The sequence below is a fragment of the Streptomyces sp. CB02058 genome (genome assembly GCF_001905505.1).
GTDB lineage: Bacteria > Actinomycetota > Actinomycetes > Streptomycetales > Streptomycetaceae > Streptomyces.
In genome coordinates this window covers 223939-278873 of sequence record NZ_LIPG01000001.1, presented here as the reverse complement: position 1 = coordinate 278873, position 54935 = coordinate 223939, and the positions used below count along the sequence as shown (strand labels likewise).

General features: G+C 72.2%; 56 protein-coding genes (2 of these 56 only partly in view). 28 read left to right on the top strand and 28 right to left on the bottom strand.

Features of this window, described 5'->3' with window-relative positions; all coding sequences use genetic code 11:
* Positions 1–484 carry the 5' portion of a GNAT family N-acetyltransferase gene (locus AMK10_RS01400; protein WP_073743952.1) on the bottom strand. It extends 53 nt beyond the left edge of the window, so the window shows 484 of its 537 coding nt (coding positions 1–484); its start codon is at positions 482–484; its stop codon lies beyond the left edge, outside the window.
* Positions 485–713: 229 nt separating this feature from the next.
* Between AMK10_RS01400 and AMK10_RS01395 the strand changes: the two genes are divergently transcribed.
* Complete coding sequence (locus tag AMK10_RS01395; RefSeq protein WP_073745961.1) at positions 714–1115, top strand: PPOX class F420-dependent oxidoreductase; 402 nt, start codon at positions 714–716, stop codon at positions 1113–1115.
* A gap of 53 nt (positions 1116–1168) precedes the next feature.
* Here AMK10_RS01395 and AMK10_RS01390 read toward each other — a convergent pair whose 3' ends face one another.
* On the bottom strand, positions 1169–2017 hold the full coding sequence (locus AMK10_RS01390; protein WP_073745959.1) for an oxidoreductase: 849 nt from the start codon (positions 2015–2017) through the stop codon (positions 1169–1171).
* A 105-nt stretch (positions 2018–2122) separates the two neighbouring features.
* Between AMK10_RS01390 and AMK10_RS01385 the strand changes: the two genes are divergently transcribed.
* On the top strand, positions 2123–3052 hold the full coding sequence (locus AMK10_RS01385; protein ID WP_073743950.1) for a LysR family transcriptional regulator: 930 nt from the start codon (positions 2123–2125) through the stop codon (positions 3050–3052).
* 94 nt (positions 3053–3146) lie between these two features.
* Here AMK10_RS01385 and AMK10_RS01380 read toward each other — a convergent pair whose 3' ends face one another.
* Complete coding sequence (locus tag AMK10_RS01380; protein ID WP_073743948.1) at positions 3147–3818, bottom strand: histidine phosphatase family protein; 672 nt, start codon at positions 3816–3818, stop codon at positions 3147–3149.
* 77 nt (positions 3819–3895) lie between these two features.
* Entirely contained in the window at positions 3896–4897 is a 1002-nt protein-coding gene (locus AMK10_RS01375; protein ID WP_073743946.1) for a hypothetical protein, read from the bottom strand.
* Between AMK10_RS01375 and AMK10_RS01370 the strand changes: the two genes are divergently transcribed.
* The gene (locus AMK10_RS01370; protein ID WP_241839459.1) at positions 4896–5669 is read left to right on the top strand and encodes a GDSL-type esterase/lipase family protein; all 774 of its coding nucleotides are present in this window, start codon (positions 4896–4898) and stop codon (positions 5667–5669) included. The genes AMK10_RS01375 and AMK10_RS01370 overlap by 2 nt on opposite strands.
* 4 nt (positions 5670–5673) lie before the next feature.
* Entirely contained in the window at positions 5674–6627 is a 954-nt protein-coding gene (locus tag AMK10_RS01365; RefSeq protein WP_073743944.1) for an endonuclease/exonuclease/phosphatase family protein, read from the top strand.
* A 51-nt stretch (positions 6628–6678) separates the two neighbouring features.
* Here the strand turns inward: AMK10_RS01365 and AMK10_RS01360 are convergent, their stop codons facing one another.
* From AMK10_RS01360 to AMK10_RS01330, 7 genes are all read right to left on the bottom strand, one after another.
* Entirely contained in the window at positions 6679–7320 is a 642-nt protein-coding gene (locus tag AMK10_RS01360) for a TetR/AcrR family transcriptional regulator (RefSeq protein WP_073743942.1), read from the bottom strand.
* Positions 7321–7555: 235 nt separating this feature from the next.
* Complete coding sequence (locus AMK10_RS01355; protein WP_073743940.1) at positions 7556–7993, bottom strand: DUF6892 domain-containing protein; 438 nt, start codon at positions 7991–7993, stop codon at positions 7556–7558.
* A gap of 38 nt (positions 7994–8031) precedes the next feature.
* Complete coding sequence (locus AMK10_RS01350; protein WP_073743938.1) at positions 8032–8916, bottom strand: DUF4429 domain-containing protein; 885 nt, start codon at positions 8914–8916, stop codon at positions 8032–8034.
* Positions 8917–9085: 169 nt separating this feature from the next.
* Positions 9086–9946 (bottom strand): DUF1963 domain-containing protein, encoded by an 861-nt coding sequence (locus AMK10_RS01345; RefSeq protein WP_107428357.1) that lies wholly within the window; start codon positions 9944–9946, stop codon positions 9086–9088.
* Positions 9947–10025: 79 nt separating this feature from the next.
* A complete protein-coding gene (locus AMK10_RS01340; RefSeq protein ID WP_073743934.1) occupies positions 10026–11033 on the bottom strand; it encodes a hypothetical protein in 1008 nt (335 codons plus the stop codon).
* A 248-nt stretch (positions 11034–11281) separates the two neighbouring features.
* Positions 11282–11929 carry a maleylpyruvate isomerase family mycothiol-dependent enzyme gene (locus AMK10_RS01335; RefSeq protein ID WP_073743932.1) on the bottom strand — a complete coding sequence of 216 codons (648 nt, stop codon included), beginning with the start codon at positions 11927–11929 and terminating at the stop codon, positions 11282–11284.
* Between the two features lie 48 nt (positions 11930–11977).
* Entirely contained in the window at positions 11978–12850 is an 873-nt protein-coding gene (locus tag AMK10_RS01330; RefSeq protein WP_073743930.1) for a LysR family transcriptional regulator, read from the bottom strand.
* 68 nt (positions 12851–12918) lie between these two features.
* Here AMK10_RS01330 and AMK10_RS01325 point away from each other — a divergent pair, with 68 nt between their 5' ends.
* Together AMK10_RS01325 and AMK10_RS01320 are read left to right on the top strand one after the other, a co-directional pair.
* Positions 12919–13962, top strand: coding sequence for an EamA family transporter (locus tag AMK10_RS01325; RefSeq protein ID WP_079180591.1), 1044 nt, complete (start codon positions 12919–12921; stop codon positions 13960–13962).
* A complete protein-coding gene (locus tag AMK10_RS01320; protein WP_073743928.1) occupies positions 13919–14206 on the top strand; it encodes a hypothetical protein in 288 nt (95 codons plus the stop codon). Before AMK10_RS01325 ends, AMK10_RS01320 begins: the two co-directional genes overlap by 44 nt.
* Before the next feature lie 71 nt (positions 14207–14277).
* Here AMK10_RS01320 and AMK10_RS01315 read toward each other — a convergent pair whose 3' ends face one another.
* Positions 14278–15612 carry an ABC transporter permease gene (locus AMK10_RS01315; RefSeq protein WP_073743926.1) on the bottom strand — a complete coding sequence of 445 codons (1335 nt, stop codon included), beginning with the start codon at positions 15610–15612 and terminating at the stop codon, positions 14278–14280.
* Between the two features lie 3 nt (positions 15613–15615).
* The gene (locus tag AMK10_RS01310) at positions 15616–16419 is read right to left on the bottom strand and encodes an ABC transporter ATP-binding protein (protein ID WP_073745955.1); all 804 of its coding nucleotides are present in this window, start codon (positions 16417–16419) and stop codon (positions 15616–15618) included.
* 364 nt (positions 16420–16783) lie between these two features.
* On the opposite strand from AMK10_RS01310, the gene AMK10_RS01305 reads away from it, so the two are divergent.
* A complete protein-coding gene (locus AMK10_RS01305; protein WP_073745953.1) occupies positions 16784–18472 on the top strand; it encodes a sensor histidine kinase in 1689 nt (562 codons plus the stop codon).
* Positions 18473–18565: 93 nt separating this feature from the next.
* The gene (locus AMK10_RS01300) at positions 18566–19219 is read left to right on the top strand and encodes a response regulator (RefSeq protein ID WP_073743924.1); all 654 of its coding nucleotides are present in this window, start codon (positions 18566–18568) and stop codon (positions 19217–19219) included.
* A gap of 6 nt (positions 19220–19225) precedes the next feature.
* On the opposite strand, the gene AMK10_RS01295 is transcribed toward AMK10_RS01300, so the two are convergent.
* Positions 19226–19726 carry a hypothetical protein gene (locus AMK10_RS01295; RefSeq protein WP_073743922.1) on the bottom strand — a complete coding sequence of 167 codons (501 nt, stop codon included), beginning with the start codon at positions 19724–19726 and terminating at the stop codon, positions 19226–19228.
* Positions 19723–20127, bottom strand: a complete 405-nt coding sequence (locus AMK10_RS01290) for a winged helix-turn-helix transcriptional regulator (RefSeq protein ID WP_073743920.1) — start codon at positions 20125–20127, stop codon at positions 19723–19725. The genes AMK10_RS01295 and AMK10_RS01290 overlap by 4 nt, the downstream gene beginning before the upstream one ends.
* Before the next feature lie 132 nt (positions 20128–20259).
* Here AMK10_RS01290 and AMK10_RS01285 point away from each other — a divergent pair, with 132 nt between their 5' ends.
* From AMK10_RS01285 to AMK10_RS01260, 6 genes are all read left to right on the top strand, one after another.
* On the top strand, positions 20260–21153 hold the full coding sequence (locus AMK10_RS01285; protein ID WP_073743918.1) for an NADP-dependent oxidoreductase: 894 nt from the start codon (positions 20260–20262) through the stop codon (positions 21151–21153).
* A 186-nt stretch (positions 21154–21339) separates the two neighbouring features.
* Positions 21340–21921: a hypothetical protein gene (locus AMK10_RS01280; protein WP_073743916.1), complete on the top strand. Its 582-nt coding sequence runs from the start codon at positions 21340–21342 to the stop codon at positions 21919–21921.
* Between the two features lie 70 nt (positions 21922–21991).
* Positions 21992–22822, top strand: a complete 831-nt coding sequence (nadE, locus tag AMK10_RS01275) for an ammonia-dependent NAD(+) synthetase (protein WP_073743914.1) — start codon at positions 21992–21994, stop codon at positions 22820–22822.
* A gap of 314 nt (positions 22823–23136) precedes the next feature.
* Entirely contained in the window at positions 23137–23652 is a 516-nt protein-coding gene (locus AMK10_RS37585) for a hypothetical protein (RefSeq protein ID WP_073743912.1), read from the top strand.
* Between the two features lie 19 nt (positions 23653–23671).
* On the top strand, positions 23672–24646 hold the full coding sequence (pip, locus tag AMK10_RS01265; RefSeq protein WP_073743910.1) for a prolyl aminopeptidase: 975 nt from the start codon (positions 23672–23674) through the stop codon (positions 24644–24646).
* A gap of 46 nt (positions 24647–24692) precedes the next feature.
* The gene (locus tag AMK10_RS01260) at positions 24693–25688 is read left to right on the top strand and encodes an aldo/keto reductase (RefSeq protein ID WP_073743908.1); all 996 of its coding nucleotides are present in this window, start codon (positions 24693–24695) and stop codon (positions 25686–25688) included.
* A 143-nt stretch (positions 25689–25831) separates the two neighbouring features.
* On the opposite strand, the gene thpR is transcribed toward AMK10_RS01260, so the two are convergent.
* Positions 25832–26404, bottom strand: coding sequence for an RNA 2',3'-cyclic phosphodiesterase (gene thpR / locus AMK10_RS01255; RefSeq protein WP_073743906.1), 573 nt, complete (start codon positions 26402–26404; stop codon positions 25832–25834).
* A gap of 100 nt (positions 26405–26504) precedes the next feature.
* Here thpR and AMK10_RS01250 point away from each other — a divergent pair, with 100 nt between their 5' ends.
* On the top strand, positions 26505–27086 hold the full coding sequence (locus tag AMK10_RS01250) for a Uma2 family endonuclease (RefSeq protein WP_073743904.1): 582 nt from the start codon (positions 26505–26507) through the stop codon (positions 27084–27086).
* Between the two features lie 66 nt (positions 27087–27152).
* On the opposite strand, the gene AMK10_RS01245 is transcribed toward AMK10_RS01250, so the two are convergent.
* Together AMK10_RS01245 and AMK10_RS01240 are read right to left on the bottom strand one after the other, a co-directional pair.
* Positions 27153–28487 carry an MFS transporter gene (locus tag AMK10_RS01245; RefSeq protein WP_073743902.1) on the bottom strand — a complete coding sequence of 445 codons (1335 nt, stop codon included), beginning with the start codon at positions 28485–28487 and terminating at the stop codon, positions 27153–27155.
* A gap of 93 nt (positions 28488–28580) precedes the next feature.
* Positions 28581–29021 (bottom strand): MarR family winged helix-turn-helix transcriptional regulator, encoded by a 441-nt coding sequence (locus tag AMK10_RS01240; protein ID WP_073743900.1) that lies wholly within the window; start codon positions 29019–29021, stop codon positions 28581–28583.
* Positions 29022–29155: 134 nt separating this feature from the next.
* On the opposite strand from AMK10_RS01240, the gene AMK10_RS01235 reads away from it, so the two are divergent.
* A complete protein-coding gene (locus AMK10_RS01235) occupies positions 29156–29371 on the top strand; it encodes a hypothetical protein (RefSeq protein WP_198959602.1) in 216 nt (71 codons plus the stop codon).
* A gap of 49 nt (positions 29372–29420) precedes the next feature.
* Here AMK10_RS01235 and AMK10_RS01230 read toward each other — a convergent pair whose 3' ends face one another.
* Complete coding sequence (locus tag AMK10_RS01230) at positions 29421–30872, bottom strand: NCS2 family permease (protein WP_073743898.1); 1452 nt, start codon at positions 30870–30872, stop codon at positions 29421–29423.
* Positions 30873–31047: 175 nt separating this feature from the next.
* Here AMK10_RS01230 and AMK10_RS01225 point away from each other — a divergent pair, with 175 nt between their 5' ends.
* Both AMK10_RS01225 and AMK10_RS01220 read left to right on the top strand, forming a co-directional pair.
* Positions 31048–31341 (top strand): DUF2530 domain-containing protein, encoded by a 294-nt coding sequence (locus AMK10_RS01225; RefSeq protein ID WP_073743896.1) that lies wholly within the window; start codon positions 31048–31050, stop codon positions 31339–31341.
* A 92-nt stretch (positions 31342–31433) separates the two neighbouring features.
* Entirely contained in the window at positions 31434–33842 is a 2409-nt protein-coding gene (locus AMK10_RS01220; protein WP_073743894.1) for an HAD-IC family P-type ATPase, read from the top strand.
* A 9-nt stretch (positions 33843–33851) separates the two neighbouring features.
* Here the strand turns inward: AMK10_RS01220 and AMK10_RS01215 are convergent, their stop codons facing one another.
* From AMK10_RS01215 to AMK10_RS01205, 3 genes are all read right to left on the bottom strand, one after another.
* The gene (locus AMK10_RS01215) at positions 33852–34703 is read right to left on the bottom strand and encodes a DUF5707 domain-containing protein (RefSeq protein ID WP_073743892.1); all 852 of its coding nucleotides are present in this window, start codon (positions 34701–34703) and stop codon (positions 33852–33854) included.
* A gap of 151 nt (positions 34704–34854) precedes the next feature.
* Complete coding sequence (locus AMK10_RS01210) at positions 34855–38034, bottom strand: sacsin N-terminal ATP-binding-like domain-containing protein (RefSeq protein ID WP_073743890.1); 3180 nt, start codon at positions 38032–38034, stop codon at positions 34855–34857.
* A 134-nt stretch (positions 38035–38168) separates the two neighbouring features.
* A complete protein-coding gene (locus AMK10_RS01205; RefSeq protein ID WP_198959601.1) occupies positions 38169–39101 on the bottom strand; it encodes a DUF3027 domain-containing protein in 933 nt (310 codons plus the stop codon).
* Between the two features lie 440 nt (positions 39102–39541).
* On the opposite strand from AMK10_RS01205, the gene AMK10_RS01195 reads away from it, so the two are divergent.
* Genes AMK10_RS01195 through AMK10_RS01180 form a run of 4 tightly spaced genes read left to right on the top strand, consistent with a single transcriptional unit; the run spans position 39542 to position 43121 of the window.
* On the top strand, positions 39542–40975 hold the full coding sequence (locus AMK10_RS01195; protein ID WP_073745947.1) for an MFS transporter: 1434 nt from the start codon (positions 39542–39544) through the stop codon (positions 40973–40975).
* 27 nt (positions 40976–41002) lie between these two features.
* Positions 41003–41485 carry a DUF2771 domain-containing protein gene (locus AMK10_RS01190; RefSeq protein ID WP_073743888.1) on the top strand — a complete coding sequence of 161 codons (483 nt, stop codon included), beginning with the start codon at positions 41003–41005 and terminating at the stop codon, positions 41483–41485.
* 39 nt (positions 41486–41524) lie between these two features.
* Complete coding sequence (locus AMK10_RS01185) at positions 41525–42244, top strand: futalosine hydrolase (RefSeq protein ID WP_073743886.1); 720 nt, start codon at positions 41525–41527, stop codon at positions 42242–42244.
* Positions 42216–43121 (top strand): 1,4-dihydroxy-6-naphthoate synthase, encoded by a 906-nt coding sequence (locus AMK10_RS01180; RefSeq protein WP_073743884.1) that lies wholly within the window; start codon positions 42216–42218, stop codon positions 43119–43121. The genes AMK10_RS01185 and AMK10_RS01180 overlap by 29 nt, the downstream gene beginning before the upstream one ends.
* 42 nt (positions 43122–43163) lie before the next feature.
* Here the strand turns inward: AMK10_RS01180 and AMK10_RS38450 are convergent, their stop codons facing one another.
* On the bottom strand, positions 43164–43547 hold the full coding sequence (locus tag AMK10_RS38450; RefSeq protein WP_073743882.1) for a cold-shock protein: 384 nt from the start codon (positions 43545–43547) through the stop codon (positions 43164–43166).
* Positions 43548–43712: 165 nt separating this feature from the next.
* Between AMK10_RS38450 and AMK10_RS01170 the strand changes: the two genes are divergently transcribed.
* Positions 43713–43949, top strand: a complete 237-nt coding sequence (locus AMK10_RS01170; RefSeq protein WP_073743880.1) for a hypothetical protein — start codon at positions 43713–43715, stop codon at positions 43947–43949.
* 16 nt (positions 43950–43965) lie between these two features.
* Here the strand turns inward: AMK10_RS01170 and AMK10_RS01165 are convergent, their stop codons facing one another.
* The 4 genes from AMK10_RS01165 to AMK10_RS01150 all read right to left on the bottom strand — a co-directional run bounded on the left by AMK10_RS01165 (position 43966) and on the right by AMK10_RS01150 (position 49838).
* Positions 43966–45612 (bottom strand): bifunctional aspartate transaminase/aspartate 4-decarboxylase, encoded by a 1647-nt coding sequence (locus tag AMK10_RS01165; RefSeq protein ID WP_073743878.1) that lies wholly within the window; start codon positions 45610–45612, stop codon positions 43966–43968.
* A 32-nt stretch (positions 45613–45644) separates the two neighbouring features.
* Positions 45645–47348: an aspartate-alanine antiporter gene (aspT, locus tag AMK10_RS01160; protein WP_073743876.1), complete on the bottom strand. Its 1704-nt coding sequence runs from the start codon at positions 47346–47348 to the stop codon at positions 45645–45647.
* The gene (aspT, locus tag AMK10_RS01155) at positions 47349–49025 is read right to left on the bottom strand and encodes an aspartate-alanine antiporter (RefSeq protein ID WP_073743874.1); all 1677 of its coding nucleotides are present in this window, start codon (positions 49023–49025) and stop codon (positions 47349–47351) included. It lies immediately after the preceding gene.
* A gap of 186 nt (positions 49026–49211) precedes the next feature.
* Positions 49212–49838, bottom strand: a complete 627-nt coding sequence (locus tag AMK10_RS01150) for an HAD family hydrolase (protein ID WP_073743872.1) — start codon at positions 49836–49838, stop codon at positions 49212–49214.
* 107 nt (positions 49839–49945) lie between these two features.
* Here AMK10_RS01150 and AMK10_RS01145 point away from each other — a divergent pair, with 107 nt between their 5' ends.
* From AMK10_RS01145 to AMK10_RS01125, 5 genes are all read left to right on the top strand, one after another.
* The gene (locus tag AMK10_RS01145) at positions 49946–50470 is read left to right on the top strand and encodes a hypothetical protein (RefSeq protein ID WP_073743870.1); all 525 of its coding nucleotides are present in this window, start codon (positions 49946–49948) and stop codon (positions 50468–50470) included.
* Between the two features lie 196 nt (positions 50471–50666).
* Positions 50667–51677 carry a FecCD family ABC transporter permease gene (locus tag AMK10_RS01140; RefSeq protein ID WP_073743868.1) on the top strand — a complete coding sequence of 337 codons (1011 nt, stop codon included), beginning with the start codon at positions 50667–50669 and terminating at the stop codon, positions 51675–51677.
* The gene (locus AMK10_RS01135; protein WP_073743866.1) at positions 51674–52759 is read left to right on the top strand and encodes a FecCD family ABC transporter permease; all 1086 of its coding nucleotides are present in this window, start codon (positions 51674–51676) and stop codon (positions 52757–52759) included. Before AMK10_RS01140 ends, AMK10_RS01135 begins: the two co-directional genes overlap by 4 nt.
* Positions 52756–53634, top strand: a complete 879-nt coding sequence (locus AMK10_RS01130) for an ABC transporter ATP-binding protein (protein WP_073743864.1) — start codon at positions 52756–52758, stop codon at positions 53632–53634. Before AMK10_RS01135 ends, AMK10_RS01130 begins: the two co-directional genes overlap by 4 nt.
* A gap of 25 nt (positions 53635–53659) precedes the next feature.
* Positions 53660–54610: an ABC transporter substrate-binding protein gene (locus tag AMK10_RS01125; protein WP_241839458.1), complete on the top strand. Its 951-nt coding sequence runs from the start codon at positions 53660–53662 to the stop codon at positions 54608–54610.
* A 54-nt stretch (positions 54611–54664) separates the two neighbouring features.
* Here the strand turns inward: AMK10_RS01125 and AMK10_RS01120 are convergent, their stop codons facing one another.
* Positions 54665–54935 carry the end of a TetR/AcrR family transcriptional regulator gene (locus AMK10_RS01120; protein ID WP_073743860.1) on the bottom strand. Its footprint extends 281 nt past the window's final position, so the window shows 271 of its 552 coding nt (coding positions 282–552); the start codon falls outside the window, past its right edge; its stop codon occupies positions 54665–54667.

Sequence of the window (54935 nt, the reverse complement as noted above, 5' to 3'; positions counted from 1 at the left end):
CCTCCCCGTCCTCCCACTCGTCCGTCGGCAGCAGCCCCGCCGCCGAGGCGACGGCGGCGGAGGCCGCGTGGTCCGGGTGGATGTGGGCGACGACCGTACGGACGGCTCCCCGGTCCAGCAGGTGCCGGACCAGTCCCGTGGCCGCCTCCTTGGCGTATCCCCTGCCCTGCCACCGGGTCCCGACCACCCAGGCCACCTCCGCCCGGGAGCCGCGCACCGTGGCCTGCACATAGCCGGCCAGGGAGCCGTCGGCCCGCACCCTGAGCACCCAGTTCCACCAGAGTTCGGCGGGGTCGGGCGAGCCGGCGGTCTGGCGCTCGTAGCGGGCGAGCAGGGCGGTGGCGTCCTCCGGGGCGCCTCCCGTGTAGGCGTGCAGGGCCGGATCGAAGAGGACCGCGGCCATCTCCTCGGCGTGCGCGACATCGAGCGGCAGCGCGTCGAGGCGGGAGGTGGAGAAGGGCTCGGGGGCCCCGTTGACCTGCATGGGGCGGAGCCTACGCGGCGTCAGCGGCCGAGTCGCTGGAATCCGCGCACGGCGGGCGGCAGGGACACCACGCCCCCACAGGTACGGACGGCCGTCGATGTCACCGCCCGCACCTGCCGGACCACGCTCCGGGCCCATCCCAGGCCGTTCGAGATCAACCGGACCGCACCCTGCACACAGAAAGACAGGAAGGTACCGGATCATCCCGATTTCATGCACCATGGAATACATGGAGACGATCCATGAACTAGAGCCTTTCGTGAAGCAGTACACGGTCCTGCTCAGCAGCCGCAGGCCGGACGGATCAGCGGCCCGTACGCCCGTCAGCATCGCCGTCGAGGGCGACCACGCCTACATCCGTACGTTCTCCTCGGCGTGGAAGGTGGACCGGATGCGCAACCATCCCGTCGTGGAGATCGCCCCGTGCACCGTGCGGGGCGCGCCGACGGGACCGCCCGTGAAGGCCTGGGCGCGACTCCTCCAGGAGGGGTCGAAGGAGAACACCCACGCCTCCCGGACGATGTCCCGGAAGTACCCGGCACTCCACGGTGTGGCGGTACCGCTCGCCCACCGGCTGAAGCGCGACCGGACGCTCCACTACGAGCTGCGGCCGGTCGTCGACGACATCTGAGGAGGCCGTGCGGGCCGGTCCGGCGGTGAGCCCTGCGCCGGGGCCGGGGCGGATCAGGCGTCGTCGAAGTCGGTGCCCCGCGACACCTTCTCCCAGGCGGCCAGCTCCGCCCGCACCGAGTCCAGGTGCCCGGCGATGGCGTCCACCGCGTCGCCGCCGAGCGCGAGCCGCAGAGGCGTCTCCTCGGCTTCCAGGGCCAGCCGGATCGCCGCCGCGGCCTTCGCGGGGTCGCCCGGTGCGTCGGCGCCGCCGGCCTCCACCATCCGCCGGGTCGCACCGGCCGTCTCGGTGTACGCCTGGAGCTCCTCGCTGAACCAGGCCGCGCCCTTGCCGAAGAGATTGGTCCTGAAGCCGCCCGGTTCCACGATCAGCACCTTGACGCCGAACGGCCGCACCTCGTCCACCAGCCCTTCCGAGAGCTGCTCCAGCGCCGCCTTCGTGGCGCTGTACGCGGAGAAACCGGGGAACGAGAGCTGGCCGCCCATGCTGCTCATCATGACGACCGCCCCGCTGCGCCGCTCCCGCATGCTGGGCAGGAGTGCCCTGGTCAGCCGGGCCGGCCCGAAGACGTGCAGGTCGAACAGGGCACGGAGCTCCCGCTCGGTGGTCTCCTCGAACGCCCCGACCTGGGTGCGTCCCGCGTTGTTGACCAGGACGTCCACCCGGCCGTAGCGGGCCAGGACATCGGCGGCGACCTCGTCGATCCGCTCGCCGTCGGTGATGTCCAGGCCGATTGCCTCGACCTGGTCGGGGTGGGCGGCGACCAGGTCGTCGAGGGTCCCGGTGCGGCGGACCGCTGCGATCACGGTGTCGCCCGCGGCGACCGCGGCCTCGGCGACGGCCCGCCCGAAGCCGCTGTTGGCTCCGGTGACCAGCCACACCTTGCCGTTGCTCTCGCCCATGATGGTCTCCTCGTCCTCCGCCGCCCGGGACCGCCCCGTCGACGTGTCCCATCCTTCGCCCGGACCCCGGGGTGCGTCCAAGACCTCCTGTGATAGCCATGGGTTATGGATGTCCACGGGCGCGATCTCCGCTACTTCACCGCCGTGGCCCAGGAGTTGAGCTTCACCCGGGCCGCCGAACAGCTCTACGTCTCGCAGCCCGCACTCAGCAAGCAGATACGGATGCTGGAGAACCGGATCGGCGCCGAACTCTTCGACCGGGACCGGCGTACGGTCCGCCTCACGGCGGCGGGTGAGGCCCTGCTGCCACACGCGCGGGCGGTGCTGGCGGCCTGGGAGACGGCGGAGAGGGCGCTGGAGGAGGCCAAGGCTGCCGAGCTGGGCACCCTGACCGTCGGGATGTCCACCAGTCCGGGGCGCGGCCTGCTGCCCGCGCTGCGGGCCCGCCTCACCGCCCGCCTCCCGTCCGCCCGCCCGGTGCTCCGGCAGGTCAACTGGGCCGACGGCACAGCCGGGTTGGCCGACGGGTCCTGCGATGTGTCCTTCGTCTGGCTGCCGTTGCCGGACGCCGAGCGGTACCGCTGGGTGGTGGTGGCCCGTGAACCGAGGCTGATCGCTCTGCCGGAGCACCATCCGCTCGCGGCCCGGGCCTCCGAGGACCCCGAGGGCACGGCCGACTTCGCGGACTTCCTCGACGAACCCTTCCTCGCCCTGCCACCGGAGGCCGGGCCGATGCGGGACCACTGGCTGGCCCTCGACGCCCGGGGCGGCCGGGAACCACGGATCGGCGGGGTGGTCGCCAGTGCCGAGGAGACGTACGAGGCCGTGGCCAACGGCGAGGGCGTCGTGCTGCTGGCCGCGGGGAACGCCCCGCTGATCGCCCGGGACGGCGTGGTCTGCCTGCCGGTCAGGGGTGTCAGCCCCTCGGAACTGGCGGTGGCGGCCCGCCGCGACGACGAGCGGGCGCCGGTCCGGGCCTATCTGGCGGGCGCGCGGGCGCTGGCGGCCGGGAAGGCAGCGCCCTCCGGCTCCTGAAGGACCGGCAGCCACCAGGCACCGGGGAACTCCCAGGCCCGCACGGGAGCGTACGCCGACCGGGCGACGGGCGGGCCGCCGGCCCACCCGCCCGCTAGAGGCTCTCCGTGTCCTCGACCGCCTCGCCCGCGGGGCCGGTCTCCTCGATGCCGCTGTCCTCGGCGCCGACCGCCCGGCCTTCCCAGTGCAGGACCCGCCAGCCCCGGCCGGGCGCGCCGGAGAGGATGACGATGCCGGTGTTGCGCAGCTCCTGCGCGGACGCGGAGGTGACGTCGATGTTCTCGGCGCGGGCCGCCGACCACATGCGGATGGCGGCGCCGTGGCTGACCATGGCAACGGTCCGCGCTCCGGTGGCCGCGGCCTCCTCGACGACGGCGTCGAAGCGCCGCAGGGCCTCCACGCCGTTCTCCCCGCCCGGCATGCGGAGCGCGGTGTTCCCCGCCGACCAGGCGAACGCGGTGGTCATGTACGTCTCGATCGCCTCGTCGTCCCCGCGCATCTCCAGATCGCCGGCGATCAGCTCCCGGATGCCCTCCCGCACCTGGACGTCGAGGCCGGTCGTGGACGCCAGGGGCGCCGCCGTGAGCTGGGTGCGCAGGAGGCTGGACGCGTAGAGGGCGTCGATCCTCTCGTCCGCCAGGGCGTCCGGCAGAGCCGCTGCCTGCTCCTGTCCCAAGGGAGTCAGGGCAGGGCCCGGCTCGGCGGTGTCCAGCAGGCGCTTGACGTTGGAAGGGGTCTGACCATGGCGGATGAGCAGCAGGCGCATGGGGGATCGGTCTCCGGGAGGACGGGTGGTCGGCCTTCCACTGTGCCACCGTACGGCCCCCGTCGGCCCGGCGGCACCTACCGGCCCCGGCGGCGCCTCGCGGCCATCAGGGCCAGCACGATGACGGCGGCGGCCACGACTCCCCCGGTCGTGGTGCCCTTGCCCGGTCCGTCCTCGCCCCCGTCGTCCCCGGACGACGTCCCGCCGCCGCCGTTGCTCGGGGAGGACGAGCCGCCGTCCTTCCGGTCGTCCCAGCCCTCCACGTCCACGCGCACAACGTCGCTCTTCTCGCCCTCGGAGCCGAACATCATCGCCGAGCCGTCCGCCGTGTAGGTCACCGACTCGGACTGTCCCTGGAGGGGCACGCCCACCGCGTGGTCCGCTCCGAGCCGGCCGTCCTCGAAGGCGTAACGCCGGGCACTGAAGTACGAGCGCAGCACGAGTTCCTTGCCGTCCGGCGAGAACGCCCCGTCGGTGACCCACGGCACCTCGCCCACCCGCCGGAACACGTTGTTCCCGCCGGTCGCCAGCTTCTCGGGGCCCTCGTAGAGCCCGCCGCCGTCCTCGTTCTTCGAGGCGATGTAGACCCGCCCCGTCTTCGGGTGGACCATCATCGCCTCGGCGTTGCGCGCCCCGTCGGCGTACGTCACGTCGAACTGGGTCGCCCGCACCGTGGCGTCCGCGAGCTTCTCAGGCTCCGGGAAGCGGTAGATCCAGACGTGGTCCCAGGAGCCGTCGAGGTTGTCGCCGATGTCGCCGACGTAGAGGTTGCCGTCGGGCCCGAGCGAGATCGCCTCGACGTCCCGGGGCTCGCCCACGCCCTTCATGGTGATCGTCGCGACGGTCTTCCCCGTCCGGGAGTCGACGGCGTAGACGTACGGCCCGTCCTCGCTGTCGTTGTGCGTCCAGTAGACGCCCGGGTGCAGGCGGCTGGCGGCGAGGCCGCTGGACTCGGTGATCCGGGAGTCCTCGATCGTGAAGGTACGGTCCGCCCCGTCCCCGTCGTCCGCGACGGCGGGGGCCGCCCCCGTGAGGAGCAGGAGGGCAGCGGCGGCGGAGACGGTCAGCGGCGATCTCATGGCACAAGTGTCCACTGTCACGTCGCAGGCCGGAGCGCTGATCGGCCATGATGTCGCCATGCGTTTTCTCTTCGTCGGCGACAGCATGACCGTGGGCAGGGCCGGCGACTTCACCTGGCGCTACCGCATGTGGCAGCACCTCGAAGCGACCCTGGGCGACGGCGGGTACGCGATCACGGGCCCGCGCACCGAGCTGTACGACCCCGAGGCGGACGCCCCGCTCTCCCACACGTACGCCGATCCCGCCTTCCCGGCCCCCGCACGCCGGCACCTGTCCGGCTGGGGCGAGGGCTGGCTGCACATGGCCCCCGTCATCGCGGACACGGTCACCGCGACCCGCGCCGACGTCCTGCTGGTCTCGCTCGGCCTGATCGACCTCGGCTTCTACACGGACAGCGCGCAGACCGCCGCGAACGTACGGGCCTTCATCGCCGGGGCCCGCACCGCGAACCCGCGGATCAGGATGGTGCTCCTCCCGGTCATACCGAACATACGGGCGGAGTCCGACGCCCCCTTCGCCGCCGAGTGCGACCGCTTCAACACCCTGCTCGCGAAGGCGGTCGCCGACCTGGACACCGCCGCGTCCCCGGTCCTGCTGGCCTCGGCCCCCGCGGGCTACGACATCCACACGGACACCTACGACGGCACCCACCCCGGCCCGACCGGCGAGCACCGCCTCGCCGGGGCCTTCGCCGACGCGATGCACCAGGCGTGGGGCGTGGGCGGCCCGTACGCGGGCGTGCTCGCGGGGACAGTCCCCGCCGGGGCGTGAGCAGGTGACGAAGAGGCCGGACAGCCGTGCGAAGCACTGGAGTTGGCGTCACGGCCGGGTGACCGCGCTGCTCTGCGCCCTGGTAGCCGTCCTGCTCGTGCTGCCGGGAGCCGTCCCCAACACCCCTGGGCGCGTGGGCAGTCTGCTGGAGACCTTCCTCCCCTGGCTCGGACTGGCCGTCCCGGTCCTGCTCGTCCCGGCGCTGCTGCGCCGCTCTCTCCTCGCGGCAACCGCCGTGCTGCTGCCCGTCGTCGCCTGGTCGGGGGTCTTCGGCGGCCTGGTGTTCCCCGGCGAGGCGCCCGAGGCCGATCTCACGGTGGTCCAGCACAACATCAGCGATGTGAACCCCGACCCGGGCGCCACCGCACGGGCGTTGGCGGGCACGGACGCCGGTCTCATCGCCGTGGAGGAGCTGACGGCCCCCGCTCTGCCCGCCTTCGAGGCGGCCCTGGCCGCGAGCCATCCCCACCACGCGACGAAGGGCACGGTCGGGCTCTGGTCGAAGTACCCCCTCACCGGCGTGCGGCTGGTCGACATCAGGCCGGACGGCGTCGGGGAGGGCTGGAACCGGGGACTGCGGGCCGTCGCCCGTACACCGCACGGTGAGATCGCCGTGTACGTCGCCCATCTGCCCTCCGTACGGATCGGCCCGTCCGGGCTCTCCTCCGGGAAGCGCGACGAGAGCGCCGTGCTCCTGGGCAAGGCCCTCGCCGCGGAACCTCTGGACCGCGTGATCCTCCTCGGGGACCTCAACAGCACGCTGGACGACAGGGGCCTGGAGCCGGTCGGCTCGCTGATGGACCCGACGGGCCCGGGCTTCGCCTTCAGCTGGCCCGCGAAGCTGCCGGTGGCACGGATCGACCAGGTCATGGCCCGGTCGGCGACGGTCACCCGCGTACGGTCGCTGCCGGCGACCGGGAGCGACCACCTGCCGATAGCGGCGGACATCAGACTGTGAGCGGTCACCCGCCCGGGACGGCCGGCATCAGGCCGTGAGCGGTCGGCCGGCTCAGCCCACGAACTCCACCCCGAGCATGGCGAGTCCCAGCTTGGTCAGCTCCTCCGTCACCTCGTGGGGCCGCGCCCTGCGCGGGCGGCGGGCGTGGTGGGCCATGAGCTCGTGAACCGTACCGACCATCACCATCACCACGACCCGGTGGTCCCGCTCCTCCACCTCGCCGCGCACCGCCGCCCGCTCGGCCTCGCCGTTCAGGAAGTCGGCCCACAGGTCGCGCCACCGCTTGCAGTGCGCGTCGACGGCCGGGCTGACCCCCAGCACCTCGACGAAGCAGACGCGCGCCTCGCGCAGGTCGCGGGTCACCGCCGTCACATAGGCGTCGAACAGCCTCCGGAAGCGCTGCTCCAGTGAACAGTCGTCCATCCCCTCGGAGAGCAGGGCCTGTTCCGACGCCCGCAGTCCGCTGGTCGTGATCTGGTTGTGCAGAGCCGTCAGCAGTCCCTCGCGGGAGCCGAACTCCTCCCAGAGGACCTCCTCCGGCACTCCCGCCATCACACACACGGCCTGCTCCGACGTCTGCGCGTAGCCGTACACCCCGAACAGCTCCAGGGCGGCCTCCAGGAGCTTTCCGCGGGCGCGCGTACGCGCACCGTCGACCGTCCCATTCAGCTGTTCCACCGGGACATCCACCACGGGTCCTCCTTCGTCGGCCGTATCTCCGGGGCGCGCGACGGCAGTCGAGCGGGTCGCTGGGGCCGAAGAGGGCTTGGTCGCGTCTGGATGGCGCGAGCGCCATTGTCCTGGTTCGTCCGGCACGACACGCCACGCGGCGCGCCGCCGGCCCCACGGACCGCCAGGACCGGTGAGCGCTCGTACAGCAGTCCGGGGCCGCCCGGCGCGCGTCCGAGCGCCCCCTCCTCCCAGGGTCCTAGTAGCGCCCCATGACACCCCTGGCCGCCAGGGTCTCCGACGCGCCGGGGATCATGTGCTCCAGCGCCTTCGCCCCGGTGAAGCGCTTGAGATTCGGCACCAGTTCCAGGTCGTCGAGGCTGCGCACGTCGAAGAGGTCGTCCTCGCCGTCCCACACCGGCGCGCACTCGATGAAGACCTGGTGCCCGCCGTCGAAGGTCAGCTCCTCGACGGTGGCGAGCAGCTCCGCCGGTATCTCCAACTGCTCGAAGTAGGTGCGGGCCTCGTCGAGGACGGTGTACTCCAGCCCCTTCTCCTCGACGTACTCGTGGAGGTCCTCAACCCCGCGCGCCCGCATGTGCTCCGCCATGCTGAACGCCGGGGTGAGCGTCTTGTCCCAGTACATGAGCTGCTCCACCACGAGGAGCTTGAAGTTGAAGTCACGGAATGCCGTCATGCCCCCAGATATATCAACGGGGGCCGACAGCCCCTCGGTCAGAGGCGCTTCAGCACGGCCCGTTTGGCGAGGGCGAACTCCTCGTCGGTGAGGATGCCCGACTCGTACAGCTCACCGAGCTCCCGGAGCCTGCGCAGCAGGACGTCGTGATCGTCGGCCGCCGGGACCGGGGCGGGCGCCGGGGCGGCTTCCGGCTGCTCCACGGGCGGGGCGAGCTCGGCCCGGCCCCCCGGCGACGGCAGCCGCACGAGAACGGCGGCGGCGACCAGCACCGCCGTGTACTCCCGCTTCGACAGCCCCCACAGATCCAGGGAGTACGGGTCGAACTTGGCGGGCGACGGCGAGACGGCGCCGCCCCGGTCGAAGCGCAGGGAGCCGTTCTCCAGCCCGATGCACGGTATCCAGCGCACCCCGGTGACCTCCGACAGCGGCAGGGTCACCGCGCCGCCCGCGGCCTTCGACTCCTCGGCCTTCCAGTTCCAGGTGAGGCGGACGGTCTGCCCGTCGAAGGACGCCGTGCCGTCACCACCGCCGCCGGACACCGGCACCGAGGGTCCCGGCAGCAGGAAGCCGTCCACGGGTCCGTCGGGGACCTGTTCAATCAGCAGGGCGTTGCGGATCTCGTCGACGAGATACTCGGCCACGCCCGCGCGGTCCTTCTCGACCACGAGCTGGTACGGGTCGGAGGTGTCCTTGAGCCGCCCGTCGGCCGCCCGCAGGACGGGGCAGGCGCCGTCGCGCAGTCTCAGCCGCAGACGGCCGCCCTTGCGGTCCGGCTCGAACGACACCCCGGCCACCGCGCGCAGCGGGACGGCGAACTCGCCGAGGTCCTGTCGCACCGGGTGGACCTTGCTGCCGGGGACGACGCGTATCGCGTCCCCGTCGAAGCTCCACGTTCCGTCACGCGTGATGATGTCCGCCATGCTCCGGATTCTGCCAGCCGGACGCGGAGCGCGGCGCGGTTCGGCGGGGGACGGCCCTTGGCCACCGGCAGCGGCGGCACCGGGAGGCGCGAAGCGCTCCCGCCACGGGAGTACGCAACGGAGTGGGCCCCCGGCGCGTGTCCTGGGGCGCACACCGCGCGACGCGGGACTAGAACGGTCCCTCGAAGAACCCCAGGACAGTCGTCCGGTCGAAGCGGCGCTCCGACACGTCCTGCCTCGTGGCCGTCCAGTACAGGACCCCGCCCACCAGGCCGTGCCATTGACCGAGCAGCGCCCAGTCCCCCGGCCGGGGGGCTTCCCAGGGGCTCGGGCGCCGGCCCTCCTCACCGGGCCCGCCGTCCGCGTCCTCCCGGCGCTGCGCGTGCAGTTGGCACGCCGTGACGGGGTCGTCCTCGCCGTAGGGGTCCGTGGCGTAACCGTCGATCTGCAAATGTCCCCGGCCGAGCTGCTTCCAGTCCGCGTCCCGCACGTCGGCCCAGGCCGCGCGCAGTTCGCCGGCGTGCGGGTGCTCGGAAGGGTCGAAGAGCACCTCGTGGTCCGGCAGCGAGACGTCGTGGGCGAGCCGCAGCTCTCCCAGCTCCTCCAGTCGCACATCGAGATCCGCCATCGCGTGGTCCGGTTCGTAGCCATGGTCCACGCGTCGTTCCTCGACGGGTATACCGGCCGGGACGTACACCACCTCGCCGGACGCCTCGCACTCCTCCAGGTCGGCGTGGGCGAACAGCAGAAGCCGGCCGTCGGACGGCAGGTGCAGCCCTGTCGCCCCCTGTGGCAGTGCGGTGAGCTCCAGGGTGGCGATCAGATGCAGGTGCCGGCCGAGCTCGGGAGCGTCGGCGGGAAGCATCACAGGACCGCCGAGCCGCCCCACCACGAGCCCGTCCGCCATCGGAGCCAGGGTCACGCACGGGCGGGCGGACGCCAGCCAGCGCTCCACCGCGTCGGCCGGGACGCCGCGTGCGAGCGCCTTCCGGCGGAAACGGTCCAGCTTCTCGGACACCTCAGTTCTCATACGCCGAACCTAGCTCCCGCCTATGACAGTTGCCCCGCCAGCCGGTCCACGCCAGGGCACCCCTGCCAGGGCACCCCGGCTACGGCGCGCAGGGCGCTGCTTCGCCGCCAGGGGTGGGCGCCCCGGCCCGCGCGAAGCGTTGCCGCCACGGGAGGGGGTCGGGCTCGGCCTCCGCCAGAGCCCTCTGCCGGGACCAGTGCTCCCGTGCGGCGCGTCGGCGGCACGGGCCGCACTCGGCCTCGTCGGCGACCGGACGGAAGACGTGTTCCTCCTCCCCCCGCGCCGCGCAGACCACCAGTTCCGCGACGGGCGGCGGTGCGGCAGGCTCCGGGGAGTGCCCGGCGGGGAGCTCCGGCGGCATCTTGTGCAGCAGCCTGAAGCGCAGGAACCCGACCGCCGATCGCACCCCGTCGCCCGGCAGTTCACTGGTCAGCACGCGCCGCAGCTCACCCGCCGACACCCCGCGCGACAGCCAGCGGGCGGCGAGTTCGGCGAGCGCCCTGGCCTCCCGCGCCCCGAGGTACAGCTCCCGCCTCACATGCCGCAGCGACAGCAACACGCGCTCGCCTTCCGCCACTTCCGGGCCCAGCTCGGTCTCGGGCCCGGCTTCGGCTTCGGCTTCGGCTTCGGCTTCGGCTTCGGAGGGTGGGTGGGGAATGTTCTTCTCCAGTTCTTCATCCACCGGTAGTTGATGACCGACCACCCGACCGGCTGGTTCACCGACCGTCGGTTTCCGGGCACTCGGAAGCACCGGGGGGCGTCCCTGGCGGAGCCCGGCCGCCTCCTCGCGCGTGAGGGGGACGTTGGAGAGGAGCTGCTCCGTCACCCACCGCCCGCGCTCCCCCTGCTCGCGCCACTCATGGACGTAACCATGCGCGACCAGCAGTTCCTTGGACTTCTGATACGCCCGCCCGGTGATGCCGAGCTTCCGCGCGTGCTCGCTGAGCGGCAGGCCGGCCTGGTCGTCGGGGAGCCCTTGAATGGCCAGGAGCAGAATCTTCGCGTCGCTGGTCAGCCGCGTATGGCGTACGACGTCGTGCGAAGCCTTCGTGTAGCGCCGGGAGGGCGCGATAGCATGCCGAAGCATCTCGGTGGACTCCTGATCCACTCGCGGGTGAAGGCTCTCGGGCTGGTGTTGGTAGCACCCCCGGGGGCCGCCCGTACACATCGTGTGCACGGAACGTGATGACGCGATTACGTTACCGCACACGGAGGGGTCCTGTTCCGCATATGCCCCGATACGCGATCATGGGCCAACTCACCCCTCCGCAACGGCTGCTGTCGCCCGCCACGAGCCCGTGAACAGCGGTACGACCGGTCGCTCCGCCCCTCCCGTCACACCGCCGGGCACCGCTCGCGCAGGAGCTCCACGCCGTCGCCCGAGAGGTCGTCGCAGTGCGGCCCCCGTCCCGTCATGGCCATCAGCAGGGACAGGGTGGGGCCGGTCACGAGGGGGCCGGTGCCTGTCCTGAACGGCCCGTCGTCGGCGGCGAGGCTCAGGCCCTCGATCCGCCCCTTGGCGAGGACCACCATGTCCGTGCCCGCGTAGTACTCGGCCACCCGTGTCAGCACCTCGATCGGGGAGTCGTGGCGGATGCCCAGAGGGCGCCGGATGTCCTCACCGTGCACGATCGTCTCGCCCAGCATGGCCAGGACGGGCAGCGGGGGCTTGGTCGTGCTCGTGACGGACTGCCGGAAGCGTTCAAGGGTCTCGGCCGGGGTCGCGCCCATCTGCTCGGCCAGCCGGACGGCCACCTGCTTGTCGAAGTCGAACCGGCAGCGGATCACTCCGGCCATCCAGCGCACCGGGTTCAGACGCGCCCCCGCGGTGAGATGGGCGAGGACCTCACGCACCGTCAGTGCGGTGCAGAGGGAGGTGGTCCGCCACCGCTCATCGGTCAGGTCCGCGAGATCGGAGGCAAGTGCCGCCCTCTCCGCGTGGATCAACGGCCATACCGTCGCTGTCGATTCGGTACCGGTCATGCGGCTCTCCTGTCACGGGTCGTACGGGGAGGCGGAAAACGCGGGGGTTCAGCGGTAGAGCTCGGTGGCGAGGGCGATGGCGGTGTGGGTGGCCGGGTGAGCGTCGTGGGTGCGCCACATGAGGTACACGGGGACGGGTTCCGCGTGGCGCAGGGGACGGTAGACGATCCCGTCGCGGCGGTACTGGGCTGCCGTGGCCTGGGGGGTGAGGCCGATGCAGCGGCCGGTGGCGATGGCGGCGAGCCAGTCGTCGATGTCGTGGATGTATTCGACGGCGGGCCGGTCGTCCGCGGACCAGAGGTCCAGCGTGGTGGTGCCCGTGCGCCGGTCGATCGCCAGGGTCCGGCCGCGGACCTCGTCCAGGCGGATGCTGCGGCGACGGGCCCAGGGGTCGTCGGACGCCAGCGCGACACAGCGGGCCTCGTGACCGATCAGGGCGTACGACCAGGACGTCAGGTCGAGCGGGGCGCGGACGACGGCGAGGTCGCACCGGCCCTCCGCCAGGCCGCCCGTGGGGCTGTTGTGGCGGATCAGGCGCAGTTCGGTCTCGGGGTGCTGTTCGTGCCAGCGGCGCTGGAACTCGGTGGTGTGGCGGCCGAAGGCGGACCAGGCGTGGCCCACGTGCAGCCGGGTGTGGCCCACGGTGGCCTCGCGCACGAGTTCGTCCGCGCCCGCGAGCAGGACGCGCGCACGGGCCAGGACCTGCACGCCCACCGTCGTGGGGGCGACGGAGCGGCTCGTACGGTGCAGCAGCCGCACCCCGAGCACTCCCTCCAGCGCGGTCAGCGTCCGGGAGACGGCGGCCTGGGAGACGCCGAGTTCGTGCGCGGCGTCGGTGAAGCTGCCGGTGTCGACGATGGCGACCAGACAGCGCAGCTGCTTCAGCTCCACCGCGCCGGCCGTCTTCCGCCCATCATCCATACGCCCAGCGTATAGGTCGCGCGCCCCATGCATTTTGCGCATGGATGGTGGCGTCCCATGGTGGGCGCATGAAGCCCGCGACCTCCCCCGCAGCCGTGCCGTCCGCCACCCCGCAGGCCGCCGGTGCGCGCGGTCCCGGCCCGCGCGCGGAGCGCTGGGGCGGGATGGCGCTGATGCTGGGCAGCGGCCTGTCCAACCAGAGCGGAGCGGCGGTCGCGGCGCTGGCCTTCCCGGCGATCGGGCCGGTCGGCGTGGTGGCGGTGCGCCAGTGGGTGGCCGCCGCCGTGCTCGGGACGGCCGGACGGCCCCGGCTGCGGAGCTTCACCGCGGCGCAGTGGCGCCCGGTACTGTGCCTGGCGCTGGTGTTCGCCGGGATGAACCTGTCCCTGTACGCGGCGATCGAGCGGATCGGGCTCGGGCTGGCCGTCACGCTGGAGTTCCTCGGCCCGCTGACCGTGGCCCTGGCCGGCTCCCGCCGCCGTGCCGACCTCGCCTCCGCACTGGCCGCGGCGGGAGCGGTGGCGGTACTGGCACGCCCCACCCCCACCACCGACTACCTCGGCATCGGCCTCGCCCTGCTGGCGGCGGTCTGCTGGGGCTGCTACATCCACTGCAACCGCACCGTCGGGGCCCGGCTGCCCGGTCTGGAGGGGTCGGCCGCCGCCGCCCTGGTCTCGGGCGCGCTGTATCTGCCCGTGGGCGTGTGGGTGCTCTGGCAGCACCCGCCCACACCGCTGGCGCTGGTCTGCGCGCCGGTCGCCGGGGTGCTCTCGTCGGCCGTGCCGTTCGTGGCGGACCTGATGGCCCTGCGCCGGGTGCCACCGCACTTCTTCGGCGTCTTCATGAGCGTGAACCCGGTCTTCGCCGCGCTGATCGGCCTCGCGGTCCTGGACCAGCACCTGGACGCGGCCTCCTGGTCGGCCGTCGCGGTGATCGTCGCCGCCAACACCGTCGTGGTCTCCACGGCGCCCCGGCCCGGCGTCCGCGCCGACGCCGCCACCCGGCACGAGTCCGACCGGTCATACTGCGAGAGCGATCCTGCTTGCCCGGCAAAGGAGTTGAGCACCGATGCCCGAGAGTTCCTCGCAGGACCTGAAGGACGACTGCCGTGACTGCGGCCACCCGCGCTACCGCCATGCGAACGCGTCGGGCCGCTGCGGGTGGGAGTCCAAGGCGGGCTGCGCCTGCACCCTGTACAGGAACGAGCAGGAGACCGGCCTGACGGCCGGCCCCTGCGCCCTGTGCCCGCACCCCCGGCACCTCCATCGCGACGCCCCCTGCCAGGTCCTGTCCTGCCGTTGCGGCTACCGCGAGGAGGACCTCCCGCCCTGGGAGCGCCAGGACCCCTGGGTCTGACCGGTCCTGAGGGGGCTCACCTGCGTACGGCCAGGCCCGAGCCGCACCGGCAGGGGCCTTCGTCCGTACGGTCAGGCCGCGAGGGTGACCGCGTCGATCGCCGGTGCCCTGAGCGTCCTGCGGGCCGTCCCGAGGCTCGTCCCGAGCGTCACGACCGCCGCGATCGCCATGATGGCCAGCCAGGTGCCCGGTCCCTGGTCGGGCAGGACCTGGTCGGTGCGGACCATCGTGAACGGGATGATCCCCGCGAGGCCCGCCACCGTGCCGAGGGACAGCCCGGTCAGCGTGAGGATCACCGACTCCCAGCCGACCACGCCCATGACCTGGCCGGGTGTCGCCCCGGCCAGCCGCTGCTGGCCGAACTCCCGGGAGCGGTAGGACGTCGCCGCGTAGAGGCTGTTGACGAGCATGATGCAGGAGAAGACCACGATGATGCCGACGACGACCAGGTTGAGGGTCTCCAGGTTCTTGTCCTCGACGGTCTTGTCCAGGCCGGACGCGGTGACCCAGTCGCTCTCCACCCCCTGGATGTAGAGGGTGGCGGTGGCCATGCCGGTGAAGATGACCATCGGCATGAGCACTCCGGCGAGTTCGGCACCGCGCCTGCGCAGGTTGCGGGCGCTCAGATAGCCGCCCGCGCCTCCGACGGCGGCCAGCGGCCCGCGCGTCCGGCCCAGCAGCCCGCCGAGCAGGAAGGGCGCGAGGACGGCGAAGCCCACGGAGAGCAGGATCGCCCCGTAGGCGGGGAACGCCATCAGCATCTCCTCGGTGCTGTCGACGGCGTACGTCGTGAGGACACCGCCGGCCCCGGCGACCAGTGCCGCGCAGCCCGCGAGGACGCGGCCCCGGCCCCCGGACCGGCGCGCTCCGACGGCCCTCGTGGCACGGCGTACGGCGAGGAACGCGGCGCCCGCCGAGGCGAGGACCGCGATGCCGAAGCCGGAGCCGAGCGCCATCGCGCCGAAGGCGGGGTCGACGTGGGCGGCGACCTGGCCGCTGTCCTTGAACATGTCGAGCAGGAGCCTGCCGCCGAGCATGGCGGGGCCGATGGCGAGCACCGTCCCGGCCAGCCCCACCACGGCCGACTCCCCGACGACCATGCGGGTGATCTGGGCGGGGGTGGCGCCCGTGCAGCGCAGCAGGTGGATCTCCTCCGCGCGCTGGCGGACGCTGACGGTGAGGGTGGAGGCGACGGCGAAGAAGACGAGGAGCGAGCCGTACCCGCCGACGACGCTCGCGGAGAGGGTCAGGGACTCCGCGCTGACGTCGTCGACCCCGGGACCGGCAGCCGTGTCGAGCAGGGAGCTGAACGTCATGATGACGGCCGCGCCGAGGAACGCGGAGAGCAGCGTGGCCAGGAAGCGCCCCGGGCGCTTGCGGACGGAGCGGAAGGCGAGGAACAGCATGGCTCACACCTCCATCAACGGGCTGTTGTGCGAACGGCGTTCGGCCACGATGTCGCCGAGGTGCGTCATCCGTTCGGCGACGGCCTCGGCGGTGGGCGCCGCGAGGTGGCCGGCCAGGCGTCCGTCCGCGAGGAAAAGCACCGAGTCGGCGTAGGAGGCGGCCACCGGGTCGTGGGTGACGAGGACGACGGTGGTGCCGTGCAGGCGCACGGTCTCCCTCAGCAGGCCGAGGACATCGCGTGCGCTGCGGGTGTCCAGGGCGCCGGTCGGCTCGTCGGCGAAGACCACGGCCGGCCGGGTGACCAGGGCGCGGGCGATGGCGACGCGCTGGCGCTGGCCGCCGGAGAGCTCGTCGGGGAGGTGACGGAGGCGCTCGCCGAGACCCACCTGCGTCAGGATCGAGCGGACCCGCTCCGGGTCGGCCCTGCGGCCGGCCAGCCGCAGCGGCAGCGAGGTGTTCTCCTCGACGGTCAGGGTGGGCAGCAGGTTGTACTGCTGGAAGATGAAGCCGATCCGCTCGCGCCGGAACTTCGTGCGCGCCGCCTCGCTCCCGCCGCCCATCTCCTCACCGTCCACGAGGATCTGCCCCCGGTCGGCGCGGTCCAGACCGGCCGCGCACTGGAGCAGCGTGGACTTGCCCGAGCCCGAGGGGCCCATGACCGCGGTGAAGCTCCCGGTGGGCAGGCTCAGCGTCACCCCGTCCAGGGCGGTCACCGCACCGTCCCCGGACCCGTACACCTTGGTCACCGAAACCAGCCGCAGCGCCTCGTCCGTCCGGCGCGGGGACTGCCTCTTGCGATCGAACATGGTCATCACCCTCTGCTCGTCGGACGCCCTCTGCGTCACTACATCGACGCTACGGACGCGGGAGGACGAGCACATTGGCGCACGCACCCCGCTTCGAGGTGGCGCTGAGTACACCCCGCGCGGGGGGACAGCACCGGAGGCAGGTTCCGTCGCCCCGGCCCGGGCGGCCACGGCAGCGACTTTGGTCGCTGCCCACCGCGACGAACGGCCACAGCGGTGCCCGGTCGATGGGCCCTAACGTGACCGCGTGACTCGTGTGGACTCCCTGACCTCCCCAGCACCGGCCCGCCCGACGACGACGGCGGTGGGACGGCTCCTGATGCTCCGGCCGGCCCTGCCGGGACGGGCTCTCCTCGATCCGGGGATGTGGCCCGCCGGGCGCATCGCCGGCGAAGCCGTGCTGAGCCTCGCGCTCGCCCTGCTGGGGGCGGCGACGGGGCTCATGGACGACTACGGCGCGGCGGAGGCCGTCGGCATCGGGCTGGCGGCGGCACTGCTGTCACCGCTGCGCCGGGCGCTGCCCGCGACGGTCCTGCTGGCGACCGCTGTCGGCTCCGCCGCGATCAGCGGTCTCGCACCCCTGGTCCTCGTCGCGTCCTGGTCGGCGGGGCGCCGCATCGAAGGGCTGGGCAGGGCCGCCGGTGTCTTCACGCTCGCGTACGGCCTCTCCCTCGGCCTGTCGGTCCTGTGGGAGATGCCGCACCTCTCGCCGTCGCTCGTGGTCTTCGCCGGGCTGGTACTGCTGGTCCCGATGTTCCTTCCGGGCCTCGCCGGCCGCTACTGGTCGCAGCGCAGGACGCTGACCGACACGCTCCACGAGTACAACGCCCAACTCGTGCGCGAGCGCGCGATGATCGCGGGTCACGCACGCATCCGGGAGCGCCAGCGCATCGCCCAGGACATGCACGACAGCCTCGGCCACCAGCTCGCGCTGATCGCCGTGCACACGGGCGCGCTGGAGGTGGACCGCGAACTGACGGCGTCGCAGCGGGAAGCCGTCGGAGTGCTGCGCGAGGCCTCGGTGGCCGCGATGCACGAACTGCGGGACGTGGTGGGGGTGCTGAGGGACGGGACCGGGGGCCCCGCCTCGCGGGACACCGGTGAGTACGGCGAAGGGGCCGGGTCCCAGGCGCGCGGACCGGCCGGTGTGGACGGCCTGGTGGACGCGTCCCGGAGCGCGGGTGCGGTGGTGGAGCTGCGGCGAGCGGGTGACGTGCGCCCGCTCGCCCCGTCCGCGGGGCACGCGGCGTACCGCGTGGTCCAGGAGGGCCTGACCAACGCGCACAAGCACGCGCCCGGCGCGGCGATCGTCGTCGGGGTGCGCTACGAGCCGGACTCGCTGGTCGTGGAGGTCGCCAACGGGCCGGCGGACCGGCCGCAGGACCGAGGCATGCCGAGCGGACGCCAGGGCCTGACCGGGCTCGGAGAACGGGCGCGGCTCGTGGGCGGCATGGTGCACGCGGGACCCACGGCGGACGGCGGCTTCCGGCTAGCGGCCGTGCTGCCCTACCCCTCCGCGGGCGGCGACTTCCCGAGCCCGCCGCACGACGAAGCACCGGCGACCTTCGTCGGCCCGGCGGACGACTTCTGGGCGCAGATACCGGCCGGCCCCCTCGGTGAGAGTGATCCCGTCATCGAACGGAGCGGTCTCCCGAAGGAGTTGGTCAGGGTCATGAGCAGGAGCAAGCGGGGCAGCGGCATAGCCATCGGCTGCGGTGTGGCGGCGGTGGCCGCCGTGGCACTGGTGGCCGCGGCGGTCGTCGGGGGCATCCTCCTGATGCGCGAGACGGACAAGGCGATGATCGAGCCCGCGCAGTACGAGGCCGTGGAGATCGGCGAGCCGGAGACGGAGGTCCGTGACCAACTGCCGCGCGGGGATTCCTTCCTGAACAGCGGTCCGGTCGAGGACGCGCCGCCCGTGCCCGAGGGGGCGACGTGTCTCACCCTGCTCTCCACGGAGTTCGGGAGCAGCTGGGACAAGGAGCCGATGTTCCGGTTCTGCTTCAAGGACGGCAGGCTCGTCGAGAAGGTGTCCTTCGAGACCAGGATCTGAGCGCCCGCGTCCCGGTTTCCGGCGGGACGGCCGGATCGGGGATGATGACCGGGCACCCGCAGGTATGACCGCCCAGGACCGCGCAGGAGAGTCGTGATCAGGGTTCTTGTGACCGATGACGAGCCGCTCATACGGGCGGGCATCAGGATGATCCTCTCCTCCGCCGACGACATGGAGGTCGTGGCGGAGGCGGCGAACGGCCGCGAGGCCGTCGAACTGGCCCGCTCCCAGCGGGTGGACGTCGCCCTGCTCGACATCCAGATGCCGGTCATGGACGGCCTGACGGCCCTGGCCGAGCTGCGCCGGTCCGTCCCCGAGGTGCGGGTGCTGATCCTCACGACGTTCGGGGAGCGGCAGAACGTCCTGCGCGCCCTGACGTCGGGGAGCGCGGGCTTCCTGCTGAAGGACTCGGCACCCGCGGAGCTGATGCGGGCGGTGCGGGCCGCCTCCGCCGGGGAGGCCTATCTGTCGCCCGGCGCCACCCGGCACGTCGTGGACTCGCTGGCGGCGGGCGGGACCGCGGACCGCGCCGAACGGGCGCGCCGCCGGCTGGAGAAGCTGACGGAGCGCGAACGGGACGTCCTCACGCTGCTGGGCGAGGGCCTGTCCAACGCGGACGCGGGCCGGCGGATCCATATGAGCGAGGCGACGGTCAAGACGTACGTGAGCCGCATCCTCGCCAAGCTGGAGTGCGAGAACCGGGTGCAGGCCGCGCTGCTGGCGCGGGACGCGGGCCTCGGGGCCTGACACCGGTCAGCGTGCGGGGAACGCCTCCCCGCACGCGCTGCAGTACTTCGGGTCACGGTCGGCCGAGAGCCGTCCGCAGCGGGGGCACACCAGGTCCAGCATGCAGGGGGCCTCGCCGCCCTCGTCGGCGTACGAGGGCGTCCGGACGGCGGGTTCGACCGTCAGTCCGGGGCGGCGGCGGTGCACCGTGAGGTACGTCAGCCCCTCCGGCCCCGCCTCCAGGGCGCGCCGCGAGGTGCGGGGCAGCCACAGGACGGTGGTCGGGGCCAGCTCCAGGATGCCGCCCTCGCCCGTACGCAGAAGGCCGCCGCCCGCGAGGACGACGAACAGCACGTCCAGGGTGTCCTCCTGGTGTTCGCCGACCCCGGCGCCCGGCGGCAGACGGACGACATTGGCGTCGAGCTCGCGGCCCTGCTCGGCGAGACGCCACAGGGCGCCGCGCCCGCCGGGGTCCGCGGAGGCGACGATCTCGTCCAGCACCGCCAGGATCCGCGGGGTGGCGTTCATGCCGCGGCCTCCTCGTCGTAGCGCTCGCGGGCCTCGTGGACCTGGTCGAAGTGCGTCTCCGCCCAGGTCTTCACGGCGAACAGCAGGCCGCTCAGGCTGTGGCCGAGCTCCGTCAGCTCGTAGTCCACGCGCACGGGCACGGACGGCGTCACGGTACGCGTGACGAGGCCGTCCCGCTCCAGGGTGCGCAGTGACTGGGTCAGCATCTTCTGGCTCACCCCGGCGATCCTGCGGCCGAGGTCGCTGTAGCGCATGGGGCCGTCACGCAGGGCGCTCACGATGAGGCTGACCCACTTGTCGCCGAGCCGCCCCAGCAACTGGTTGGTCGGGCACTCCCGGAGGAAGGCGTCGTACGCGAATCGGGCTTCCTCGCGGCGCTGGGCCGCGGTGCGGGTCGCCATGGGTCTCCGGCCTCCGGTCCTACCTGGGGGTGGGCTACGCACCTGGAGGTACGTACTTACGGAAAGAGAGTAACTCTTCCTAGGTTTGCGGTGGCGGGAGAAACCCGCCACCGATTGCGAGGAGTTGTCGACATGCGTGCTGTGGTGGTCAAGACGTTCGGGGGTCCCGAGGCGGTGGAGCTCGTGGAGACCGAGGTGCCCGTGCCCGGCCCCGGCCAGGTGCGGATCAAGGTGGCGGCGGCGGCCGTCAACCCGGTGGACGCGGCGTACCGCGCGGGGTTCCTCGTCCCGCTGCCCGAGGGCGGCGCGCTGGGGCTCGGCTGGGACGTGGCGGGGACCGTGGACGCGGTGGGCGCGGGGGCGCCGTTCGCCGCCGGGGCGGAGGTCGTCGCGCTGGCGTACGGCCCCGCACCGGCCAAGTCGCACGCGGAGTACGTGGTGGTGGACGGCTCCGCGGTGGCGCCCGCCCCCGCTTCGGTGGACGCGGTCCACGCGTCGACCGTGCCGCTGAACACCCTGACCGCGGCGCAGGCGCTCGACCTGCTGGACCTGGCACCCGGCTCCACGCTGCTGGTCACGGGCGCGGCGGGCGGGGTCGGCGGATACGCGGTGCAGCTCGCGCACCGGGCCGGGATCAGCGTCGCCGGGGTGGCGGGGCCGGGTGACGAGGAGCTCGTACGCTCCTTCGGCGCGGACCGGTTCGTGGAGCGCGGCACCGCCGCCGGGACGTTCGACGCGGTGCTGGACGCGGCGGTGCTCGGCGCGGACGCGCTGGCGCATGTGAGGGACGGCGGCGACTACGTGGGCGTCATCCCCCAGGCGGGCCCGCCGAGTGTGCGCGGCATCCGCGTCCAGGTCGTGGAGGTGGCCGCCGACGGCAACCGGCTCGCCGAGCTGGTGAAGCTGGTCGACGAGGGCGTCCTGGCGTCCCGGGTGGCCCGCACCTATCCGCTGGAGCGGGCGGCCGAGGCGCACGCCCGGCTCGCGGAGGGCGGGGTGCGAGGGAGGCTCGTGCTCGTACCGTGAGCGCGCCCGCCGGGTGAGGGCCCGCGCGGTGAGGGCCCGCGCGGCGACTCCTGCCGCACGGGTGCGTACGGCGGAACGGGCAGGTCAGGGCGGTTCCGGGCGGACGGGGGGACTCCGTAAGTGGAGGCATTCCCCGTCCGCCCGAAACCCCGGGAACGGCCGCGGTGATCGCTATACCCTCGCCCCATGATCCAGCCGACGCCCTCGACGCCCACGGCCGCCGACGCCGAATGCGCCGCCCTCACCCGGACCCTGCGGCGCAGGGGCACCGTCGTCCTGTCCGTGTTCGCCCTCGTCTGGGCCTTCGCGGGGGCGTCCGGACTGGCGTCCTCCGGTGCGGCCCTGTCGGTCGAGATCGCCGCCGTACCGGTCACCGTGGCGGCCGTCCTCCTCGCCTACCGCAAGGGCGCGGCGCCCTCGCCGCGCATGGTGGATCTGCCGGAGAACTGGGCGCGTTCGGTCGGCGTGGTCAACGTCGTCGAGCTCGCGGCGATCTTCGCGGTGATCGCGGCGTCCAACGCGTCGGGCCGTCCCGGGCTGATCCCTCCGGCCATCGCGCTGGTGGTCGGCCTGCACTTCGTCCCGCTCGCGCGCCTCTACGACCAGTGGCAGTACAAGGGGACGGCCGCGCTGCTGAGCGCCGTGGCGGTCGCCGGCTTCGTCCTCTTCGCGGCCGGGCTCTCGGACGGGACCGTGCGGGCCGTGGTGGGCCTGGCCTCCGCGGCGACGCTGTGGGCGTCGGCGTACCACGTGGCGGTCAAGGGCTGACCGGGCCGGTGGGCGGCCCCTCGGTAGGGTGGGCCCGACAGCGCACCGTGTACCGGAACGAGGAGCAGACGTGAGCGAGCCGGCGTCCATCGCCCTGCAGCAGGAGATCGCCAGGGAGCTGGAGGTCGCGGAGACCTTCGACGCCCAGCAGGAGATCGAGCGCCGGGTGTCCTTCCTCGCCGAGCGGCTGACCTCCACCGGCCTGCGCTCGCTCGTGCTCGGCATCAGCGGCGGCGTCGACTCCACCACCGCGGGCCGGCTGTGCCAGCTCGCCGTCGAGCGCGCCCGGGGCGCGGGCCACGAGGCCCGGTTCTACGCGATGCGGCTGCCCTACGGCGTCCAGGCCGACGAGCACGACGCGCAGCTCGCACTCTCCTTCATCCAGGCCGACCAGGTGCTGACCGTGGACATCAAGCCCGCGACCGACGCCATGCAGGAGGCCCTGCTCACCGGCGACGTCGCCTTCCGCGACCCCCACCACCAGGACTTCGTGGTGGGCAACATCAAGGCCCGGCAGCGCATGATCGCCCAGTACGGGGTGGCCGGCGCGCACAACGGCCTGGTCGTCGGCACGGACCACGCGGCCGAGGCCGTCTCCGGCTTCTTCACCAAGTTCGGTGACGGCGCCGCCGACCTCGTCCCGCTGACCGGCCTGACGAAGCGCCGGGTGCGCGCCGTCGCGGAGGCGCTGGGCGCCCCCACCGAGCTGGTGTGGAAGGTGCCGACGGCCGACCTGGAGACGCTCGACCCGGGCAAGGCCGACGAGCACGCGCTCGGCGTCACCTACGACACCATCGACGACTTCCTGGAGGGCAAGCCGGTCGACGAGCAGGCCTTCGACACGATCGTCGGCCGCTACCGCCTCACCGACCACAAGCGCCGGCTGCCCATCGCTCCGTGACGCGCGGGGGCTCCCGTGCGGGCCCGCGCCGTCACGGCGGTCGGGGGCCCGCTCCCAACCGACATCCATCGGTCACCAACTCCCCAGCCGTGCAGAGAAATTGAACCGTTCCCGTCACTCTCTGTCTGTATTCTGATCGCTTCACTGATCGCGACGACCAGCAGGGGGATCTCCGCGTGTCCGAGCCCAGCCCACCACCCGGCCCCCCGGTCCCGCCCAGGCCCAGCACTCCCCCGGCTCCGGCCTCCGTCCCGCCCACCGGCCCCCCGCCCGCTCCTCCGCATCCCCCGGCCCCGCAGGGCGGAAGCCACCGGATGCCGGTCATCGCCGCGGTGATCACGGCAGTCGCGACGATCGCCGCAGCGGTCATCGCCGCCGTGGCGTCGGACGGGGACGGCCCACCGGGCGGCGTGGGGGGCGGACCCGCGAGGACCGTCGTGACGGCACCCTCCACGACCGCGGAGTCCACCCCCTCCGACGGACCGGCGGATCCCCCGGTGCAGACCCTGCCGGCGACCGCCTCTCCGACGCGAAACGCCAAGCCGCGACTGATCGCCGCCCCCGACTCGGGGGCCGCCGGGGACGTGGTGACGCTCACGGCCAGCGGCTTCGAGCCCGGGGAGCAGATCCGCATCAGCTTCCGGGACAGCGGGTCCGTCGAGGTCGATCTGCGGGACGTGACCGCGGACGCCGAGGGCCGGTTCGCCGCGGAGGTCCGGGTGCCGGCGGAGAACGGCTCGGGGTGGGACACACCCACGTTCCGGGTGGGAAGCCAGGACGACCCGGACGTCGACAATTCGGCCGACACCCCGTTCACCTTCACCGAGTGACCCCCGGAGGGACACCGCCATGCCCCGTGACCCCGACGGGACGTACCCGCCGATCGAGCCCCACGACCAGGGAATGCTGGACGTCGGCGACGGCAACCTCGTCCACTGGGAGGTCTGCGGCAACCCCGCAGGCAAGCCCGCCCTCGTGGTCCACGGCGGGCCCGGCTCGGGGTGCGGCGCACGCCCCCGGCAGTACTTCGACCCGGACCTCTACCGCGTCGTGCTCTTCGACCAGCGCAACTGCGGCCGGTCCACCCCGCACGCGAGCGACCCCGCCACCGACCTGCGGCACAACACGACGGCCCACCTGGTCGCCGACATGGAGCTCCTGAGGGAGCACCTGGGCATCGACAAGTGGCTGCTGTACGGCGGTTCGTGGGGCTCCACGCTGATCCTGGCGTACGCCGAGCAGCACCCGGAGCGGGTCTCGGAGATCGTGATCTCCGCCGTGACGACGACCCGGCGCAGCGAGATCGACTGGCTGTACAGGGGCGCCGGGCAGATCTTCCCCGAGGCCTGGGACCTGTTCCGGGCGGGTGCCCCCGAGGCCGAGGGCCCCGGGGACCTCGTCGCCTCGTACGCCCGGCGGACGGAGAGCCCCGACCCGGAGGTGCGGGCGAGGGCCACCGCCGACTGGTGCGCCTGGGAGGACGCGGTGCTGTCGATGGAGGCGCACACCGGCCCGCCCCCGTACAGCGGCAGACCCGGTCGCGACCAGCTGGCGTTGGTCAGGATCTGCGCGCGCTACTTCTCCCACGCCGCCTGGCTGGAGGAGGGGCAGCTGATCCGGGACGCCGACCGTCTGGCGGGCATCCCGGGCGTCCTGGTGCACGGCCGGTTCGACCTGGGCGGACCGCTGACCACCGCCTGGGAGCTGGCCAGGGCCTGGCCGGACGCCGAGCTGACGGTGATCGACGGCGCGGGGCACCTCGGCGGCCCCGCGACCTCCCGGGCGGTGCTGGCCGCGCTGGACCGGTTCGCGCGGCGCGTCTGAGATCACGCTTGCTTCGAGCACGCTCGAAGGAGTTGGCTTGGGCTCCATGAAGTACACGCAGCTCGGACGCACCGGACTCAAGGTCAGCCGCCTCGTGCTGGGGACGATGAACTTCGGCCCCCAGACCAACGAGAGCGACAGCCACGCGCTCATGGACGCCGCCCTGGAGGCGGGCGTCAACTTCTTCGACACGGCGAACGTCTACGGCTGGGGTGAGAACAAGGGCCGCACCGAGGAGATCCTCGGCACCTGGTTCGCGCAGGGCGGCGACCGCCGCGACAAGGTCGTCCTCGCCACCAAGGTCTACGGCAACATGGGCGCCGACGGCGAGGCGTGGCCCAACCACGACAAGCTGTCCGCCCTCAACATCCGCCGCGCCGTCGACGCCAGCCTCAAGCGGCTCCAGACGGACCACATCGACCTGTACCAGTTCCACCACGTCGACCGGGACACCCCGATCGACGAGATCTGGCAGGCCATCGACGTACTGATCCAGCAGGGCAAGATCCTCTACGCGGGCTCGTCCAACTTCTCGGGCTACAAGATCGCCCAGGCCAACGAGCGGGCCCAGCGGCGCGGCAGCTACGGCCTCGTCAGCGAGCAGTGCATCTACAACCTGATGGAGCGCGGCGCCGAGATGGAGGTCATCCCGGCCGCCCAGGAGTACGGCCTCGGGGTCATCCCGTGGTCGCCGCTGCACGGCGGGCTGCTCGGCGGCGCGATCCGCAAGGAGCGCGAGGGCGGCGGCGCCCGGTCCACGTCCGGCCGCTCCGGCGACGCGCTGGCCGACCCGAAGGTGCGGGCCCAGGTCCAGGCGTACGAGGACCTGCTGGAGAAGCACGGCCTGGAGCCCGGCGAGGCCGGTCTCGCCTGGCTGCTGACCCGGCCCGGCATCACCGGCCCGATCTCCGGCCCGCGCACGCGGGAGCAGCTCGACTCGGCGGTGCGCGCGGTGGAGCTGGAGCTCTCGGACGAGGTGCTGTCGGCCCTGGACGAGATCTTCCCGGGTCCCGGCCCGTCGCCGGAGAACTTCGCCTGGTGACGGCCGGCGGTACGGCTTCCGCCCCCGGGGCTCAGCCTCCGAGGGCGGAGGCCGCCGCCACGACGACGAACATCAGCACGAGCACGGCCGCCATGATGCGGTTTCTTGTCTTCGGGTCCACCCCACGAGCGTAACCGCCCCGCTCACCGCCCCAGCGGCCAGGCCCGCGCCACCTCGTACCGGGGCTGCTCCCCCGGCACCCCGTCCACGGGCAGACGGCTGCGTACGAGACTGAGCTCCCCGGCCTCCCAGTGCATGCCCTCGAAGCCCTCCAGCGCCGCCACGTACGAGGTCAGGTCGGCCTGCGTCCGGCTGCGGGCCAGGGTGAGGTGCGGGGTGAACCGGCGGTGCTCCTCCATCGGCACCCCGGCCCTGCGGGCGGCGGCGTCTGCGCGTTCGGCGAGCAGCCGCAGCGTGTCCAGGCCGCCCGCGGCCCCCGCCCACAGCGCCCGCCCGTCGAAGCGGCCCCCGCCGTGGATCCTGAGCGGAAACGGCTCGGTCCGGTGCGCGGCCCGCTCCAGCCGGACGTACAGCTCGGGCAGCAGCTCCTCCTCCACGTTGCCGAGGAAGGCCAGCGTGTAGTGCCAGCCGGCCCGCTCGGTCCAGCGGAGGTCCACGGCCCCCGGCATCCCGCGCAGACGGCCGACGGCCCCGGCCAGCTCCTCCACGGCGGGACCGGGTGGCAGGACGGCGGCGAAGAGTCTCTGGCTGCTCATGCGGCGAGTGTCCCAGCGTCCCCGCGTGTCCGGGGGCCCGGGCCTATCGTTGTACTACGCGGCTGCCCGCGCCCGTGCGACAGCGGGGAGGAGCGGCACGATGACCGTCGTCGACGACAGGATCGAGATGGCCGACACCAGCGACGAGCGCACCTTGGACATGATGTTCGAGTGGCTTGAGCCCACCCCCGAGGGATTCAAGGTCGAGATCGTCGCGGGGAACGTCTACATGTCGCCGCAACGGGACACGCACTGGCGGATCATTCTGGCCGTCATCAGGCAGCTTCTGGCCGGCTACCAGGAGAACCGGCTGCTCTCCGACGTACGCATCGACTACCCCGGCTGCCTCAACGGCTTCGCCTCCGATGTGGTGGCGCTCACCCAGGATGCCGCCAAAGGCGAGGACGGCCGCTGGCACTACCAGGACATCGAGTTCGTCGCTGAGGTGATCTCCAGGAGCACCGGTGCCAATGACTACGGCCCCAAGAAGGCCACATACGCCACCGCAGGCGTGCCCGTGTACCTCATCGTCGACCCGTACACCGGCACGTGGCACCTGCACACGCTCCCGAAGGGCGACGAGTACCGCAGCGTGCTGAGCCTCGACTTCGGCACCGCCATCGACCTCACCGACACGGTCGTGGGCCTCACTCTGAAGACGGCCGCCTTCCCCCGCGACTGAACGCCGCCGGACGCGCGACTGCCCCCCACCGGCCTGGGTGGAGGGCAGTGACGGGACGGGCGGTTCTCAGGCCGCCGTGGCCAGCTGTTCCCTGGGGACGAACCGCACGTGCGGGCGGCCCGGGCGCAGGTCGACCTTGACGCGGAGGCCGCCGACGCGGGTCAGCGCGAAGCCGACCCCGAGCGCGGCCAGCATCGAGATCGCCCCGCCGGCCGCCATGCCGGTCCGGGCGCCGTACACGTCGCTGATCCAGCCGACGATCGGCGCGCCCACCGGTGTGCCACCGGCGAAGACCATCATGTAGAGGCTCATCACCCGGCCCCGCATCTCGGGGTCCGAGGCCATCTGGACGCTCGTGTTGGCGCTGATGTTGGTCGTCAGGCCGATCATGCCGATCGGGACCAGCAGCAGCGAGAAGAGCCAGACGGACGGCGACAGCGACGCGGCGATCTCCAGGACACCGAACAGGGTGCCCGCGGCGACCAGCATCCGCAGCCGCGAGGAGCGGCGGCGGGCGGCGAGCAGGGCTCCCGCGAGGGAGCCGGCGGCCATGAGGATGTTGAAGAACGAGTACATCCCGGCGCCGCCGTGGAAGATCTCGTCGGCGAAGGCCGTCAGCCAGATCGGGAAGTTGAACCCGAACGTGCCGACGAAGCCGACCAGGACGATCGGCCAGATCAGCTCGGGTCTGCCCGACACGTAGCGCAGCCCCTCACGCAGCTGGCCCTTGGCGCGCTTGACGGTCACGGACGGGTGGAGCTCATGCGTACGCATCATGAGCAGCCCGACCAGCGGGGCGATGAACGACAGCCCGTTCAGCATGAAGGCCCAGCCGCTGCCGACCGTGGTGATCAGGACACCCGCGACGGCGGGGCCGATGAGCCGGGCGGACTGGAAGTTCGCCGAGTTCAGGCTGACCGCGTTGCGCAGCTGCGCGGGGCCGACCATCTCGGAGACGAACGACTGGCGCGCCGGGTTGTCGACGACGGTCACCATGCCGAGCAGGAACGCGATCAGATAGACGTGCCAGACCTGGACGACGCCGGAGAGGGTCAGCACGGCGAGTGCGATGCCGCACAGGCCGAGCGCCGCCTGGCTGATGAGCAGCAGACGCCGCTTCGGCAGCCGGTCGGCGATGACACCGCCGTACAGGCCGAACAGCAGCATCGGGAGGAACTGGAGGGCCGTGGTGATACCGACGGCGGCGGCGGACCCGGTGAGGCTCAGGACGAGCCAGTCCTGCGTGATGCGGGACATCCAGGTACCGGTGTTGGAGATCACGGCGCCCGTGGCGAACAGGCGGTAGTTGCGGATCTTCAGCGACGAGAAGGTCCCGCCGGTCTTGCTCTCGTGGGTGGAAGTCGGTGCGGGGGCGGAGTCTGCTCCGGATCCCGTACTCAAAAGGGTTCGCCTCCTCGGGCGTATACGGCGTGCGGACTGACGGGGAGGTGACCGCGGGAGGCGGGGGCCGTGGGCCCGTGCCTCCCGCCGGGGTCACAGGTGGGCAAGCTTCTCCAGCACGGGCGCGGCGGCCCGCAGCTTCTCCCACTCGTCCTCGTCCAGGCCCTCGGCGAGGTTGGCCAGCCAGGCGTTCCGCTTGGAGCGGCTCTCGGCGAGCATGGCTTCCGCCTGCTCGGTCCGGCTGACCCTCTTCTGCCGACGGTCATCGGGGTGCGGTTCCAGTCTGACCAGGCCCTTGGCTTCCAGCAGCGCGACGATGCGGGTCATCGACGGCGGCTGCACGTGCTCCTTGCGGGCCAGCTCACCGGGAGTGGCCGAGCCGCAACGCGCGAGCGTGCCGAGCACCGACATCTCGGTGGGGCTCAGCGACTCGTCGACACGCTGGTGCTTCAGCCGCCGGCCCAGCAGCATCACGGCGGAGCGGAGGGAGCTCACGGCGGCGGCACTCTCACCGTCGTGGATCAGGTCAGGCATGTTCCTTAGCGTAACTCATTAGCTGTGCTAAATACCACCTGGTGGTACACGCGCGAGAAACTGATCACCCGAACGAGTGAGTATGGGGCGGAAAGAGCCACAAGAAGGCCATGTGTGCCGCGACCCTGCTTGGCATGGGATCGACAGTGCTCAGCCTGCGCATAGACGGTGAGCTGCTCGACCGGCTCCGCCGTCACGCCGCCAGACGCGGCATGAGCGTCCAGGACTACGTGGTCCGGACGCTCGTTCGCGACGATTTCGACGAACGCTTCCACGCGGCCGTCGACGAGACCGAGAAGTTCTACGGGGCGGACCCCCGTCAGGCGGACCCGGCCGACCGGGTCACATGACGGGGATCCGCCCCGCAGGGGTGGGAGCTCCGCTGAGGATGTTCCGCGTCTACGTGAGGCCGAGCGCCGGCATCGCGTAGTAGAAGACGAAGACCGCGGAGACCACGTACATGGCCACCGGGACCTCCTTGCCCCGGCCGGCCACCAGGCGCATCAGGCTGAAGGCGATGCAGCCGATGCCGATGCCGTTGGTGATCGAGTACGTGAGCGGCATCATCAGCATGGCGAGGAAGGCCGGGATGGCGAGCGTGTAGTCGCCCCAGTCCACGTCCCGCACATTGCCCGCGAGGATCAGGAAACCGACCGCGATCAGGGCCGGGGTGGCCGCCTGCGAGGGGACCATCGTCGCCAGCGGCGTCAGGAACAGCGCCACCGTGAAGAGCAGCCCGCTCACCACGCTCGCAAGACCCGTACGCGCACCTTCGCCGACGCCCGCCGTGGACTCCACGAAGCAGGTCGAGGCGGAGGAGGAGGTCGCGCCACCCGCGGCGACGGCGACACCGTCGATGAGCAGGACCTTGTTGATGCCCGGGAAGTTCCCGTCCTTGTCCATCAGCTTGGCCTCGTCGCCGACGCCGAGGATGGTGCCCATCGCGTCGAAGAAGCAGGACAGCAGCACGGTGAAGACGAAGAGGATGCCGGTCAGATAGCCGACCTTGGCGAAGCCGCCGAACAGGCTGACCTCACCGATCAGCCCGAAGTCCGGTGACGAGACGGGGTTGCCGGGCCACTCCGGGACGGTCAGGCCCCAGGCGCCGGCCGGCAGGTCCGCGATCGCGTCGATGGCCACCGCGACGATCGTCATGACGACGATGGAGAGCAGGATCGCGCCCGGCACCTTGCGGACGATGAGCCCGAGGGTGAGCAGCGTGCCGAGGATGAAGACCAGGACGGGCCAGCCGTTGAGGTGGCCGTCGCTGCCGAGCTGGAGCGGCACGGTGGTGTGCGCGGCGTCCGGGATGCGGGAGACGAAGCCCGAGTCGACCAGGCCGACCAGCAGCACGAAGAGACCGATGCCGATCGCGATGCCCTTGCGGAGAGAGCGCGGCACGGCGTTCATCACGCGCTCACGGAGCCCGGTCGCGACCAGCAGCATCACGACGATGCCCGCGAGGACGACCATGCCCATCGCGTCCGGCCAGCTCATCCGGGGGGCGAGCTGGAGGGCGACGACGGTGTTGACGCCGAGACCGGCGGCGAGCGCGATCGGCACGTTGCCGATGACGCCCATCAGGAGCGTGGAGAACGCCGCCGTGAGCACGGTGGCCGTGACGAGCTGTCCGCCGTCGAGCTGGTGCCCGTACATGTCCTTGGCGCTGCCGAGGATGATCGGGTTCAGCACGATGATGTACGCCATCGCGAAGAACGTGGCGAACCCACCGCGGATCTCCCGGGCGACCGAAGACCCCCGCTCGGAGATCTTGAAGTAGCGATCGAGGAACCCGTGCGGCGGCTGCGGCATCGGAGGCTGATCGACCGTGGCGGTGGCCGAGGAGGACATGTATGACCTTCAGTTGTGCATCGGGGGATGAAACCAGACAGATTTGGATGTTCACACGAATAAATCGAGTCATCCACAAGCAGATTCAGTATGAATACATAAGCGAAAGATCGCTATCTCCGCGCGTAGATCCTTGGGCCGACTGGCCCGCGACACCCCCCGTTAGACTGGCCGCATGGAGAAGTGGACACCGAAGCACGAGGCACCCGAGCCCCTGGAGGGTCCCGTCGTCGCCACCATCACCGGCGGCACGATCCTCTGGTTCGTTCTCTTCCTGGTGCAGGTTCCCTTCTACGGCTGGTTCGACGACCGCGGGCACGCCTGGTGGATCTGGGTCTGCCTGGCCGGAGCCGGGCTGGGCCTGATCGGCATCTGGTACGTCCGGGGACGGGACGCCGCGATCAAGCGCGCCGCCGCCCAGGCCGCCGCCGAGGCCGGGGCCGGCACCCCGGGGTCCGCGCACTCCTGACGTACACCCCCCGTAGGGGCCCTCTCCTCCCCTGGTCGGAACTTCCGGCCCCCGGCGGGTGAATCACCCCTTCCGCCCGTACGGTCGGAACCATGACGCAGCGGGCAGTCGACTCCTTCGGTGAGCAGCCGGACCCTCTCCAGCCCTCTCCCGCGCCCGCACCACCCGGCGGGCTGAGCACCGCCGAGGTGGCCGAGCGGGTCGCGCGGGGCGAGGTCAACGACGTACCGGTCCGCTCCTCCCGCTCCGTGACCGAGATCGTCCGCGCCAACGTCCTGACCCGGTTCAACCTGATCATCGGTGTGCTCTGGGTGATCATGCTGCTCGTCGCGCCGATCCAGGACAGCCTCTTCGGCTTCGTGATCATCGCCAACACCGGGATCGGCATCGTCCAGGAGTGGCGCGCCAAGAAGACCCTGGACGGCCTCGCGGTGATCGGCGAGGCGAAACCGACCGTGCGGCGCGACGGGGTGTCCGCCGAGGTCTCCGTCTCCGAGATCGTCCTCGGCGACCTGGTCGAGCTGGGCCCCGGGGACAAGGTGGTCGTCGACGGCACGGTCGCCGAGGCCGACAGCCTGGAGATCGACGAGTCGCTGCTGACCGGCGAGGCCGACCCCGTGATCAAACGGCGGGGCGACCCGGTGATGTCCGGCAGCTTCGTCGTCGCGGGCGGCGGGGCGTTCACCGCCACCAAGGTCGGCCGCGAGGCGTACGCCGCCCAGCTCGCCGAGGAGGCGTCCCGCTTCACCCTCGTCCAGTCGGAGCTGCGCAGCGGCATCAGCACGATCCTGAAGTACGTGACCTGGATGATGGTGCCGACCGCGATCGGGCTCATCATCAGCCAGCTCGTCGTCAAGGACAACAACTTCAAGGACTCGGTGGCCCGCACGGTCGGCGGAATCGTCCCGATGATTCCCGAGGGACTGGTCCTGCTCACCTCGGTCGCCTTCGCGATCGGCGTCATCCGGCTCGGCCGCAAGCAGTGCCTGGTGCAGGAGCTGCCCGCGATCGAGGGGCTGGCCCGGGTGGACATCGTCTGCCTGGACAAGACGGGCACCCTCACCGAGGGCGGCATGGACGTCACCGAGGTACGCCCGCTGAACGGCTCCGACGAGGAGTACGTCCGCCGCGTCCTGGGTGCCCTCGGCGCCTCCGACCCCCGGCCCAACGCCAGCCTCCAGGCCATCATCGACGCCTACCCGGACGGCGAGGGCTGGGGCGTCACGCAGTCCATGCCGTTCTCCTCGGCCCGGAAGTACAGCGGCGCCGCCTTCACCGAGGGCAACGGCGACGCGTCCGCCTGGCTGCTGGGCGCCCCCGACGTCCTGCTGGCCGAGGGCGACCCCGCCCTCGCGGAGACCGGTCACCTCAACGAGCAGGGGCTGCGGGTCCTGCTGCTGGCCCGCGCCGGGGGCGCGCTGGACGCCCCGGACGCCGCGTCCGGGGCCGTGCCCACGGCGCTCGTCGTCCTGGAGCAGCGGCTGCGGCCGGACGCCGGGGAGACCCTGGCCTACTTCGACGACCAGAACGTCGCGGCGAAGGTCATCTCCGGCGACAACGCCGTCTCGGTCGGCGCGGTGGCCCAGAAGCTAGGGATGCCGGGCGCGGAGCACACCCTGGACGCCCGCCGGCTGCCGTCGGACCCCGACGACATGGCGACGGAGATCGAGCGGAACGCGGTCTTCGGGAGGGTCACCCCGCAGCAGAAGCGGGACATGGTCGCGGCGCTGCAGTCACGCGGGCACACGGTCGCGATGACGGGCGACGGGGTCAACGACGTGCTCGCGCTGAAGGACGCCGACATCGGGGTCTCGATGGGTTCGGGCTCCGAGGCGACCCGCGCGGTGGCCCAGATCGTGCTGCTGAACAACAGCTTCGCGACGCTGCCGTCGGTCGTGGCCGAGGGCCGCCGGGTCATCGGCAACATCACCCGGGTCGCCACCCTGTTCCTGACCAAGACGGTCTACTCGGTGCTGCTGGCGATCCTGGTGGTCTGCTTCCAGGTGGAGTACCCGTTCCTGCCCCGCCATCTGACGCTGCTCTCCACGCTGACGATCGGCGTACCGGCGTTCTTCCTGGCGCTCGCCCCCAACAAGGAGCGGGCCCAGCCGCACTTCGTGCGCCGGGTCATGCGGTACGCGATCCCGTCCGGGGTCATCGCGGCGGCGGCCACCTTCGCGACGTATCTGCTGGCCCGGCACCACTACGCGGGCACGGGAGCGCTGGACGCGGAGACCAGTGCGGCCACACTCACGCTGTTCCTGGTCTCCATGTGGGTCCTGGCGATCATCGCCCGCCCGTACACCTGGTGGCGGATCGCCCTGGTGGCGACGATGGGCCTGTGCTTCCTCGTCGTGCTCGCCGTGCCCTGGCTCCAGGAGTTCTTCGCCCTGAAGCTGGTGGGCACGACGATGCCGTGGGCGGCGGTGGCGATCGCCGTGGTCGCGGCGGCCGTCCTCGAAATGGCCTGGAGGCTGGTCGGCCGCCGCTTCCGCTCGTGACGGGAAGGACTACTTCACGTCGACGAAGTCACCCGCGGCCGTGACGGTCGGGGTGGTGGACGTACCGGCGAAGCTGTAACGCCAGTAGCCGTCCACGGACGCCTTGACGGTGGTCTTCAGCGCGCCGGTGCTGCTCGACTTGATGGTCTTGACGGTGGTGTAGGTGCTGCTGTTCTTCTTGCGGAACTGCAGCTTGACGGCCTGGGTGGCGTAGCCCTTGTAGGTGCCGGTCTCCCAGTTGGCGCGCGAGAGCTTGCCGGTGACCGTGATGGTCTTGCCCTTCTTGACGGGCTCCGGGGCGGCGTTGACGGTCACCTTGGAGAGGCGCTGGAGCCTCGTCTTGCCGAACGCGTCGTCCTGGACGATCTGGCCGTCGTTGCTGAGCACCGCGGCGCCGACGTGCCAGCTGGTCGAGTCGGAGTTGATCAGCCACGCCGGGTCGACGGTGACCGTGAGCGTGCAGGTCGACGTCGTGGCGCTGGCCGCCTTGCAGGTGGCGGCCTCCTCGTTCTGCGTGAAGCCGAAGCTGTCGTCGGACTCGAGGTCGTCGCCGATCCAGAGGATGGTGCCGGCGTCGGCGATACCCGAGTCGTCCGTGGCGGTGATCGCGACGGTGACCTTCTTGGGGGCGGTGGTGCCCACCACGATGGCCTTGCCGCCGTTCACCACGGCCTTGGTGATCCTGAGGTCGTTGTCGGCGGTGACCGAACGGGCGGCCATGCGCCCCTTGGACTGCTCGGGGGCGGAGAGCCCGAAGTCGGGCGTCCAGCTCCGGCCGTCGTCGGCCGTGGCCGCCGGAACGGCGAGAGCGGACAGGGCCAGGGCGCCGGATACAGCGGCGACGGTGGCGCGAATACGCATGTGGTCCCCTGTGGAGCAGGGGACCCGCCGGAGTGTGTTCCTCCTGGCAGGTCCCAGCTGGTCGTCGAGTCTGATGACTCGACGGATCAGACAGCTCCCACCTGTGAATGGTTGTGCTCGTTACATGTATGTGATGTGAAGATCACACCGGTCAGTCGAACCAGCGGTCCCGTGCCAGCTCCTCCGTGCGGGACGGGTCCTCCAGCAGCGCCGCCACCTCGAAGCGGCGGGGCCACTGGCCGGCCGCCCAGGCGAGACCGGCCGCCACGCCCTCCAGGGTGGACGCGTGGACCACGCCGTCCGGGGTGCGCCGCCAGTCCAGCTCGACGCCGCCCGCCCGCAGCTCGCTGTGCTCGACATAGCTGTCGGGGGTCCCGACGCCCAGCAGGATGCGCACGGATTCCGGCACCCGGTGCTCCTCGCCCTCCGTCGTCACCCCGGCCTCGACGCTCTCGCCGAGCCGCCGCACCTGGAACAGGTCCGCCAGCTCCGCCGCCCTCGCCGGGGCCACCGGCAGCAGCGGGAGCCCGCCGGTCAGCGGGAGCAGATCGGGGGCGTCGGCGATCACGGCGTCCGCCGCGTCGACCACCCGCACCTCGTCGTCCACGACGGCCCGCAGCTCGTCCGGCAGCGTGACCTGCTCGGGATCGAGCTCGGCGAGCGCCGTGTAGAGCGAGTGCAGCTGTACGGGGCCGACGGGACGCTCCTCGTCGGCGAGCCTGCCCAGCAGCTCGGCCGCTCCGCCCGGCTCGTCCAGGAGCGCGGCCACCGAGGTCCGCACACCGAGCGCACGCAGCACCTGCGCGTCGTCGAAGCCCGTCGCGTCGGCCGGGTCGTACAGCCCGGCCAGGCGCGGGTCGCCGCCCTCGGCCCGCAGACCGGCGGGGCGGCGGCCGTCGAGCACGGGGTGGTCGCGCAGCCACCAGGCGGTGTACGGGCGCACCGACTGCGTCGTACCGTCCGGGAGCAGCACCCGGACCGGCTGGGTCAGCGCGTCCCGCAGCGGCGGGCGGGCGAGCATCGCGAGGGCCTGCGGCCAGGCGTCGTCGTCGACCAGGTCCAGATCGCGTACGGCGACGAGCTCGGTGGCGACCGGCGGCACGGGGGTGTCGGGCAGCTGGTCCAGGATGTCCTCGCACCACACGTCGACGGCGTCGAGCAGCCCGGCGTCGTCCGGCTCGGCGAAGTCGCTGTCGCGGGGCTCCAGTTCGTCGGGGTCCAGGACGACGTCCGCGGCCCGTACGAGGGCGAAGGTGGCCAGCACCCCGCAGGCGGTCAGGGGCTGTTCGCCCCAGCGCTCGGCCAGCTCCGCGTCGCACAGGGCGAGTTCGCCCTCGCGCATCACCTGGGCGAACGGGCTTCCCGGCAGGACGAGTTCACCGGCGGGCGCGGTCTCGCCGTCCTCGTCGGGCAGGGCCAGCGCGCCCAGCCAGGGTTCGTCGCCGGGCGCGAGGTCCGCGTCCCGCACGAGGGTGAGGACGGTGTCGGCGAGCTCGTCGCCGTCCAGCGCCTCCTCGTCCCAGATCTCGCCCGCGTCCAGCGACCCGGCGACGGCGGCCCGGACCTGCGGGGTCGTCAGGACGGCGCGCGGGGTGGCGGGCAGGGCGCCGAGCTTCTCCAGCAGGGGGTGCGCGGCGTCCGGATGGGCCACCTTCAGCCCCAGCCTGGCCAGCCGGGCGAGGACGGGGGCCGTCAGCGCGTCGGGCAGCGGCAGGAGCACCTGGCGGGGCCCGATGGTGGTGCGGGGCGGCGCGTCCGGGGTCCCGGCGAGGGGCACGGGCAGGCCGGAGAGCCGGTCGGGGTCGACCCCGGCCAGGCTGTCGTACAGCCTCCGCCACCAGTCCGGGTCGCGCTCCAGGCCGGCCAGCCGGTCGATGGCCTCGGTCAGCGGGACGCGGGCGACACCGAGCGTGCGCAGTTCGGTACGGCGTTCCAGGCCGGCGGGCAGCAGGCAGGGCAGCACCTCGGCGAGGACCCGTACGGTCTCCGCGCCCACGCCCTCGACGACCTCGGCCTCGACCGGCCGCAGCGCGGCGGCCTCCCTGCCGGGCGTCGCCGCGCCCTCCCAGTCCTCCCACTGGTCCGCGGCCTCGGAGGGGTCCCGGGGCGCGGCGGGCTCCAGGAACGCCACCCGGGGCAGCCGCTCCAGGATCGCTGCGCGCAGCGCGCCGTCGAGCCGCCCCTTGCCGAGCACGCCGGGCACGAGCCCGATGGTGGCCACGGACACGGGCTCCCAGCCCGCGAGCAGTTCGGCGTACGCGTCGGCCGCCCGCTGCACCAGGAAGTCGGTCAGCGGGCCCGGCGCGGGGTGCCTGCGGGTGGTGTCCAGCGGCAGCGAGGCGATCAGCAGCGCGGGCACGCCGAGGGGCTCGTCGGTGGGGGTGGGCGCGTGCACGACGGGGGCCGTGCGCGGGTTCCGGGGCGCGCCGTCCTCGTCCACCGGCACCGCCCAGGTCACCGACCAGTGCGGACGCAGCCGCTCCTCGACGGGCCGGTCGGCCAGCAGCGCCGGCTCCACGGATCCGTCGGCGCCGGCGGTGCGCCAGCGGTGCAGACCGTGCGCGGAGTCGTCGATGTGCGTGTACGGACCGTGCTGCGAGCGGCGCAACGTCCGTGCCCCGTCGGGGGTTTCGATGACGACCTCGTCGAGGCCGGGCAGGGTGAGGAGCAGCGCGTCGTCCACGCCGTCGAGCAGCCTGCCCACGAGGTCCTCGGCGACGCCGTCGCGCAGCGGAAGGACCACGACGGTGTCGTAGCCGTCGGGGGCGGTGCCCTCGGCGGGCATCGGGAGCCGGAGCAGCGGCACGTGTCCGTCGCGGCGGCGCAGCTCGTCCCCGAGGCCGGGGCTGCCGACGGCGGCCCCGGCGGCGAGGTCACGGGCCTCCGCGAGGGACCAGCGGACGCCGCCGTGCCTGCCGACGACGGCGGGCTCGTCGCTGACGGCCAGCACCGCGGCGAAGCCGACGCCGAAGCGGCCGACGGCCGACTCGTGGCCCTCCCGCTTGGCGGAGGCCCGCAGCGTGCTCAGCGACTCGACGCCGGTCGCGTCGAGGGGAGCGCCGGAGTTGGCGGCGGCGAGGACGGCGGGGCTGCCGTCGGACGCGGCGCGCAGGGTGAGGCGGAGCCTGCCGGGCACGCCCGCGCGGGCCGCGGCGTCGGCGGCGTTCTGGGCGAGCTCGACGACCAGGCGGTCGCGGTAGCCGCCGAGGACGAGGTCCTCCTCGGCGTTGGCGTCCTCACGGAAGCGGGCCGGGCCCGCACCCCAGGCGTCGAGCACGCCGCGCCGCAGTCGCGCCGTCCCGAACGGATCGGCCCCCTCGGTCGCATTCATGCCCACGCTCGTACTCCGCTCTTCCGGTGACCCGTGACGCCCAGTGTGCGCCCGAAGGTACCGCGACCGGGAAAGCGGCTGCGCCGCCCCTCACGGGCCCGGCCGTGCGCCGGGCCCCGGAGCGGGAGGGAGTGTCAGGAGTGGCCGAGGTCCTCGGTCGCGCCGTCGGGCTGGGACGGGACCGAGCCGGAGTCGTCCGACGGGCGGAGCGGGTAGTCGTCCACCTGCATCGTGTCCAGCGCGTGCGGCGCGGGCTTGGGCGGCTTCGGCATGACCGCCGCCTCGGAGTGCCCTCCACAGCCGTACGAGAGGGAGACCACGCGCCCGTCCGCGGGAGCGAACTCGTTCGCGCAGACCCCGAAGGCCTGCTTCAGCGAGCCCGCCATCGGCACCAGGAACGCACAGGTGACACAGGACGCGGGCGCCGCCTGCGCCATGGGCGTCTTCGCTCCGAACTCCTCGTCCCAGCGGTCGGCCGCCAGCCGCAGCCCGTAGCGGGAGAGCACCCGGGCACGCCGGGTGCCGAGCTCCTCGGCGACCGAGGCGATCGAGCCGCGGCTCGTCGCGGGCGACGCCGTCAGCTCGGCGTCCTCGGCGTCGGCGAGGGCCGCCAGCTCCTGGGACACCTCGGAGACGGCGGAGTTCGGCAGAGGCTCGTCCTCGCCGGTCCAGCCGGGCTCCAGGCGCGGGTCCTCGGCCTCGGTGGGCAGCAGGTCGCCGGGGCCCATGTCGCCGGGGCGCAGCCGCTCGCTCCACGGCACCCACTCCGGGGCGAGGAGGGCGTCCGAGCCGGGCAGCAGCACCGTTTCGTCAAGGGTGACGTTCTTGGCGCGGGATGCCCGGGCGACCGTCACCGCCCAGCGCCAGCCCCGGTAGCCGGGCTCCTTGGACTCGAAGTAGTGCGTGACGACCCGGTCCCCTTCGGAGACCAGGGCCACGTGCTCACCGACCACTCCGGGCGCGGCGGCTTCTTCCGCCGCCGCGCGGGCGAGGTCTACCGCCTCGGCGCACAGGCGGTCGGGGGCGGGGGTACGGGCCGTACGGCTTCGCGTCGTCGCAGCACTCACAGGTCTCGCTTCTCTCCATACGCCGTCTCACGAGCGCGCCAGCAGCTCCATCGATGTCCGATTTCGGCCATGACAGTTGTGAGCGGAGCGGACCTGGGGGCCGCGTCGACGTCCACACCCGTTGTGCCTGCCTCGGGCGCGCCTTCTGCCACCCATTCTGCGGGATCGCGGAGAGGCGCGCGGCCAAGAACAACCGCCGGTGGCGCGTGAGTGCACGCTACCCTCTCCGCCGCCCCGCGCCCACCTGCCCGTCCCAAACAGGACCGTAACTGGTTCCGAAACCGTCGGATCCGCGGCCGGACCGGCTCCGATTCGCATCGGACCGGTGTCCGGTCCAAGCCATTTCCCGACCGGGGATGACTCACCCGACGGAGCGGACCGCCGCCGCGCCCCGCACGATCTTGGGTTCGTGACCGGGGGTGCTGGGGCACTATGACCACGTGGCCGCCGCCAGGTCGTCCGACGGATCCGGCCCGCTCCGCAGGGCGGGACGGGCGATGGGCCGCGCCCTGCGCGCCCCGTTCACCGGCACCGCGCGGGGAATCCGCAAGGCGACGCACGCCCACGGTGCGGGCGAGTCGGGCCTCGGCAAGCTGATCGAGCTGCACGCGGTCAACGGCGCGGGTGACGTCATGATCACCGTGGCGCTCGCCTCGACGGTGTTCTTCTCCGTACCGACGGACGAGGCCCGCGGGCGCGTCGCCCTCTACCTCGCCATCACGATGGCGCCCTTCACCCTGCTGGCCCCGGTCGTGGGACCGCTCCTGGACCGGCTGCCGCACGGGCGGCGGGCCGCGATGGCGGGAGCGATGTTCGCCCGCGCGGTGCTCGCGATCACGATGTCGGGCGCGGTGGCCACCGGCGGCCTGGAGCTCTATCCGGCGGCCCTGGCGGTCCTGGTCTGCTCGAAGGCGTACGGGGTCGTGCGCAGCGCCGTCGTGCCCCGTCTGCTGCCGCCCCGCTTCTCCCTGGTGAAGGCCAATTCGCGGGTGACACTGGCGGGGCTCCTGGCGACGGGGATCGCGGCACCGATCGGGGCGGGGCTGCAGACCATCGGTTCGCCCTGGCCGCTCTACGGCGCCTGCACGATCTTCCTCGGCGGGACCGTCCTCGCCTTCACGCTGCCGCACAAGGTCGACTCGGCCAAGGGCGAGCGCAAGGCCCGCCTCGTCCTCCCGCACGAGGAGGCGGCCCGCCCGGCCGCACCCGCCGCGTCCCCGGGGAAGGGCGGGCGCGGCAGCACCAGGACCGTGGGGAGGAAGGGCAGGGAGAAGCCGCCGGGGCTGCGTTCCGTCGGGCCGTCCGTCCTGCACGGCCTCCAGGCCAACGCCTCGCACCGCGCGCTCTCGGGGTTCCTGATCTTCTTCCTCGCCTTCCTGCTGCGTGAGCACCCGCTCGCCGGGCAGAGCGCCGCCGTCTCCCTCGGCATCGTGGGCGTCGCGGCCGGCACGGGCAACGCCTGCGGCACGGCGGTGGGCTCCTGGCTCAGGGCGCGCGGCCCGGAGGTGATCGTCGCGACGGTGCTGGGTCTGGCCCTCGCGGTCGCCGTCCTCGCCGCGATCTTCTTCAGCACGGTGATGGTCGCCGCCCTCGCGGCGGTCGCGGGGTTCACCCAGGCCCTGTCGAAGCTGTCGCTGGACGCCATGATCCAGCGCGATGTGCCGGAGGAGGTGCGCACCTCCGCCTTCGCCAGGTCGGAGACGCTGCTCCAGATGGCCTGGGTGGTCGGCGGCGCGATCGGCATCGCGCTCCCTCTCAACGGAGTAGTCGGCATGTCCGTCGCCGCGGGCATCCTCGCCCTCGGCGCCACCGCCTCCGTACGGGGCCTCCTGGGGGCCGCGCGGCGCGGCACACCGCACCCCCGCGTGGCGTGAGCGGTGCCGACCGATAACCTTCGGCGCATGACCGTTGCGTTCTTCTCCGGTAAGGGCCGTCGAATCGGCGTCGCTCTCGGTGCCGTGTCCGCGGGACTCCTTGTCCTGTCCGCCTGCGACAAGCCGACGCCGCTCGCCACCGTGACGGTCGGCGACAACTCGGTGAGCACCGAGGCCGCCTGCTACAACGACGGCAACGCGCTCAAGGAGTCCGAGATCCAGGGCTGCCTCAACAAGAAGGCGGAGAAGTCCGTCGAGGTCGCGATGGACGACAAGGTCCGCTTCGGCGTCGACCCCGAGGTCGCGGACAAGGGCTGGACGCTCTTCATCAACGGCCAGCAGGCCGAGCAGGAGCCGTACAAGCGGACCTACCGCTCGATCCCGGGCAGCGCCTTCTTCGCCAGCCAGACGGGCGAGACCACGGCGGACAAGACGCAGGTCAGCATCGTCGAGACCAGCGGCCAGAAGCTCACGGGCGTCTGGCACTTCCAGCTGAAGAAGACCTCCTGACCTCCTCGAACCACCCTGAAGAATCCGAGGACCACCGCCGTGCGGGTGCTTGTCGTGACCGCCGTCCCGGCCGAACGGGACGCGGTCACGCGTGCGTTCGGGGGTGATCCCGAGGTCCGGGAGGTGCCCGGCGCCCAGCTGCACCGCGCCGGGCCGTTCGACGTCCTGGCGGGCGGCGCGGGTCCGGCGGCGGCTGCCGCCGCCACCGCTTTCGCCCTCGCCGCGGCGCCCGCGTCCGAGCCGTACGCACTCGTCGTCTCGGCCGGTATCGGCGGCGGCTTCGCTCCCGCCGCGCCCGTCGGCTCCCTCGTCGTGGCGACCGGCATCGTCGCCGCGGACCTGGGCGCCGAGACCCCGGACGGCTTCGTGCCCGTCACCGGTCTCGGCTTCGGCAGGGACGCCTTCCTGCCGCCCGAAGCCCTCGTACGGGACGTGGCGGCGGCGACCGGGGCCGTGCCGGGCCCCGTCCTCACCGTCTCCACCGTGACCGGCAGCGCGGCCCGCACCGCCGAGCTCCTGGCCGCGCATCCCGGGGCCGTCGCCGAGGCCATGGAGGGCTTCGGCGTCGCGGAGGCCGCCGCCGGGCTCGGCGTACCGGCCCTGGAGCTCCGGGCCGTCTCGAACACCGTGGGGCCGCGCGACCGCGCGGCCTGGCGGATCGGGGACGCCCTGGCCGCGCTCACCGAGGCGTTCGGGAAGACCGCACCTGTAGTGGAAAGTTGGACCCAACATGACCGACACGACCGACACCGTGACTGACACCGCGACCGCTCCCTCGGGAGCATCGGGCCCCGCCCTGCGGATCGCCTTCTCGCCGTGCCCGAACGACACCTTCGTCTTCGACGCCTGGGCGCACGGAAGGGTCCCCGGCGCGCCCGCCCTCGATGTCACCTTCGCCGACATCGACCTCACCAACGGCATGGCCGAGCGAGGCGAGTTCGACGTTCTCAAGGTGTCGTACGCCGTCCTGCCGTGGGTGCTCGACGAGTACGCGCTGCTGCCGTGCGGCGGCGCCCTGGGGCGTGGCTGCGGGCCGCTGGTCCTCACGAAGGAGGCGGGCGCCGACCTGACGGGGAAGACCGTCGCGGTGCCGAGCGAGCGCTCCACCGCCTATCTGCTGTTCCGGCTCTGGGCGGCCGAGGTCGTGCCGGGCGGTGTGGGCGAGGTCGTCGTGATGCCGTTCGACGAGATCATGCCCGCCGTGCGCGACGGCCGGGTGGACGCGGGGCTCGTGATCCACGAGGCGCGCTTCACCTACCGGAACTACGGCCTGCACAGCCTCGCGGACATGGGCGAGCACTGGGAGTCGACCACCGGCCTGCCGATCCCGCTCGGCGCGATCATCGCCAAGCGCTCGCTGGGCGAGGAGACGCTGCGGCAGCTCGCGGACTCGGTCCGTACGTCGGTGCGGATGGCCTGGGACGACCCGGAGCGCTCACGGCCGTACGTCCAGGAGCACGCCCAGGAGATGGACCCCGCCGTAGCGGACCAGCACATCGGGCTGTACGTCAACGAGTTCACCGCGGACCTCGGGGAGCACGGCTACGCGGCGATCCGCGGCCTGCTGACCCGTGCGGCGGCCGAAGGGCTCGTCCCCGCGCTGGCGCCGGACGCGCTGTCCTTCGACGCCCGCTGACCACCCCCCGGGCCCGCCCGGCGGGCGGGCCCGGGGCAGGGCTCAGACGTCGAGCTGGTCGGCGACCGCCCTCAGCAGGCCGGCGATCTTCGCGCCCGCGGCCTTGTCGGGGTAGCGGCCCCGCTCCAGCATCGGCGTGATGTTCTCCAGCACGGTCGTCAGGTCCTGCACGATCGAGGCCAGCTCGTCCGGCCTGCGCCGCTGCGCCGCGGCGACGGACGGGGTGGGGTCGAGGATCACGACGGAGAGGGCCTGGTCACCGCGCTGGCCCGCGACCACGCCGAATTCGACGCGCTGGCCGGGCTTGAGGGCGTCGACGCCGGCCGGAAGCACTGAGGAGTGGACGAAGACGTCTGCGCCGTCGTCGCGCGAAAGAAAGCCGAAGCCCTTTTCCGAATTGAACCATTTGACCTTACCCGTGGGCACGTCTGTCCTCGTCCTCGTACTCGTCGGTGCGCGGGAGAGCCGCGATACGGCTCCGGATAGCAGTACAGCGGGTCACCGACCCGCCAGGTTCCAGGCTAATGGCCCGGAGGCCTGACACAAGACGTCGCCGAATGGTTCCGCCGAGCTGGGAACTACCCTGGCCGGGTGAGTACTACTCCTTCAGGCGCAGGCGACCGGCTCGTACAGGTCGGCGCGATCGTCTTCTTCATCGGCGCGCTGGCCACTCTGGTCACCGTGGCCCCGCTGTTCCTGGGCACCGAGCCCTTCCCGTCCGTCGCTTACTGGGTGTGCATGCTGATGGGCCTGGGCTTCCTGATCGCGGGCGCGGGGGTGGTCCGGTCGGTCTGGAAGAGCTCCCCGAAGCGCGCCGCCGCGCGGTAGCGGGCCCTCCCGCCCGTCATCCGGCCCGCCACTCCCGCGCGTACTCGTCGAAGATGACGCGCAGGTGGTGGCCGATCTTCAGGTAGTCGAGGTCGTCGAGATTGGCGAGCGACACCCGCACCGACCACTCGGGGCCGTCGAAGCCCCCGCCGTTGAGCAGCACCACGGAGGTCTGCTCGGCGAGCCGGAACAGCGGGTCGACGGGCTCGTAGTTCCGCTCCAGGAATCCGGCGAACTCCTTGCCGTGGACCCGCTCGGCCTCCGCGAGCAGGTCCAGCTCGACGTAGTACGCCGCCCGCTTCGGATCCTCCGAGATCTTCATGTGGACGCCCTCCAGGAGCAGGTCGAGCCGCTGCCGGACAATGGCGCGAATCCGGTGCTTGTACTCCTGGCCCTCGTCCAGCATGTCGAAGAGCGAGAACAGCGCCATCATCACCTGCTGCGGCAGCGAGAGCCCCGCCGTGTGGTTCAGCGCGACCTGCCGGGAGTCCGCCACCAGCCGGTCGATGAAGCGGATCTTCCCCGGCTCCAGCGACAGGGTCCCGTACCGCTTGTCGAGCCGGGCCTTCTGCTCCGGGGACTGGCGGGCCAGCATCGCGTCGATCACGTTGTCGTCGTGCAGCCCGATCACCCCGAGCCGCCAGCCGGTCGCACCGTAGTGCTTGGAGTAGGAGTAGACGAGCAGCGTGTTGCGCGGCAGGTCGGCGGCGAGGGAGCGGAACCCCTCCACGAAGGTCCCGTAGACGTCGTCGGTGACGACGATCAGATCGGGGTTGCGCTCGGCGACGATGGAGACGATCTGGTCGGAGACCCTGGTGGACAGGGCCAGCGAGGGCGGGTTGCTCGGGTTGACGCAGCAGACCAGCTTCACCGAGGGATCGGCGAGCTTCTCGACCTCCTCCGTCGGGTAGCGCCACTGGCGCACCCCGGTCTCGGTGAACAGGCTGGCCTGCACGTGCACGATGTCGAAGCCGTAGGTGTCGAGCTCCGGGATCTCCAGGTACGGCGTGAAGACCGGGACCATCAGGGCGATCCGGTCGCCCTTCTCCAGAATCCCGTTCTTCATCAGGGAGTCGAAGATGTAGCACATGGCCGCCGTGCCGCCCTCGGTGGCGAACAGGCTCAGCGTCTGGCCCTCGGGCGGCCGGTGGTCGAACATCTCGTCCGCCAGATAGCCCCGCACGATCTGCTCGGTGTGGCGCAGGATGCGGTCCGGGACCGGGTAGTTGTCGCCGATGGAGGAGTCCGCCAGCTCGTGCACGAAGGCGTCGGGCAGGAAGCCGAAGCGTTTCACCGCCAGGTCGACGCACGCCTTGAGCAGCTCGATGCCGGGCAGTCCTGGGTTGGTGCGGACGAAGTACTCGAAGCGCTCGGCGCAGCCCGCCTCCTCCGGCATGCCGCCCAGGTTGTCGGCCGTCCACACCCGCCTGGACTCGCTGATCGCGAAGTAGCCGAGCGCGTGGTACGCCTCCCGGGGGCCGGTGGCCACCCAGTTCGGGTTGCCGCGGCCCGCGTTGAGCATCGCCCGGGTGGCCTTGCCCTTCTGGCCGGACTTGTCGCGCTGGGCCTCCGTCGCGATCTGGATGAACTTGTCCTTCAGCTCGAAGGGGGAGAGCTGGGCGAAGGACCGGATCTCTTCCCGGCTGAGGGTGGTCTTCGGCATGGTGGTGTCCGCTCCCGTGCAGGTCGTGTGGGTCAGTGGTTGAGGATGACGATCACGGCGCCCCACACCGTCAGCAGGACGTTGCCGACGGCGTACGGAATCGTGTAGCCGAGGGTGGGGATCTGGGATTTCGAGGTCTCGTTGACGGCGCCGATCGCCGCCGTGGTGGTCTGACCGCCCGCCAGGACGCCCATGAGCACCGGGAAGCGGATCTTCTGCACGTAGTGCCCGACCAGGAAGCCGACGATCAGGGGCACGACGGTGGCCACGGCGCCGAAGACCAGCAGTCCCCAGCCGGCCGAGGACAGGCCGCTGGTGAAGCTCGGTCCCGCGTTGATGCCGACGACGGCGACGAAGACGCACAGCCCGAGCGTGTCCATGAACCACTGGGCTCCGGGCGGAACGTTTCCGTACGTCGGGTACCGCCCGCGGATCCAGCCGAAGACCAGGCCCATGATCAGGCCGCCGCCCGAGGTGGAGAGTGAGATCGGCACCCCGCCCGCGGTCAGCGCCGGGATACCGATGCAGCCGCCGAGGAAGATGCCGAGCCCCACCCAGACCATGTCGGTCGCGAAGCTCGTCGGCACGGGCTTGCCCAGCGCCTTCGCGGCCGGGCCGACGAGCCGCTCCGGGCCGGTGAGGATCACCGTGTCGCCGCGCTCCAGCCGGGTGGAGAGCCGGTAGGGGAACTCCGCCCCGGCCCGGTACAGCTTGTCGACGTACACGCCGACCATGAACGGCTCCCGGCGCAGCTCCTCGACGGTCCGGCCGAGCTGCGCCTTCTCGGACGCCACCACGTGCAGGGTCTCGGTGCGGTAGCCGAGGAGCTCGACGTCGTCGGCCTCGGTCCCGATGTGTGTACGCGGGTCGAAGGCGACCAGGTCGCCCCGGACGGCGCTGACCGCGACCGTGTCGCCGAGCTGGAGCGTGCGGGACTGGTCGTGCTCCAGGACCGTGCCGTCGCGGCGGACTCCCGTGAGGTAGACGCGGCGCCCCAGCTGCTTCTGCTGGTCCTCGAAGTCCGCGACCGACCGGCCGACGAGGTCGGGGCGCTCGACGCGGTAGGCGCGCAGCACCACCTCGTAGTAGCCCTCGCCCTCGTCCGGGCTCTCGTCGGGGGCGTCCATCTCGGCGGCGAGTTCGGCGCTCTCCTTCGCCAGGTCCCTGCGGTAGAGCTTGGGCAGGACGTTCGCCAGGAGCATCGCGCAGAGGATGGTGCCGAGCGGATACGTGACCGCGTACCCGACGGCCACGAGGTTCTGTTCGGACTTGGCCTCGGAGGAGGAGAGCCCGGGCAGGGTGCCGATGGCGTCCTGGGCGACACCGATGGCGGCCGACTGGGTGAGGGCCCCGCTCATCAGGCCGGCGCCGAGGCCGGGTCCGTATCCGAGGAGGACCGCGAAGAGCCAGGAGACCAGCAGCCCGGTCACACAGACGACGACCGCGTTGACGACCTGGGGCAGACCGTCCTTCCTCAGCCCCCGGAAGAACTGCGGGCCGACGCGGTATCCGAGGGCGAACAGGAACATGATGAAGAACAGGTTCTTCACCGTGTCGTCGATCTCCACCTTGAACTGCGCGCCCAGGACCAGCCCGGCGACCAGACAGCCCGTCACCGCGCCGAGGGCGATGGCCCGGTAGCGGACCTTGCCGAGCAGGAAGCCGAGCGCGATCACGAGGAAGACGAGCAGTTCGGGGTGCGGCTGGAAGATGTTGCGGTTCAGGAAGTCGATCACTCAGGCCCCCAGGACTCCGACGAGGATGGGACCGGTCAGTGGCAGCAGGAAGTTGGAGAGCGTGTAGGTGATCGTGTAGCCGAGGAGCGGTACGGAGCTCTGGGCCACCTGGGTGATGGCGGTGATCGCCGGGGTGGAGCACTGCTGCCCGGCGATGGCCCCGATCAGGAGCGGTTTCTCGATCTTCAGCAGCTTGCGCCCGACGATCAGTGAGATCGTCGCCGGGACGACGACCATGGCGATGCCGGCGACCGGCAGCAGCGCCCCGTACTCCTTGAGGAGCGGCCAGGCCTGGGGCCCGGCGGCCAGTCCGGTGCAGGCGATGAAGACGGCCAGGCCCATGTCCTTCAGAGTGCTCGCGGCCTGCGGCGGGAAGGCGCCGAAGGTCTGGCTGCGGGAGCGGAACCAGCCGAAGACCAGGCCGGAGATCAGACAGCCGCCACCGGTGCCGAGCGACAGCGGCACGTCCCCGGCCTTGACGACGACCTGGCCGAGCAGGGAGCCCGCGACGATGCCGAAGCCGAGGTAGATGAAGTCGGTGGAGTCGTTCTTGACCACCGCGCCGAGCTTCTTGACCAGTCGGTTCAGCCCGCCCCTGGCCCCGACCAGGGTGAGCACGTCGCCCCGGGCGAGGGTCGTCTCCCCGGTCGCCGGCAGGTGCTGTTCGTTGCGCAGTACGTCGGTGATGTAGACGCCGTCCTTGCGGAACTCCGGGTGGCGCTTCTCCAGCCGGTCGATGGTCGCGCCGACGGTCTCCTTTTCGGTGACGGCGACCTGACTGGTGGCCAGCGGGGTGTCGAGCCCCGGCACGGCGGGGGTCTCCGGGCCGATCTCCCGGCCCGCCTCGATGATGGCGGCCCGCAGGCCGACCACCTGGACGAGGTCGCTGAGCGTCAGTTCCAGTCCGGGCTCGGGCGTGAGCAGCTTGCTGCCCCGCTTGACCCCCTCGACCGTGATCCGGCCGCCGGACGCGCTCTGCAGGTCACCGACGGTCCGGCCGTCGGCGTGGGTCACCAGATAGGTGCGGCCGACCATGCCGGGGAGCGCCTCGCGCTCGTCGGACTCCAGACCGCTCTTGCCGCCGCGCATCTTCTCCCACAGCCTGCGCGAGTCGTCCGCCAGGTTGATGCGGAGGAGCATCGGCATGATCTGGCTGGTGTAGAGCACGATGGTGATCAGGCCGAAGAGGTAGCAGACCGTGTACGCGGTGGCCACGTGGCCCTGGTACTGGGTGATCTGGTCCGCGGTCAGGTCGCTGAGCTTGCCGATGGCCTCGGTGGCCGTGCCGACGACGGCGGACTCGGTGGCCGCTCCGGCGAGGATTCCGGCGGCGGTGCCCACGTCCAGGTCGAAGGCCTCGGCCAGTCCGTAGGCGATGCCGAGGACGCAGACCAGCTCGATCAGGCAGAGCGCGAAGAACCGCAGGCTGCTGCGGTTGAGGTTGGCGAAGAACTGGGGGCCGGCCATGTAGCCCAGCGAGAAGATGAAGAGCGCGAAGAAGACGGTCTTCACGTCTTCGTCGACGCTGATGTGCTGGGTGCCGAGCAGCAGCGACACGATCAGCGTGCCGCAGATGCCGCCGAGCGTGATCGGACCGACCCGCAGCTTGCCCACGAGGTATCCGGCGGCCAGGCAGAGGAAGAGGGAGAGGGCGGGATTGTCGCGGAGAACACCCACCCCGCCTCACCCGCCGATCGGGCGATAAATGCACTTTTGAGACATAGGGGAGAAATTAACAGCAGTGTCCCGGGACGGCACCCGCGACAGACCGGGCCGCCCGACCCGGACCTGGGGGTGCCGCCCGGCACATCGGGCGCGCGTGGGCCGTCGGAGCGTCACCCGCGTCGAGCACCGCCAGGGGCGTCAGGCCGCGGTGAACGTCCGCAGCCAGGCGGGGAACGCGGTGAGGTCCGGCAGGACGACCTCGGCCCCGGCCGCCCGGAGCTCCTCCTCGTCGCACGGACCGGTGGTGACGCCGACCGACAGGGCGTTCGCGGCGTGCGCGCCCCGCACATCGCCGGTGTGGTCGCCGACATAGATCCGCGCCCCGTGCTCCAGGAGCGCCTCCGCCTTGCCCTCGGCCCAGAGCCCGCCGATCAGCACGTCGGCCTCGATGCCGAGGTGCGCGAGGTGGAGCTTGGCGTTCGGCTCGTACTTCGCGGTGACGACCATGGCCCGGCCGCCGAGCGCCTGGACGGCCGCCACGGACTCGCGGGCGCCGGGGAGCGCGGTCGTCGGTGTGATGGCCGTCTCCGGGTAGATCGCGCGGTACCGGTCGGACGCCTCGGCGACCGCGTCGGCCGGGAACCAGTGGGCCATCTCCTCCTCCAGCGGGGGCCCGAGCCGGCTGACGACCAGGTCGGTGTCTATGTACACACCCGTCTCGGCGGCCAGCACCTCGTAGGCGGCCTTGATGCCGGGCCGGGAGTCGATGAGCGTCATGTCGAGGTCGAAGCCGACCGTCAGGGTGGGTGAAGGCATGGAGTCCATTGTGCCGAGTGTCCCGGCGGGCGGATGCGACGGAGCCGCCCCAGGGGGCCGGGCCCGTCGGCCGACGGGCAGACTCTCCGCGACTGCTCCCTGCCGAGGAATGAGAAGTGACCCCGTACTCCCTGGCCTTCTACGTCCACACCGTCACCACCGGCACGGTCCTCGGCCTCCGGCCGGCCGACTCCCCGGACCGGGTCGCCGCCGTCATGGGGACGGACTTCGCCGAGAACGCCTTCGGCCGGCGGACCATGGTGCGCGACTACGGTCTCGCCGAGTTCCACTTCCACCGCGACCGCGGCGACGCCCCCTGGGCGGGACACCACTTCAGCCTCCAGGTGCACCGGCTCGCCCGCCGCGACCGCACCCTGCCGGGCGAGGTGCTCCGCGCCCGCTACGGGCCCTTCGCCCCCCGGCTGCGGTTCGAGAAGCTCCACCGCCTCCTGGACCGGCGCGGCGTCCCGCTGGTGGAGATCCCGGAGCCCGCGGCCAACGGACCGCGCTACCGGACGTTCTGGCAGCCCGGCTCACGGACGGCCGTCTCCTTCACCACGTCCCGGGACACCGGCGGCAGGCCGGGAAGCCCGCCCGTCGGTGAGGTGTACCGGATCCAGGCACCGGTGACCGTCGCTTAGGGCCTTTCGTTCGGATCGGAGCCCGCCAAGATCCGAACGAGAGACCCCAGGTGGAGATGCGCGCCGCCCGCGCCCGGTGACCGGGGCAGCAGGCCCCCTGCCCTCCCTCACAGGCCACGCATAGACTTAGCCAAGCCTTACCTCCCCCTTTCCGGGGTTTGCCCCTCCTTGTTCGCGCTCACCCCGATTGGTTCCGATGGCAGCCGCCGCTCCCCGCCTGTCCAGACGCGCGCTCGCGATCTCCGCGGCCGTCGTCGCGCTGCTGGCGGCCGTACTGCTCAGCCTCGCCGTGGGCGCGCGGTCCATCGCGCCCGGCGCCGTGCTCGACGCCCTGCTGCACGGCGGGCATTCCGACGCCGCCGAGGTCATCAGGGAGATGAGGGTGCCGCGCACCCTGATCGGGCTGATGGTCGGCGCGGCACTCGCGCTGGCGGGCACGGTGCTCCAGGGCATCACCCGCAACCCCATCGCCGACCCCGGGATTCTCGGCATCAGCCAGGGCGCCTCGGTCGCCGTCGTGCTCGCCATCGCGTACGCGGGCGTCCACACCCTCACCGGCTACGTCTGGTTCGCCTTCGCGGGTGCCGCCGTCGCGTCCGTCGCGGTGTACGCCGTCGCCTCCCGGGGGCGCGGCGGCGCGACTCCGGTGAAGCTCGCGCTGGGCGGCGCCGCGATCAACGCGCTGCTGGTGTCGGTGACGATGGCGGTGCTCACCACGAAGGCGTCGGCGCTGGACGAGTTCCGCTTCTGGCAGGTGGGCTCGATCGCCGGCCGGGAGGCGGAGGTCGCCCAGCAGATCTGGCCGTTCCTGCTGATCGGCACGGTCCTCGTGGTGTCCGTGGCGCGCGGTCTTGACGCGCTGGCGCTGGGCGAGGACGTGGCGAAGGGCCTCGGCCAGAACGTGGCGGCCGTACGCGTCGTCGGAGGCATCGGGGCCACCGTGCTCACCGGCGCGGGCGTCGCGGCGGCCGGGCCGATCGCCTTCGTGGGCCTCGCCGTGCCGCACATCGCCCGGGCCCTCGTGGGCAGCGACCACCGCTGGGTGCTGCCGATGGCGGCGCTCGTCGGGCCCGTGATGCTCCTGGTCTCCGATGTCGTCGGCCGGGTCCTGTTCCCGCCGGGCGAGGTCCCGGCGGGCGTGATGACGGCGCTGATCGGAGTGCCGTTCCTGGTCGCCCTCGTACGCCGGAAGGCGGTGCCCGCATGAGCGCGGACACGGCAGTGCCCGCACGGACCCCGGTCCGGCCCGCCGGTTACGGCCTCGTACGGGTCGGGAAGCGGGCCCGCTTCCTGGTCCACCGGCGCGCGGGGGTCGTCGCGGCGGCGCTCGTCGCGCTGCTGGTGGCGGTCTGTGTCGCGTACCTCTGCGTCGGCGAGAACTTCGTCGCGCCCGCCGAGGTGGTGAGGGTCCTGTTCGGGCAGCCCTCGCCGGACGAGCTGGTCGTGGGCACGCTGCGGCTGCCCCGGATGGTGGTCGGGCTGCTCGTCGGCGCGGCGTTCGGGGTCGCCGGGGCGCTGATCCAGACCGTCGCCCGCAATCCGCTGGCCAGCCCGGACATCATCGGGATCAGCCAGGGCGCGAGCGCGCTCACGGTCGCCGCGATGACCTTCGGCCTGACCTCGTACACCGTCCTGCCGTATCTGTCCGTCGTCGGCGGCATCGCGGCCGCCGCGCTCGTCTACGTCTTCGCGTGGCGCGGCGGGCTCCACGCGACCCGCTTCGTCCTCATCGGGATCGGCTTCGCGATCGCGCTGCGGTCGCTGACGACCCTGTTCCTGACGAAGGGCGACTACCTCGTCGCCCAGCAGGCGCAGATCTGGATGACGGGCTCGCTCAACGGCCGGGGCTGGGACGAGGCCGCCCCGATCGGCTGGGCGCTCGTGGTCCTGTTCCCCGCCGTGCTGTGGGCGGCGCGGGCGCAGCGCACCGTCTCGATGGACGACGACACCGCGACGGCGCTGGGTGTGCGTCTGGGGCGCGTACGCCTGGGGCTCGTCGCCCTCGGGGTGGTCCTGGCGTCGGTGGCGACGGGGACGGCCGGGCCGGTCGACTTCGTGGCGCTGCTGGCCCCGCAGATCGCCCGCCGGATGACGCGTACGGCGCAGATCCCGCTGCTCTGCTCCGCGCTGCTCGGCGCGGTGATCGTGGTCTTCGCGGACCTGCTGGCCCGCAGGCTCTTCTCCCCCACCGAGCTTCCGGTGGGGGTGCTGACGGCGGCGGTCGGCGCCCCGTATCTGATCTGGCTGATCATCCGTGGCCACGGTGGCCGCGCTGGAGGCAACGCATGACGACGACCCCTTTCACGGACACCGCCACGTCCAGGCTCACGGCGCGCGCCCTGACGCTCGCCTACGAGGACCGCACCGTCGTGCACGAGCTGGACCTGGCGATTCCCGACGGGCGGGTGACCGTCATCGTCGGCCCCAACGCCTGCGGCAAGTCGACCACCCTGCGGGCTCTCGGCCGGCTCCTGAAGCCGGCCGGCGGCTCGGTCCTGCTGGACGGCACCGAGCTCTCCCGGATACCGACCCGCACGATCGCCCGGTCCGTGGGGCTGCTCCCGCAGACGCCGGTGGCACCCGAGGCGATCACCGTCTCGGACCTGGTCGCCCGTGGCCGCCAGCCGCACCAGCGCTGGTGGCAGCAGTGGTCGGACGAGGACGAGCGTGCGGTGACGGAGGCCATGGAGCGCACGGACATCACGGCGCTGGGCGACCGCGCCGTGGACGAGCTGTCCGGGGGCCAGCGCCAGCGGGTGTGGATCGCGATGGCGCTCGCGCAGGACACCGATCTGCTGCTGCTCGACGAGCCGACGACGTACCTCGACATCGCCCACCAGGTCGAGGTGCTGGACCTGGTGCGCAGGCTCGCCGCCCCCGCGGCGGACGGCACCCGGGGGCGGACCATCGTCACCGTGCTGCACGACCTCAACCAGGCCGCCCGCTACGCCGATCACCTCGTCGCCATGAAGGCCGGCCGCATCGTCGCCGAGGGCAGGCCCGAGGACGTCGTCACCGCCGAGCTCGTGCGCGAGGTGTTCGGCCTGCACGCCGTCATCGTCCCGGACCCGGTCACCGGCTCGCCGCTCGTCGTGCCGGGCGCGCCGTGGACGCCCGGCACGAGCACCGTCACTCCGTCCGCCGTCTCCCGAAAGGCCCTCTGACATGCCGTCATCGCCCCGTCCGCTCATGGCCGGATCTCTCGCCGTGGCCGCCGCGCTGACCCTCGCGGCCTGCGGCTCCTCGGACTCCGGCCCGGACTCCGACGCCGCGTCCTCGTCGGAACGGAAGACGCACACGGTCGCCACGGCCATGGGCAACGTGAAGGTGCCCGTGGCCCCGAAGCGGGTCGTCGTCCTGGACACCGCCGAGCTGGACTCCGCGCTCACCCTCGGTGTGAAGCCGGTCGGCTCCACGCACGCGGGCACGGAGTCGGGCTTCCTGAGCTATCTGCCGAAGGAGAAGGTCGCGGGCATCGAGGACCTCGGCGAGATGATGACGCCGAACCTGGAGGCCGTCGCGGCACTGAAGCCGGACCTGATCCTCACCAGCAAGATCCGGCACGGCGATAAGTACGACGAACTCACCGCGATCGCGCCGACGGTGATGACGGAGAACACCGGCTACCCCTGGAAGGAGAACTTCCAGGTCCACGCCAACGCACTCGGCAGGGTCCCGGCGGCGGAGAAGGTCATCGCCGGCTACGAGGCCCACGTCGGCGAGGTCACCCAGGCGCTCGGCGGCAAGGAGAAGGCGGCGGCGACCGAGGTGAACATGGTCAGGTTCGTCGAGGGCGCGGACATCCGCATCTACGGCCGCCAGAACTACATCGCGACGATCCTCGCCGACGTCGGCCTCGGCCGCCCCGCGATCGTGGACAAGGCCAAGGACGGCTTCTCGTACGACGTCAGCCCGGAGAAGATCGACCAGGCGGACGCGGACGTCGTCTTCCACTCGACCTACGGGGACGCGGAGAAGTCGAACGAGACGCGGACGGTGGGCAGCGGCCTCTGGAAGAACATGACCGCCGTCAAGGACGGCAAGGTGTTCCCCGTCGACGACGAGCTGTGGATCCAGGGCATCGGCTACACGGCGGCGGACAAGATCCTGGACGAGCTCCAGGCCGATCTGACGAAGTAGACCCGTGGGGTGCGGTGTCAGGTCCGCACCCCACGGGTGGTCCGGTGGGAGCCCTCAGCCCTCGGTGGCGGAGGTCAGCTTCCGTACGGCCACGCGCGTCAGCTCCCGGTCGTGCGGTTCGGTGTCGAGCGACCGGTGCAGGGACAGCCCTTCGATCAGGGCGTCCAGCTGCCGCGCGGTGTCCGGGTCGAAGTGCTGCTCCAGCAGGCGGCGGCTGCGGTTCATCCAGGCGTGGGTGAGCTCGCGGTACTCGTCGCGCCGCGCCGCCAGCGTGTACAGCTCCTGGGTGAGCACGAGCTCGCGGCGCGGCCCTTCGGAGAGCAGG

Excerpts from the sequence above, each read along its gene's own strand:
- AMK10_RS01330 (WP_073743930.1), bottom strand. The coding sequence starts at position 12,850 with ATGGATGATGGGCGGAAGACGGCCGGCGCGGTGGAGCTGAAGCAGCTG.
- AMK10_RS01165 (WP_073743878.1), bottom strand. The coding sequence starts at position 45,612 with ATGCCGAAGACCACCCTCAGCCGGGAAGAGATCCGGTCCTTCGCCCAG.
- AMK10_RS01285 (WP_073743918.1), top strand. The coding sequence starts at position 20,260 with ATGCGTGCTGTGGTGGTCAAGACGTTCGGGGGTCCCGAGGCGGTGGAG.
- AMK10_RS01150 (WP_073743872.1), bottom strand. The coding sequence starts at position 49,838 with ATGGACTCCATGCCTTCACCCACCCTGACGGTCGGCTTCGACCTCGAC.
- AMK10_RS01290 (WP_073743920.1), bottom strand. The coding sequence starts at position 20,127 with ATGGCGACCCGCACCGCGGCCCAGCGCCGCGAGGAAGCCCGATTCGCG.
- AMK10_RS01315 (WP_073743926.1), bottom strand. The coding sequence starts at position 15,612 with ATGCTGTTCCTCGCCTTCCGCTCCGTCCGCAAGCGCCCGGGGCGCTTC.
- AMK10_RS01355 (WP_073743940.1), bottom strand. The coding sequence starts at position 7,993 with ATGACGGCATTCCGTGACTTCAACTTCAAGCTCCTCGTGGTGGAGCAG.
- thpR (WP_073743906.1), bottom strand. The coding sequence starts at position 26,404 with ATGAGCAGCCAGAGACTCTTCGCCGCCGTCCTGCCACCCGGTCCCGCC.
- AMK10_RS01230 (WP_073743898.1), bottom strand. The coding sequence starts at position 30,872 with ATGTCCTCCTCGGCCACCGCCACGGTCGATCAGCCTCCGATGCCGCAG.
- AMK10_RS01225 (WP_073743896.1), top strand. The coding sequence starts at position 31,048 with ATGGAGAAGTGGACACCGAAGCACGAGGCACCCGAGCCCCTGGAGGGT.
- AMK10_RS01370 (WP_241839459.1), top strand. The coding sequence starts at position 4,896 with ATGGCACAAGTGTCCACTGTCACGTCGCAGGCCGGAGCGCTGATCGGC.
- AMK10_RS01135 (WP_073743866.1), top strand. The coding sequence starts at position 51,674 with ATGAGCGCGGACACGGCAGTGCCCGCACGGACCCCGGTCCGGCCCGCC.
- AMK10_RS01340 (WP_073743934.1), bottom strand. The coding sequence starts at position 11,033 with ATGCTTCGGCATGCTATCGCGCCCTCCCGGCGCTACACGAAGGCTTCG.
- AMK10_RS01390 (WP_073745959.1), bottom strand. The coding sequence starts at position 2,017 with ATGGGCGAGAGCAACGGCAAGGTGTGGCTGGTCACCGGAGCCAACAGC.
- AMK10_RS01125 (WP_241839458.1), top strand. The coding sequence starts at position 53,660 with ATGGCCGGATCTCTCGCCGTGGCCGCCGCGCTGACCCTCGCGGCCTGC.
- AMK10_RS01375 (WP_073743946.1), bottom strand. The coding sequence starts at position 4,897 with ATGAGATCGCCGCTGACCGTCTCCGCCGCCGCTGCCCTCCTGCTCCTC.
- AMK10_RS01295 (WP_073743922.1), bottom strand. The coding sequence starts at position 19,726 with ATGAACGCCACCCCGCGGATCCTGGCGGTGCTGGACGAGATCGTCGCC.
- AMK10_RS01240 (WP_073743900.1), bottom strand. The coding sequence starts at position 29,021 with ATGCCTGACCTGATCCACGACGGTGAGAGTGCCGCCGCCGTGAGCTCC.
- AMK10_RS01210 (WP_073743890.1), bottom strand. The coding sequence starts at position 38,034 with ATGAATGCGACCGAGGGGGCCGATCCGTTCGGGACGGCGCGACTGCGG.
- AMK10_RS01260 (WP_073743908.1), top strand. The coding sequence starts at position 24,693 with ATGAAGTACACGCAGCTCGGACGCACCGGACTCAAGGTCAGCCGCCTC.
- AMK10_RS01190 (WP_073743888.1), top strand. The coding sequence starts at position 41,003 with ATGACCGTTGCGTTCTTCTCCGGTAAGGGCCGTCGAATCGGCGTCGCT.
- AMK10_RS01380 (WP_073743948.1), bottom strand. The coding sequence starts at position 3,818 with ATGCGCCTGCTGCTCATCCGCCATGGTCAGACCCCTTCCAACGTCAAG.
- AMK10_RS01280 (WP_073743916.1), top strand. The coding sequence starts at position 21,340 with ATGATCCAGCCGACGCCCTCGACGCCCACGGCCGCCGACGCCGAATGC.
- AMK10_RS01395 (WP_073745961.1), top strand. The coding sequence starts at position 714 with ATGGAGACGATCCATGAACTAGAGCCTTTCGTGAAGCAGTACACGGTC.
- AMK10_RS01345 (WP_107428357.1), bottom strand. The coding sequence starts at position 9,946 with ATGAGAACTGAGGTGTCCGAGAAGCTGGACCGTTTCCGCCGGAAGGCG.
- AMK10_RS01215 (WP_073743892.1), bottom strand. The coding sequence starts at position 34,703 with ATGCGTATTCGCGCCACCGTCGCCGCTGTATCCGGCGCCCTGGCCCTG.
- AMK10_RS01385 (WP_073743950.1), top strand. The coding sequence starts at position 2,123 with ATGGATGTCCACGGGCGCGATCTCCGCTACTTCACCGCCGTGGCCCAG.
- AMK10_RS01140 (WP_073743868.1), top strand. The coding sequence starts at position 50,667 with ATGGCAGCCGCCGCTCCCCGCCTGTCCAGACGCGCGCTCGCGATCTCC.
- AMK10_RS01335 (WP_073743932.1), bottom strand. The coding sequence starts at position 11,929 with ATGACCGGTACCGAATCGACAGCGACGGTATGGCCGTTGATCCACGCG.
- AMK10_RS01325 (WP_079180591.1), top strand. The coding sequence starts at position 12,919 with ATGAAGCCCGCGACCTCCCCCGCAGCCGTGCCGTCCGCCACCCCGCAG.
- AMK10_RS01305 (WP_073745953.1), top strand. The coding sequence starts at position 16,784 with ATGTGGCCCGCCGGGCGCATCGCCGGCGAAGCCGTGCTGAGCCTCGCG.
- AMK10_RS01180 (WP_073743884.1), top strand. The coding sequence starts at position 42,216 with ATGACCGACACGACCGACACCGTGACTGACACCGCGACCGCTCCCTCG.
- AMK10_RS01235 (WP_198959602.1), top strand. The coding sequence starts at position 29,156 with ATGGGATCGACAGTGCTCAGCCTGCGCATAGACGGTGAGCTGCTCGAC.
- pip (WP_073743910.1), top strand. The coding sequence starts at position 23,672 with ATGCCCCGTGACCCCGACGGGACGTACCCGCCGATCGAGCCCCACGAC.
- AMK10_RS01350 (WP_073743938.1), bottom strand. The coding sequence starts at position 8,916 with ATGGCGGACATCATCACGCGTGACGGAACGTGGAGCTTCGACGGGGAC.
- AMK10_RS01220 (WP_073743894.1), top strand. The coding sequence starts at position 31,434 with ATGACGCAGCGGGCAGTCGACTCCTTCGGTGAGCAGCCGGACCCTCTC.
- AMK10_RS01130 (WP_073743864.1), top strand. The coding sequence starts at position 52,756 with ATGACGACGACCCCTTTCACGGACACCGCCACGTCCAGGCTCACGGCG.
- AMK10_RS01320 (WP_073743928.1), top strand. The coding sequence starts at position 13,919 with ATGCCCGAGAGTTCCTCGCAGGACCTGAAGGACGACTGCCGTGACTGC.
- AMK10_RS01310 (WP_073745955.1), bottom strand. The coding sequence starts at position 16,419 with ATGTTCGATCGCAAGAGGCAGTCCCCGCGCCGGACGGACGAGGCGCTG.
- AMK10_RS37585 (WP_073743912.1), top strand. The coding sequence starts at position 23,137 with ATGCCGGTCATCGCCGCGGTGATCACGGCAGTCGCGACGATCGCCGCA.
- AMK10_RS01250 (WP_073743904.1), top strand. The coding sequence starts at position 26,505 with ATGACCGTCGTCGACGACAGGATCGAGATGGCCGACACCAGCGACGAG.